52 protein-coding genes, 1 tRNA gene, 1 riboswitch and 1 other annotated feature (1 of these 55 cut by a window edge) are annotated in these 57,385 nt (G+C 62.2%); of the genes, 24 read left to right on the top strand and 29 right to left on the bottom strand.

Translation table 11 applies throughout. The features are described from left to right. The 3 genes in view from proC to putP are tightly spaced (at most 56 nt apart) and all read left to right on the top strand, a layout consistent with a single transcriptional unit that may run on beyond the window. Positions 1-352 carry the final stretch of a pyrroline-5-carboxylate reductase gene (gene proC / locus IEW00_RS16565; RefSeq protein WP_188515537.1) on the top strand. The gene continues 476 nt to the left of window position 1, outside the view, so 352 of the gene's 828 nt are visible here — the last part of the coding sequence; its start codon lies off the left edge, out of view; the stop codon is at positions 350-352. A 56-nt stretch (positions 353-408) separates the two neighbouring features. Next, positions 409-1,689 carry a glutamate-5-semialdehyde dehydrogenase gene (locus IEW00_RS16560; RefSeq protein WP_229737105.1) on the top strand — a complete coding sequence of 427 codons (1,281 nt, stop codon included), beginning with the start codon at positions 409-411 and terminating at the stop codon, positions 1,687-1,689. 48 nt (positions 1,690-1,737) lie between these two features. Further along, the gene (gene putP, locus IEW00_RS16555; protein ID WP_188515536.1) at positions 1,738-3,222 is read left to right on the top strand and encodes a sodium/proline symporter PutP; all 1,485 of its coding nucleotides are present in this window, start codon (positions 1,738-1,740) and stop codon (positions 3,220-3,222) included. A gap of 53 nt (positions 3,223-3,275) precedes the next feature. Here the strand turns inward: putP and IEW00_RS16550 are convergent, their stop codons facing one another. After that, positions 3,276-3,833: a YkgJ family cysteine cluster protein gene (locus IEW00_RS16550; RefSeq protein WP_188515535.1), complete on the bottom strand. Its 558-nt coding sequence runs from the start codon at positions 3,831-3,833 to the stop codon at positions 3,276-3,278. Between the two features lie 185 nt (positions 3,834-4,018). Here IEW00_RS16550 and IEW00_RS16545 point away from each other — a divergent pair, with 185 nt between their 5' ends. The 5 genes from IEW00_RS16545 to IEW00_RS16525 all read left to right on the top strand — a co-directional run bounded on the left by IEW00_RS16545 (position 4,019) and on the right by IEW00_RS16525 (position 8,436). Then, positions 4,019-4,957 carry a LysR family transcriptional regulator gene (locus IEW00_RS16545; RefSeq protein ID WP_188515585.1) on the top strand — a complete coding sequence of 313 codons (939 nt, stop codon included), beginning with the start codon at positions 4,019-4,021 and terminating at the stop codon, positions 4,955-4,957. Positions 4,958-5,044: 87 nt separating this feature from the next. Further along, positions 5,045-6,022 (top strand): sterol desaturase family protein, encoded by a 978-nt coding sequence (locus tag IEW00_RS16540; RefSeq protein WP_188515534.1) that lies wholly within the window; start codon positions 5,045-5,047, stop codon positions 6,020-6,022. After that, on the top strand, positions 6,019-7,596 hold the full coding sequence (locus tag IEW00_RS16535; RefSeq protein WP_188515533.1) for a tetratricopeptide repeat-containing sulfotransferase family protein: 1,578 nt from the start codon (positions 6,019-6,021) through the stop codon (positions 7,594-7,596). Before IEW00_RS16540 ends, IEW00_RS16535 begins: the two co-directional genes overlap by 4 nt. Before the next feature lie 16 nt (positions 7,597-7,612). After that, entirely contained in the window at positions 7,613-7,975 is a 363-nt protein-coding gene (locus IEW00_RS16530) for a hypothetical protein (RefSeq protein ID WP_188515532.1), read from the top strand. Positions 7,976-8,100: 125 nt separating this feature from the next. Further along, positions 8,101-8,436 carry a UrcA family protein gene (locus IEW00_RS16525; protein ID WP_188515531.1) on the top strand — a complete coding sequence of 112 codons (336 nt, stop codon included), beginning with the start codon at positions 8,101-8,103 and terminating at the stop codon, positions 8,434-8,436. A 45-nt stretch (positions 8,437-8,481) separates the two neighbouring features. On the opposite strand, the gene IEW00_RS16520 is transcribed toward IEW00_RS16525, so the two are convergent. From IEW00_RS16520 to IEW00_RS16480, 9 genes are read right to left on the bottom strand one after another with little or no spacing between them, the layout of a single operon-like run. Then, a complete protein-coding gene (locus IEW00_RS16520) occupies positions 8,482-9,414 on the bottom strand; it encodes a Vgb family protein (RefSeq protein WP_188515584.1) in 933 nt (310 codons plus the stop codon). A gap of 28 nt (positions 9,415-9,442) precedes the next feature. Then, a complete protein-coding gene (atzF, locus tag IEW00_RS16515) occupies positions 9,443-11,212 on the bottom strand; it encodes an allophanate hydrolase (protein WP_188515530.1) in 1,770 nt (589 codons plus the stop codon). Next, entirely contained in the window at positions 11,209-14,802 is a 3,594-nt protein-coding gene (uca, locus tag IEW00_RS16510) for an urea carboxylase (protein ID WP_188515529.1), read from the bottom strand. Before uca ends, atzF begins: the two co-directional genes overlap by 4 nt. Next, a complete protein-coding gene (locus IEW00_RS16505) occupies positions 14,799-15,434 on the bottom strand; it encodes an urea amidolyase associated protein UAAP2 (RefSeq protein ID WP_188515528.1) in 636 nt (211 codons plus the stop codon). The genes uca and IEW00_RS16505 overlap by 4 nt, the downstream gene beginning before the upstream one ends. Positions 15,435-15,452: 18 nt before the next feature. Further along, entirely contained in the window at positions 15,453-16,277 is an 825-nt protein-coding gene (locus IEW00_RS16500) for an urea amidolyase associated protein UAAP1 (RefSeq protein ID WP_188515527.1), read from the bottom strand. After that, positions 16,274-16,747, bottom strand: a complete 474-nt coding sequence (locus IEW00_RS16495) for a CopG family ribbon-helix-helix protein (protein WP_188515526.1) — start codon at positions 16,745-16,747, stop codon at positions 16,274-16,276. Before IEW00_RS16495 ends, IEW00_RS16500 begins: the two co-directional genes overlap by 4 nt. A 1-nt stretch (position 16,748) precedes the next feature. Continuing rightward, positions 16,749-17,576 (bottom strand): ABC transporter ATP-binding protein, encoded by an 828-nt coding sequence (locus IEW00_RS16490; protein ID WP_229737104.1) that lies wholly within the window; start codon positions 17,574-17,576, stop codon positions 16,749-16,751. A gap of 5 nt (positions 17,577-17,581) precedes the next feature. Then, on the bottom strand, positions 17,582-18,397 hold the full coding sequence (locus IEW00_RS16485; protein WP_188515524.1) for an ABC transporter permease: 816 nt from the start codon (positions 18,395-18,397) through the stop codon (positions 17,582-17,584). Between the two features lie 32 nt (positions 18,398-18,429). Next, positions 18,430-19,512 carry a putative urea ABC transporter substrate-binding protein gene (locus IEW00_RS16480; protein ID WP_188515523.1) on the bottom strand — a complete coding sequence of 361 codons (1,083 nt, stop codon included), beginning with the start codon at positions 19,510-19,512 and terminating at the stop codon, positions 18,430-18,432. Between the two features lie 479 nt (positions 19,513-19,991). Between IEW00_RS16480 and IEW00_RS17555 the strand changes: the two genes are divergently transcribed. From IEW00_RS17555 to purU, 6 genes are all read left to right on the top strand, one after another. Continuing rightward, positions 19,992-20,219 carry a hypothetical protein gene (locus IEW00_RS17555; protein WP_229737103.1) on the top strand — a complete coding sequence of 76 codons (228 nt, stop codon included), beginning with the start codon at positions 19,992-19,994 and terminating at the stop codon, positions 20,217-20,219. A gap of 80 nt (positions 20,220-20,299) precedes the next feature. After that, on the top strand, positions 20,300-22,738 hold the full coding sequence (locus IEW00_RS16470; protein ID WP_188515521.1) for a TonB-dependent receptor: 2,439 nt from the start codon (positions 20,300-20,302) through the stop codon (positions 22,736-22,738). A gap of 10 nt (positions 22,739-22,748) precedes the next feature. Further along, complete coding sequence (locus IEW00_RS16465; protein WP_188515520.1) at positions 22,749-23,675, top strand: MBL fold metallo-hydrolase; 927 nt, start codon at positions 22,749-22,751, stop codon at positions 23,673-23,675. 155 nt (positions 23,676-23,830) lie between these two features. Further along, on the top strand, positions 23,831-24,841 hold the full coding sequence (locus tag IEW00_RS16460) for a sterol desaturase family protein (RefSeq protein ID WP_188515519.1): 1,011 nt from the start codon (positions 23,831-23,833) through the stop codon (positions 24,839-24,841). Next, the gene (locus IEW00_RS16455; protein WP_373282664.1) at positions 24,838-25,521 is read left to right on the top strand and encodes a hypothetical protein; all 684 of its coding nucleotides are present in this window, start codon (positions 24,838-24,840) and stop codon (positions 25,519-25,521) included. Before IEW00_RS16460 ends, IEW00_RS16455 begins: the two co-directional genes overlap by 4 nt. A 138-nt stretch (positions 25,522-25,659) precedes the next feature. Further along, positions 25,660-26,517, top strand: a complete 858-nt coding sequence (purU, locus tag IEW00_RS16450) for a formyltetrahydrofolate deformylase (protein WP_188515518.1) — start codon at positions 25,660-25,662, stop codon at positions 26,515-26,517. Positions 26,518-26,535: 18 nt separating this feature from the next. Here the strand turns inward: purU and IEW00_RS16445 are convergent, their stop codons facing one another. Next, positions 26,536-27,429: a LysR family transcriptional regulator gene (locus IEW00_RS16445; RefSeq protein ID WP_229737102.1), complete on the bottom strand. Its 894-nt coding sequence runs from the start codon at positions 27,427-27,429 to the stop codon at positions 26,536-26,538. Between the two features lie 92 nt (positions 27,430-27,521). Here IEW00_RS16445 and IEW00_RS16440 point away from each other — a divergent pair, with 92 nt between their 5' ends. Then, complete coding sequence (locus IEW00_RS16440; RefSeq protein WP_188515516.1) at positions 27,522-28,706, top strand: acyl-CoA dehydrogenase; 1,185 nt, start codon at positions 27,522-27,524, stop codon at positions 28,704-28,706. Between the two features lie 720 nt (positions 28,707-29,426). On the opposite strand, the gene IEW00_RS16435 is transcribed toward IEW00_RS16440, so the two are convergent. The 3 genes from IEW00_RS16435 to IEW00_RS16425 form a co-directional block, all read right to left on the bottom strand. Beyond that, positions 29,427-30,284, bottom strand: a complete 858-nt coding sequence (locus IEW00_RS16435) for a universal stress protein (RefSeq protein WP_188515515.1) — start codon at positions 30,282-30,284, stop codon at positions 29,427-29,429. Positions 30,285-30,297: 13 nt separating this feature from the next. Beyond that, the gene (locus tag IEW00_RS16430) at positions 30,298-31,782 is read right to left on the bottom strand and encodes a SulP family inorganic anion transporter (RefSeq protein WP_188515514.1); all 1,485 of its coding nucleotides are present in this window, start codon (positions 31,780-31,782) and stop codon (positions 30,298-30,300) included. A 100-nt stretch (positions 31,783-31,882) separates the two neighbouring features. Continuing rightward, positions 31,883-31,936: a sequence feature (sul1 is cis-regulatory element that is thought to sense ions involved in sulfur or methionine metabolism; They are found in Alphaproteobacteria), on the bottom strand. A gap of 138 nt (positions 31,937-32,074) precedes the next feature. Beyond that, positions 32,075-32,149 (bottom strand) — tRNA-Gly (locus IEW00_RS16425). A gap of 240 nt (positions 32,150-32,389) precedes the next feature. Here IEW00_RS16425 and IEW00_RS16420 point away from each other — a divergent pair. Beyond that, positions 32,390-33,298 (top strand): tetratricopeptide repeat protein, encoded by a 909-nt coding sequence (locus IEW00_RS16420; RefSeq protein ID WP_188515513.1) that lies wholly within the window; start codon positions 32,390-32,392, stop codon positions 33,296-33,298. Then, positions 33,295-33,930, top strand: coding sequence for an LON peptidase substrate-binding domain-containing protein (locus tag IEW00_RS16415; RefSeq protein WP_229737101.1), 636 nt, complete (start codon positions 33,295-33,297; stop codon positions 33,928-33,930). Before IEW00_RS16420 ends, IEW00_RS16415 begins: the two co-directional genes overlap by 4 nt. 25 nt (positions 33,931-33,955) lie before the next feature. On the opposite strand, the gene rpoN is transcribed toward IEW00_RS16415, so the two are convergent. From rpoN to IEW00_RS16385, 6 genes are all read right to left on the bottom strand, one after another. Further along, complete coding sequence (gene rpoN / locus IEW00_RS16410) at positions 33,956-35,503, bottom strand: RNA polymerase factor sigma-54 (RefSeq protein ID WP_188515512.1); 1,548 nt, start codon at positions 35,501-35,503, stop codon at positions 33,956-33,958. A gap of 33 nt (positions 35,504-35,536) precedes the next feature. Next, on the bottom strand, positions 35,537-36,319 hold the full coding sequence (gene lptB / locus IEW00_RS16405; protein ID WP_188515511.1) for an LPS export ABC transporter ATP-binding protein: 783 nt from the start codon (positions 36,317-36,319) through the stop codon (positions 35,537-35,539). Between the two features lie 281 nt (positions 36,320-36,600). Next, complete coding sequence (locus IEW00_RS16400; RefSeq protein ID WP_188515581.1) at positions 36,601-37,128, bottom strand: LptA/OstA family protein; 528 nt, start codon at positions 37,126-37,128, stop codon at positions 36,601-36,603. Between the two features lie 83 nt (positions 37,129-37,211). Beyond that, the gene (gene lptC / locus IEW00_RS16395) at positions 37,212-37,853 is read right to left on the bottom strand and encodes an LPS export ABC transporter periplasmic protein LptC (protein WP_188515510.1); all 642 of its coding nucleotides are present in this window, start codon (positions 37,851-37,853) and stop codon (positions 37,212-37,214) included. Positions 37,854-37,919: 66 nt separating this feature from the next. Then, positions 37,920-38,537, bottom strand: a complete 618-nt coding sequence (locus IEW00_RS16390; protein ID WP_188515509.1) for a ribonuclease D — start codon at positions 38,535-38,537, stop codon at positions 37,920-37,922. Next, positions 38,534-39,349, bottom strand: coding sequence for a TerC family protein (locus tag IEW00_RS16385; RefSeq protein WP_188515508.1), 816 nt, complete (start codon positions 39,347-39,349; stop codon positions 38,534-38,536). Before IEW00_RS16385 ends, IEW00_RS16390 begins: the two co-directional genes overlap by 4 nt. A 480-nt stretch (positions 39,350-39,829) precedes the next feature. Here IEW00_RS16385 and IEW00_RS17645 point away from each other — a divergent pair, with 480 nt between their 5' ends. From IEW00_RS17645 to ung, 5 genes are all read left to right on the top strand, one after another. Beyond that, the gene (locus IEW00_RS17645; RefSeq protein ID WP_188515507.1) at positions 39,830-40,603 is read left to right on the top strand and encodes a cold-shock protein; all 774 of its coding nucleotides are present in this window, start codon (positions 39,830-39,832) and stop codon (positions 40,601-40,603) included. A 124-nt stretch (positions 40,604-40,727) separates the two neighbouring features. After that, positions 40,728-41,327 carry a rhomboid family intramembrane serine protease gene (locus IEW00_RS16375; RefSeq protein ID WP_188515506.1) on the top strand — a complete coding sequence of 200 codons (600 nt, stop codon included), beginning with the start codon at positions 40,728-40,730 and terminating at the stop codon, positions 41,325-41,327. Positions 41,328-41,736: 409 nt separating this feature from the next. Then, positions 41,737-42,921 (top strand): acyl-CoA dehydrogenase family protein, encoded by a 1,185-nt coding sequence (locus IEW00_RS16370; RefSeq protein ID WP_188515505.1) that lies wholly within the window; start codon positions 41,737-41,739, stop codon positions 42,919-42,921. Next, a complete protein-coding gene (locus IEW00_RS16365; protein WP_188515504.1) occupies positions 42,918-43,673 on the top strand; it encodes an SDR family NAD(P)-dependent oxidoreductase in 756 nt (251 codons plus the stop codon). Before IEW00_RS16370 ends, IEW00_RS16365 begins: the two co-directional genes overlap by 4 nt. 46 nt (positions 43,674-43,719) lie before the next feature. Then, entirely contained in the window at positions 43,720-44,433 is a 714-nt protein-coding gene (gene ung, locus IEW00_RS16360) for a uracil-DNA glycosylase (RefSeq protein ID WP_188515503.1), read from the top strand. A 90-nt stretch (positions 44,434-44,523) separates the two neighbouring features. Here ung and IEW00_RS16355 read toward each other — a convergent pair whose 3' ends face one another. The 4 genes from IEW00_RS16355 to IEW00_RS16340 form a co-directional block, all read right to left on the bottom strand. Further along, positions 44,524-44,928 (bottom strand): DUF2177 family protein, encoded by a 405-nt coding sequence (locus IEW00_RS16355; protein WP_188515502.1) that lies wholly within the window; start codon positions 44,926-44,928, stop codon positions 44,524-44,526. A 39-nt stretch (positions 44,929-44,967) separates the two neighbouring features. Further along, positions 44,968-45,540: an SH3 domain-containing protein gene (locus IEW00_RS16350; protein WP_188515501.1), complete on the bottom strand. Its 573-nt coding sequence runs from the start codon at positions 45,538-45,540 to the stop codon at positions 44,968-44,970. A gap of 71 nt (positions 45,541-45,611) precedes the next feature. Continuing rightward, the gene (locus IEW00_RS16345) at positions 45,612-45,995 is read right to left on the bottom strand and encodes a VOC family protein (RefSeq protein ID WP_188515500.1); all 384 of its coding nucleotides are present in this window, start codon (positions 45,993-45,995) and stop codon (positions 45,612-45,614) included. 141 nt (positions 45,996-46,136) lie between these two features. Next, positions 46,137-47,729, bottom strand: coding sequence for an isocitrate lyase (locus IEW00_RS16340; protein ID WP_188515499.1), 1,593 nt, complete (start codon positions 47,727-47,729; stop codon positions 46,137-46,139). A 286-nt stretch (positions 47,730-48,015) separates the two neighbouring features. On the opposite strand from IEW00_RS16340, the gene IEW00_RS16335 reads away from it, so the two are divergent. Next, positions 48,016-49,005: a MipA/OmpV family protein gene (locus IEW00_RS16335; RefSeq protein ID WP_188515498.1), complete on the top strand. Its 990-nt coding sequence runs from the start codon at positions 48,016-48,018 to the stop codon at positions 49,003-49,005. Positions 49,006-49,036: 31 nt separating this feature from the next. Here the strand turns inward: IEW00_RS16335 and IEW00_RS16330 are convergent, their stop codons facing one another. From IEW00_RS16330 to IEW00_RS17535, 3 genes are all read right to left on the bottom strand, one after another. Further along, on the bottom strand, positions 49,037-49,834 hold the full coding sequence (locus tag IEW00_RS16330) for a TIGR00266 family protein (RefSeq protein WP_188515497.1): 798 nt from the start codon (positions 49,832-49,834) through the stop codon (positions 49,037-49,039). A 132-nt stretch (positions 49,835-49,966) separates the two neighbouring features. Then, positions 49,967-51,124 carry an RNA-directed DNA polymerase gene (locus IEW00_RS17540; RefSeq protein WP_373282662.1) on the bottom strand — a complete coding sequence of 386 codons (1,158 nt, stop codon included), beginning with the start codon at positions 51,122-51,124 and terminating at the stop codon, positions 49,967-49,969. A gap of 42 nt (positions 51,125-51,166) precedes the next feature. Further along, entirely contained in the window at positions 51,167-51,499 is a 333-nt protein-coding gene (locus tag IEW00_RS17535; RefSeq protein ID WP_229737099.1) for a hypothetical protein, read from the bottom strand. 201 nt (positions 51,500-51,700) lie between these two features. Then, a riboswitch (TPP riboswitch) is annotated at positions 51,701-51,806 on the top strand. 40 nt (positions 51,807-51,846) lie between these two features. On the opposite strand from IEW00_RS17535, the gene thiC reads away from it, so the two are divergent. After that, entirely contained in the window at positions 51,847-53,736 is a 1,890-nt protein-coding gene (thiC, locus tag IEW00_RS16320; RefSeq protein ID WP_188515496.1) for a phosphomethylpyrimidine synthase ThiC, read from the top strand. Positions 53,737-53,864: 128 nt separating this feature from the next. Here thiC and ligD read toward each other — a convergent pair whose 3' ends face one another. Further along, entirely contained in the window at positions 53,865-56,345 is a 2,481-nt protein-coding gene (ligD, locus tag IEW00_RS16315; RefSeq protein ID WP_188515495.1) for a DNA ligase D, read from the bottom strand. A 1-nt stretch (position 56,346) separates the two neighbouring features. After that, positions 56,347-57,231, bottom strand: coding sequence for a non-homologous end joining protein Ku (ku, locus tag IEW00_RS16310; protein WP_188515494.1), 885 nt, complete (start codon positions 57,229-57,231; stop codon positions 56,347-56,349). Positions 57,232-57,385: the final 154 nt, after the last annotated feature.

The raw sequence follows: 57,385 nt of genomic DNA, 5'->3' as shown, positions 1-57,385 counted from the left end.
AGCGGGCAGCACGATGTGGGTGGCCGATGAAGACATGCTTGACCGGTTGACCGCCGTAGCAGGATCGGGTCCCGGTTACGTGTTCGAGATCGCCCGAAATTATGTCGATGCGGCAACCGCCTTGGGCTTCAGTCCCGAGGATGCCCGGCAGATGGTGCTTGGCACCATGGCAGGGACGATCGCCATGGCGCAAGCGTCGGAATCGAGCCTCGAGGAATTGCGCACCAGTGTGACGAGCAAGAACGGCACGACCGCAGCGGGCCTTGACGCCCTCAACGGAGACGGCGCGCTCGGCGAGCGGTTCGGCGACACGCTGACAGCGGCCTATGACCGCGCAGTCGAGCTGCGCTGACAGCCTCGTAAGGCCACCCGACAAGATACAGGCCCGTTCGGCCGGAAAGACGACCCATGACAGTGATGCAACCGATCCAGAAATCCTCTACCGATGTGAGCGCGCATGTCGCCGCGCTTTGCAAGGCCGCGAAGGCTGCAACGCGGCAGCTTGCGACGGCGGATACCGCGACCAAGAATGCTGCACTGCGCGCTGCGGCGCGGGCGCTGCGCGCTGCAAGCCCCGATTTGATCGCTGCCAACACGGCAGACATCGCCAGCCTCGATGCCAGCAAGCCTGAATCTTTCATCGACCGGCTGCGTCTGGACGAAGGCAGGGTCGCTGCTTTGGCGGACGCGCTGGATGCCATCGCCGAACTGCCTGACCCGGTGGGACGGGAACTCGCGCGGTTTGAGCGGCCCAGCGGTCTCGACATCCGCCGTATTGCGGTACCGATCGGGGTGATCGCGATGATCTATGAATCGCGCCCCAATGTCGGTGCGGATGCGAGCGCATTGTGCATCAAATCGGGCAACGCCATCATCCTGCGCGGCGGATCGGAGAGCATCCGCTCGACCGAGGCAATCGTGCGCTGCATGCGCGAGGGGCTGGCCGAGGCTGGCCTATCGCCCGATTGCGTGCAGACGGTAGGCACCACCGACCGCGCTGCGGTCACCGAATTGCTGCACGCGGTCGATGACATCGATCTGGCCATTCCCCGGGGCGGTCGTGGCCTTGTCGAACTGGTCCGGCGCGAAGCCCGGGTGCCGACGCTGCTGCATCTGGATGGCAATTGCCACAGCTATGTCCATGCCGATGCGGATGTGGCGCAGGCGGTCAAAATCATCCGCAATGCCAAGCTGCGTCGCACCGGCGTATGCGGTGCGACCGAAAGCATCGTGATCGACCGTCAGATCGCCGCCCAAATGCTGCCCGCGCTGGTCGAAGCCATGCCCGATTGCGAATTGCGCGGTGATGCAGACGCGATTGCCATCGAACCACGGCTGACGCCCGCGAGTGACGGCGACTGGCGCACCGAATATCTCGATGCCATTGCCTCGGTGAAGCTGGTCGATGGCCTGGATGCCGCGATCGCCTTCATCGCCGAGCATTCTTCTGGACACACCGATGCGATCCTCACGCGCAATGCCGATGCCGCGCGCCGCTTCATGCTCTCGATCGACAGCGCGGTGGTGATGCACAACGCCTCGACCCAGTTTTCGGACGGCGGCGAGTTCGGCATGGGCGCCGAGATCGGCATCGCCACCGGCAAGATGCATGCACGCGGTCCAGTGGGGCTGGAGCAGTTGACCAGTTTCAAGTATCTGGTCCACGGCAATGGTCAAACCCGCGACTGACCTGCGCCCGATCCTGGCCCCTAAACCAACGCCGAACGGAACAATGTCATGAATTCGGAAACCGCCATCTCGCTGGGCGGCTATTTCGTGCTGATGCTTGGCATCGGCCTGTATGCCTGGCGCAAATCGACCAGCAATGTCTCCGAATTCATGCTGGGCGGGCGCAACCTGCCGCCAGCCGTCGCGGCGCTCTCTGCAGGGGCGTCGGACATGAGCGGCTGGATGCTGATGGGGCTGCCCGGCGCGGTGTATCTTGCAGGCTTCAGCGCGGTGTGGATCGCGGTCGGGCTCACCATCGGCGCATGGGCCAATTACCGCCTCGTGGCACCGCGGCTGCGCGCCTATACCGAAATCGCCGACGATGCGGTCACCATCCCCGATTATCTCGAAAAGCGCTTTGGCGATCGCAACCGCAACCTCCGGGTCATCGCCTCGCTGGTGATCGTCGTCTTCTTCACTTTGTATACCTCGGCAGGGCTGGTCGCGGGCGGCAAATTGTTCGAGGCCTCGTTCGGCTATGATTACCGCTTCGGGCTGATCCTGACCGCATCAGTGGTGGTTTTGTACACGCTGTTTGGGGGCTTCCTCGCTGTGAGCCTGACCGATTTCGTCCAGGGCTGCATCATGTTCATCGCGCTGGTGCTGGTGCCGATCGTCGCGATCGCGGCAGTCGGTGGCTGGTCGGACACCCAGGCGGCGGCCACTTCGATCGATCCGGATTATTTCGACTGGTTCGCCGGTGTCAGCACGCTGGGGATCATATCGAGCCTGGCCTGGGGGCTGGGCTATTTCGGCCAGCCGCATATCATCGTGCGGTTCATGGCGGTGCGATCGGTCAAGGACATGCCCGCCACGCGCAGGATCGGCATGTCGTGGATGATCGTCACGGTGATCGGCGCGGTGTTGTGCGGCATCGGCGGGCTCGCTTATGTCACGCAGAACAGCATCGCATTGGCCGACCCCGAAACGATCTTCATCGTGCTGTCGCAGACTTTGTTCCACCCCTATATCGCGGGCTTTCTGCTGGCCGCGATCCTCGCAGCGATCATGAGCACGATCTCGTCGCAGCTTCTGGTGTCGTCGAGTTCGTTGACCGAGGACTTCTACAAGACGTTCTACCGCAATTCGGCTAGCCAGACCGAGCTGGTGATGGTCGGCCGGGTGGCAACGCTAGCGGTCGCGATCGTCGCGGTTTTCCTCGCGCTCGACCGGTCGAGCAGCATCCTGTCGCTGGTCGGCAATGCCTGGGCCGGGTTCGGCGCGGCATTCGGTCCGGTGATCCTGCTGAGCCTGCACTGGCGCCGCATGACCCGTCAGGGCGCGCTTGCGGGCATCATCGGCGGCGCATCGACCGTGCTGGTCTGGCTGTTCGTACCCTTCACGATCTACGGGCAGGCGCCCAGCGATGCGATCTACGAGATCATCCCGGGCTTCATCGTCAGCGCCATCCTGGCTGTCGCGGTCAGCCATTTCGGCAAGCCTGCGCCTGCCACGCTGGAGAAGAACTTCAGCGCGATGCTCGCCCAGCAATGATCGGACCAGGACTGGAATAGCGTTCGATCACTGCAAGCAGCGATCTGACCACATCAACCGCTGCCGGCGAATACGCCATATTGCGTCCGCCACGCGGCGACTTCCTCGCGAAGATGCGCAGGCGCGGTGTCGCCTGAAATGACCAGGCTCGCGACATCGCTTTCGGGGTGCATCAGCATCTTGCTCGATCCATCGCTGAACCACACCGCAACCAGCCGTTCGCACAGGCTGTCGAGGATGGTACGCGCCATCGCATCATCGATCGCGTCGTCGCCGATCTTGCGGACATTGAACGACACCGCCTCGAGGCAATTGCGCGGTTCGCGCACGAAGTTGAGCGACACCAGCAACCCCGAACGATCGGGCCGCGCCGCATCGGGCATTTCGGCCACCCGGCGCCATGCGCAGAACCACGTCCGGCAGATTGGTGGCCGGACCGCGTGGATACTGCACCCCTGCCCGGTGAGGTTGATGCACGGCGTGCCCGCTGGCTTCTTGAACTCGGGCGTGTTGACCGTCAGCACACTGCAGCATGCCGTGCACGCGCCGCAATCGCGGTCGGCGAGCACCGGCCCCAACAGGATGGTCTCCAGATCTTGCTCGGTGGACATGCGCGCCAACCCTGCCGCGCTGCCGCGCGGAAAGCAACACCGCGTCCTGCATCGTGGGCATAGCGGATTATCCAAAAAAAGCCCGGGTGGCATCGATTTGATCTATGATCATGATTTTCAGCGGCCTACCTTTGGCGCGCAACCATTTCCAACACGCTGCCGCAGTTACCGAGGGGGGCTTCCAATTGACCGATCGCGTGCCACTGATCGACAAAAAGTTTGCCAACCGGGTCGACTGGAACCTGATGCGAACCTTTGTCGATATTGTTCGCGCCGGCGGCATCGGGGCTGCGGCGCGCCAGCTCAATCGCCAGCAACCCAGCATCAGTGCCGCGCTCAAGCGGCTCGAAGACCATGTCGGCACCACTTTGCTCCACCGCACCGCCACCGGTGTGGAGATGACGGCCGCGGGCAAGGCGATGATGACGCTGTGCGAGGACATGCTCGAATCGGCGCGGATGATGCCGCACCAGATTGCGCAGGCGACCAAGCGGGTCGAAGGCTTTGTCCGCATCCAGATCGTGTCCGGCCTGGTATCGCCCGAGTTCGACGAAGCCATCGCAAGCTTCCACCGGCGCAACCCCGATATCCACATCGAGATTCGCGTGTCGCCCTGGCGGCAGGTGCTCGACGCGCTCGAGCAGGGCGAGGTCGAGATCGGCGTGAGCTATGACAGCTCGGTGCGCGGCAGCCTGATGTACGAACCTTTGCTGGTCGAGCGGCAACAGCTGTATTGTTCACGCAGCAGCCCGTATTTCGGGCACCGCGTCAGCCGGTTGATCGAGCTCAAGGACGAGCGGTTCGTGCTGACCGGCGAAGACGAGATCGAGCTGATCAGGAACCTGCGCCGTCGCAACCGGCTGGGCACCCGGGTCAGTGGCCTTGCCGAAGACATCAACGAGGCGCAGCGACTGATCACTTTGGGGGTGGGCATCGGCTTTCTGCCGGTGCTGGCAGCGGAAGGCGCAGTCGCGAGGGGCAGGCTCTGGCCATTGCTACACGCCGATGTCGAGCCTTCGTACGACATCTATTTGCTCGCGCGCACCGATCCTGCACGCGATACCGCGACGCAACTGTTCTGGGACGAGGTGTTTCGCCGGGTGCGCGCGCTGCGGATGGCATAAATCAAATCTATGCCTTTCATCGAGTATTTACCCCTCCCCTGATGACGCACTGCAACGCAGACTTGCCGCTCTGGATGGAGTTGCGGCATGTTGACCAGCGTTGAGGCCCCTGCGGGCGTGAAAGACCGGGTTTTCAACCTGATTCCGCCTGCGATGATCGCGATGGTGCTGGCGTTCTGGGCCTATGCGCCCAAGGCTGTGCTCGATCACGGCGTGACGCTGATCGTCACCTCATCGGCGATCACGATCATCGTGCTGCTGCTCGAGTTCGTGCATGAGCGGCACAGCGGCTGGCGGATGAACCGGCAGGAGTTCTTCACCGACCTGTTCTACGTCGTGCTGAGTGCGACGGTCATTTCGTGGCTGTCGCAGACCCTCGCCGAAGACCCGCTGCTTGCCGCGAAGGCGGCTCTGGGGATCAGCACCCAGTGGATGGCGCAGCTGCCCTGGCTGGTTCAGGTGATGATGGTCATCGTCGTGCTCGAGTTCGGCCAGTACTGGATGCACCGGCTGATGCACAATTCGACCCCGTTCTGGCTGACGCATGCGCCGCACCATCACCTGACCCAGCTCAATGCCGCCAAGGGCGCGGTGGGTAACCCGATCGAACTTTTCCTGATCAGCCTGAGCGTGCTGGCGCTGTTCGATTTCGACAAGACCGCATTGTTTGCCGGGCTCAACACGCTGGGCGTGATCTCGACCTTTGCGCATGCCAATGTGAAGTCCGACCCACCGATCTGGTACGCATTCTTTTTCACCACCATCCGCAACCACAGCCTGCACCATTCGACCGACTACGAGAGCACGCGGTGCAATTACGGCAACTCGCTGATCCTGCTTGATCGGATCTTCGGCACCTACCGCGAGGGTGAAGGCGTGCTGGTCGGTCAGGATGACCGCAAGCGGCTGACGATCTGGGAGCAGACGGTGTTTCCGTTCGTTCCGCTGATCGACAGGATCAAGGCGCGGCAACCGGGCGCGGTCGAAGCCGACACGGGCGCGGCTGGCACCAGCCAAGCCAGACAGGACGAGCAGCCTCATGCGGGAGGCGCCGCCGCCGCATGAGCATTACGCGCTCCCGGCGAATAGACGCGGCCCGCACCGCTTTGGTGCAGGGAGACCTGCAGGCGACTCACAATTTTGCCGCGACCCTGGTGGCGGATAATCCCCGCGATGCCGAGGGGCATTTCCTGCTGGGTGTCGCCGCATCGAGCGCGGGGCAGATCCACGCAGGCATCCAGCATCTGGGGCAGGCGGTAGCGATCGACCCGCAGGGCGAATACCGCGCGCAGCTCGCCAAGCTGTTCTGCCTCGTCCGCCGCGATGGCGATGCCGCCGACACGCTGCGCGCCGCCGAGCAGGCGCCGCCCGCCGATGCGCTCAGCCGCGACACGATGGGCTGCGTCTATGCCAGGCTTGGCAACCATGCCGCTGCGCTCGCGCATTTCGAAGAGGCGGTGCGGCTGCAGCCCGGCAACACCGAATACCGCTACAATCTCGGCGTCACGCTCAACTTCCTGGGCCGGGTTGATGCATCGGAGGCTGCGCTCGAGGCATTGATCGCGCTCGCCCCCGATCATGCCCGCGCGCACCACCTGCTGGCCTCGCTGCGCAAGCAAAGCGCAGACGCCAATCACGTTGCGCGGCTGGGTCAGGCTTATTCCCGTGCGCGCGACGGCCGCGACCGCCTTTTGCTCGGCTATGCGCTCGCCAAGGAGCTCGAGGATGTCGGCGAACCCGACCACGCGCTCTACACCCTGTGCAAGGCCAATGGCGAGCACCGGCGTACCCTGCCCTACAGCTTCGGTCGCGATGCCGCCGCGTTCGATGCGATCGAGGCCAGCTGGCCCGCGGTGCATTCCGCGCCCGCCACCGCGCCTTCGGCTGAAGCCCCGGTCTTCGTCATCGGAATGCCGCGCACCGGCACGACCCTCGTCGATCGCATCATCTCCTCGCACCCGGGCGTTGAAAGCGCAGGCGAACTGCAGGCGATGCCGCTGGCGGTGAAGAAGGCCTCCGCCACCCGTACCCCGACCGTCCTGGATGCAGAAACGATCGCGGCCGCCGCGCGGACCAATATGGGCGACATCGGCCGCGATTATCTCCAGCGCGCCAGCCACCACCGCCGCAATCCGGGCCTGCGCTTTACCGACAAGTTTCCAGGCAACTTCCAATATGCCGGATTTATCGCGAAGGCGCTGCCCGAAGCAAAGATCGTGTGCCTGCGCCGCCACCCGATGGACACGGTGCTCGCCAATTTCCGCAATCTTTTCGCGGTTTCGTCGCGCTACTACGACTATAGCTACGACCTGCTAGACATCGCCGCTTATTACGTGCGGTTCGACAGGCTGATGGCGCTGTGGGCGCGCGAGATGCCCGGGCGCGTGCTCGAATTACGCTATGAGGACCTGATTGCCGATCAGGAAGGCCAGACCCGGCGGCTTCTCGACCATTGCGGGCTCGAGTGGTCGGACGACTGCCTGAGTTTCCACCAGAACGCGGCTCCGGTCTCGACCCCGAGTGCGGCGCAGGTCCGTCGCCCGATCTACAGCGACTCGGTCGCGCGGTGGAAGCGCCACGCCGAGGTGCTCGAACCCGTGCGACGCTTTTTCGACCAGCACGGCATCGACACCCAGTGACAAGGAACCCCCAGCCATGACAGGTATCCGAAAAGTCGTGCTGAGCGCATGCCTGTTTTTGGCCATGTCCGCACCCGCATTGGCCGAGCGGGTCCCGACGACGCGTCTGGTCGGATGCGGACCGGAGAGTTGCCTGCTCGTCTCTGGAGAGCGCGCGGATGCGGCGGCGACGGTCCTCGTCAATGGCCACGCCGTCGCAGCCCAGGGCGCGCGGCACTGGCGGGTTCGCGTGCCGGTATCGACCTTGCGCGCCTGGTCAAAACCGCATGCCCGGAGCATTTCGGTGACGGTCGCCGATACCGAATATGACGCCAGCCTTCCCGTCGGAATGCTCGCCGCGCCGCACGATCTGGCAATGCTGGTGGTTCGTGTGAAGTAATAACCGTCGCCAGAGTAAGTAATAAAAGTACAGATTTGGGTGCTATATTGAAAGTTTTGTCTCCTGCCGCTATATCGGATCCAGCGGCCAAAGAGCCGTGCCCGTCACGCGCAAGGAGATCACCCATGAAAACCAGCCTAATGGCACTCGCCACTATTGCATTCGCCCTTTCCGCCAGCGGCGCTGTCGCAGCTGAAAACCCTTTCGCCAAGGATCAGGCTGTCCTGAAACTCCAGGATCTCGATCTTGCCACCGCCGATGGTCAGCAGCGTCTGGCGATTCGTGTCGATCAGGCCGCGCGCGCCGTATGCGGCGAGCGTCTGTCGGGTGTGCATCTCGCGCTCGAGGCCAAGGCTCAGGAATGCCGGACCGCAGTAGCCGCCGATGTCCGCGCGCAGATCGAAGCTCGCCTCGCGCGCGCGCCCAGCGCCTCGGCAACCCAGGTTGCGGCTCTGCGCTGAACCTGACGTCCTGTGCGCGACCGGGGGCCCCGGTCGCGCAACAGACTAATTTGCCGGTGCCAGGATCGGCTCGGGCCACCAGGTCAGCGTGTGCACATCATGCGCTGATGTCCAAATCCCACCGGTTGCAAAGCGCAGCGCACCGCTGCCCTCGGCCTTGCCCTGTCGCGCGATGACCGTGAGCGCGTTCGGATCGATCGCGACAAAGGTCTGGTCCTCGGTGGTCCGCAGCCACACGAGCCCCGCGCCGGTGTCGATATCGCCATATTTCAGCACCGTGCCGACCTTCACCCGGCCCAGCACGTCGCCGGTCTGCGGATCGACTTTCGCGACAGTACCATCGCCCTGCTCCTGCACCCAGACGGCGCCCTCGCCTGCGGTCAGGAACCCCGGTTGCTTGCCCAGTGCGGTCGTCTTCGTGACCGTGTTGGTGGCAGGGTCGATACGCTGGACCGTCTGGCTCGTGCTGCTCACCGCCCAGACCGAACCAAAGCCGAAGGTGAGATACCAGGTGCCGGGGCTGACCGTGATCGTGGCAATGACGGTGTTGGTGGCAGGGTCGACACGCGAAACCTTGCCCGCCACATTGTCGCTTGCCACCCAGATTGATCCGGCGCCTGCGACCACATTCAGTTCGCCCGTGCTGGCAAGGCCGGTCGGAACCGTGGCGGTTTTCTGAGCGGTCTGCGTGTCGATGCGGACCAGGGCTTGCTCCTTGCAGTCGGCCACCCACAAGGATCCATCGAGTATCGCCATCGCGCCGCAGGGCTTGGACATCGCAACGCCGGCAATCTTGCCGCTGCGCGACCATCGTTCTACCCGGCCATCGTTGGTTGCCCAGACGCTGTCGCCATCCACTGCGAGGAAATCGGCGAAACCGGGCACATCGATCACCTGCTCGGAATGCGCCTGCGCCATTGGTGAAAGGGCGGAAATCCCCGCCGCGAGTGCTGCGGCGGTAGTACGAAGTTTGTCCATCATCTGCCCTTTCTATTTGCCGGAATAATCAGGTTATCTGCGCGATATAGGCGCGCCATCCCCCCAGATGGGTGATGTCCTCGGCCCCGGTCAGCGCACGCGGTTCGGCAACGAAGCCCTTGACCGAGGTCCCGTCGGCGAGCGTCACCGTGCCGATCGCGAGCGGAGGTGGCACTTCGACGACGAAGCTGCCAAACTCGGCAACGCCCATCTCGTAGACCTCGACCGCAATGGCTGCACCATCTGCGCTGTGCACCAGTGCGGGCTTGGGCGGCGTGCTGTTGGCGATCGCATAAAGCCGGTATTCGGGCGCGGTCTGAAACGCGCCGACGAAGCTCGCCTCGCGCGAGGTAAGCTGCCAGTGCAGCGGCATGTCCTTGAGATGTGCGCCGACAACAGCGAGTTTTACGGTCTGCATTTTGCCCTCCAGATCGAGCGGGGGTGGCGGGGGAAGATCGGCGATGGCGAGATAGGCGTCGGCGACATCGAGCAACGCGTGGTCGGTGTCCGCCGGGCCGATCAGGGTGATGCCAAAGCCGGTGGCGTTGGCGCGGGTGCCCGCCGGAATGGCAAGCGCGGCCATATCGAGCAGGTTGACGAAGTTGGTGTAGAACCCCAGCGCGCTGTTGAGCGCGATCGGTGCAGCGGCCAGTTCGGCAACGCGATAGGTCGTGCCCGTGGTCGGGAAGGCCATCAGGTCGATGCTCTCCCAGACCGTATCGGCATGGCGCTTGAGCTCGGCGAGCCGGTAGATGCCGTTGAACAGCTCGACCGCGCTGATGTCTGAGCCCGGCGCAACGACCTCGCGCACCGTGGGATCGATCGCTTGTGGGTTGCTGGCCAGGATACCCGCGATAGCCGCGGTCCGCTCGGCCACCCACGGGCCGCTATACAGCAGCTGCGCGGCCTCCTGCAGCGGGGCATAGTCGATCTCGACGATCGTGCCGAGTTGGGAGAGTTTCTCGAGCGCCCGGTCGTAGAGATACTCGGATTCCAGATCGCCGAAGAACACCCGCTGGTCGCGGCGAGGGACGCCGATGGTGCGGCGCGCGATCGGGCGTTCGGCCAGCGGTTTGGAATAGGCATCCGCCGCATCGAAGCCTGCCACGACGCTGTCGATCAGCCGCGCATCCCTGGTATCGTCGGTGAAGACGGTGACGCAATCGAGCGTGCGGCAGGCAGGCACCACGCCCCGATTGCTCCAGCGGCCCTTGCTGGGCTTGAATCCGATCAGATGCTGGAAGGCGGCGGGGACCCGGCCCGATCCTGCGGTATCGGTTCCCAGCGCAAAGGCGACCAACCCCGCGGCCACCGCACTCGACGATCCCGAACTCGATCCGCCGCTGACATAAGCGAGGTTGTACGCGTTGCGCGGGCTCCCATAAGGGCTGCGGGTGCCGTTCAGGCCAGTGGCGAACTGGTCAAGATTGGTCTTGCCGACGCACAACGCGCCTGCGGCGAGCAGGCGATCGACCACGGTTGCAGAGGCATTGGGCTGATAGGCGAAGGCAGGGCACGCCGCAGTCGTCTCGAACCCCGCAACGTCGATATTGTCCTTCACCGCAAACGGCACCCCTGCGAGCGGCAACACCTCGCCGGCCGCCACCCTGGCATCGATCGCGCGCGCTGCGACGATCAACTCTTCGGGCGAAGCACGGCTGATCCAGATCTGCGGCTGCACCGCGTCATAGGCCGCCAGCCGCGCCAGCGTGTCCTCGGCGATGGCAACAGCGCTGGTGGCCCGGCCATTCACGGCATGCGCGATGGCGGAGGCGCTGCGGCGAGTCATCGCGCTCATGCGTGCCTCGTCAACGCGAGGATCGGCGCTCCGGGCTGCACCGACTGCCGCTCCTGCGCATACAGCGCGCTGATCGTGCCCGCGCCGGGACTGTCGACGCGGCATTCCATCTTCATCGCTTCGATGATCGCGATCGCATCGCCTGCCTGCACCTCGTCCCCCACCGCGACCAGCATCTTCCAGACGCTGCCGCCAAAGGGCGCTTCGATCACATCGGCGCCATCGGGCACTTCGACCGCGCCGCTCTCAACGGCTTCGGCCTCGGCAGGGTCGGCGCGATCGAACTCGCCGCGCCGCTGCCAGTCGGCGCGCTCGCCATCGAACGCGGCCTGGCGGGTGTGCTCGAATGCCGCGATCGCCTCGGCATTGTCGGCCAGGAACGCGCGATAATCGGCCAGCCGGAACTCGGAGGGCTCGATGCGGATCGAGCGCCGTCCGGTCGGGAAGTCGCGCCGCCATTCGGTCAGCTCGTCGGCGCTGACCGGATAGAAGCGGATCTGGTCGAAGAATCGCAACAGCCATGGCTTGCCTTCGATGAACGCGTCGGTCTGGCGATAGGTGTTCCACACCTGCAGCGTCCGCCCGAACAGCTGATAGCCGCCGGGCCCTTCCATGCCATAGATGCACATATACGCGCCGCCGATGCCGACGACATTGGGCGGGGTCCAGGTGCGCGCGGGGTTGTATTTGGTGGTGACCAGCCGGTGGCGCGGATCGACCGGCGTGGCCACCGGCGCGCCCAGGTACACATCGCCTAAGCCCAGCACGAGGTAGTTCGCCTCGAAGATCAGGTTCTCCACCGCCGCCGCATCGGGCAGACCATTGATCCGGCGGATGAACTCGATGTTGTCGGGGCACCACGGCGCATCGTCGCGCACCGCGCCCATGTACTTTGCGATCGTCTCCAAAATCGCTGGGTCACGCCAACTCAGCGGCAGATGAACGATGCGCGAGGGGATGGTGAAATCTTCGAGGTCACCCAGCCGTTCCTCGGCAGCCATAAGCGCGGCGAGCGCCATGCTCTGCGTCATCGTCGCGCCATCGAAATGGAACTGTAGCGAGCGGATCCCGGGCACGATGTCGATCACACCGGGCAGCGCCATCCGCTCGAGCTCGGTCATCAGCGCCTGCACGCGGATGCGCAGCTCGATATCGAGCACGATGGGGCCATATTCGACCAGAATGTTGCGGTCGCCCTGCTGGCGATAGACGGTGCGCGGGCGCTGCGGGCCTTCCGCGATTACGCCGAGGATTGGCGAGAGCGTTTCGATCGGCCGCGCCGGGCTCACGCCATGGCATTCACCGGTTGCCAGCAGGCGGCGTTGCAGGCTGTCCGCAGCAAACGCATCGTGCGCGTTGACCGGCACGAAGCGCAAAGTGTCGCCGGGCGAAAGCTGGCCGATCTTCCAACGGTCCGCTGCGATCACCACGAACGGGCAGACGAAGCCGCCCAGCGAGGGACCATCGGGGCCGAGGATGATCGGCATGTCGCCGGTAAAGTCGACCGCACCGATCGCGTAGGGGTTGTCGTGGATGTTCGAGGGGTGCAGCCCCGCTTCGCCACCATCCTTGCGTGCCCAGACCGGCTTGGGACCGATCAGCCGCACCCCGGTGCGATTCGAGTTGTAGTGCACCTGCCACTGCGCGGCGACGAAGGTGGCAACGTCTTCATCGGTGAAGAAATCGGGTGCGCCGTGCGGGCCATAGAGCACGCGCAGCGACCAGTCGTTCGACAACTCGGGCATCGTCGCTCTTGTCAGCGGCGCGTTTTCAGCCTCGCCGCCCAGGTGCAGCGTATCGCCCGCGAGCAGGCGGCGCGCGGCGTGGCCGCCGAACTGGCCGAGTTCGAAAGTGCTGCGGCTGCCGAGGTACGGCGCGATGTCGAGCCCGCCCGCGAGCAGAATATAGCCGCGCATCCCGCCACCGGTTGCCCGGCCCAGCGCCAGCGTCTGACCGGGCGCGATGGCGATGGGCTCGCCGCGCGCCACCGGCGCGCCATCAAGCGTTGCGCCGAAATCCGCACCCGTCAGGCAAATGCGTGCCGCCGCGTTGAAGATCAAAGTCGGTCCGGTGATTGTCACCTCAAGCCCGGCGGTGCCCTCCGGATTGCCCAACAACCGATTACCCAGCCTAAAGGACTGGTCGTCCATCGGCCCAGAGGGCGGGACCCCGACCGACCACAATCGCTGCCTTCCGGGCCAATCCTGCACCGTGGTCGCGGTACCGCCGCTCACCACCTGGATGCTGAACGGATGATATGCGACGGTATCGAGTGCGCGGGTCGAAACCTCGCCGCTGACGAACTCCGGTGAACGAACGACATTGCGCAGCCAGCGCAGGTTGCTTTCGATTCCGTCGATGCGGCTGGCATCGAGTGCGGCCTGCATCGCGGCGACGGCCAGTTCGCGCGTGTCAGCATGGACAATCAGCTTTGCCAGCATCGGATCGTACCAGGCGCTGACCGTGCTGCCCGCCATCACCCAGGTTTCGGCACGGACATCGGTTGGGAAATCGACCGCAGTCAGCGTACCGGAGGTCGGGCGGTAATCATGCGCCGGGTCCTCGGCATAGAGCCGCACCTGGACCGAACGGCCCTTGGACTGCGACGGTGCATGGCTGAGAAAGCCGAAATCACCCGCGCCGCCGCGCACCATCCACTCGACCAGATCGATCCCCATCACCTCCTCGGTGACGCCATGTTCGACCTGCAGCCGGGTGTTCATCTCGAGGAAGAAGAACTCCTCGCGCTCGGAATCATACAGGAACTCGACCGTTCCTGCCGAGCGGTAGTTCGCCGCCTTGCCCAGCCGGATGGCCGAAGCGATCAGGTCGGCGCGCACATCGGCGGGCAGCAACGGCGCAGGCGCTTCCTCGACCACCTTCTGGTTGCGCCGTTGCAGCGAACAATCGCGCTCGCCCAGCGCCACGACCTGGCCAGCGCCATCGCCGAAGATCTGCACCTCGATATGCCGGGCGCGGCGGATGTAGCGTTCGAGGAACACGCCGGCATCGCCAAAATTGCCCAGCCCCTGCCGCGCGACGGTGGCAAAGCCCTCGCGGACCGCCGCTTCGTCCTCACACACCCGCATGCCGATTCCGCCGCCACCCGCCGTTGCCTTGAGCATGACCGGGAAACCGATGGTCTGTGCGGCGCTTGCGGCTTCGTCCTCGTCGGTGAGGAGATCGGTGCCCGGCGCGAGCGGTATTCCGTGCGCAGCCGCCAGCGCGCGCGCGCTGTGCTTGAGCCCGAAGGTGCGCATGTTTTCGGGCGTCGGGCCGATGAAAACGATGCCTGCTTTGGCGCAAGCCTCGGCGAACTCGGCGTTCTCGGCCAGAAAGCCATAGCCCGGATGGATCGCGCCTGCACCGGTCTGACGCGCGGCCTCGAGGATCGCGGCGACGTTGAGATAGCTCTCGGACGCGCGCGCAGGGCCGATGCACACCGCCATATCGGCCTGGGCGACGTGAAGAGAATCCTCGTCGGCTTCTGAATAGACCGCGACCGAGCGCAGCCCCATCTTGCGCAAGGTGCGGATGATGCGGGTTGCAATCGCGCCGCGGTTGGCAATCAGGACGGTGTCGAAGCTCATGCGGTGACGATCATGCGCACGGGCGTGGGGTTGAAGCCGTTGCAGGGGTTGTTGATCTGCGGGCAGTTGGAGACGACCACGGTGACGTCCATCTCGGCGCGCAGGTCTACGGTAAGGCCCGGTGCGGAGATGCCATCGACAATCCCCAGCGCGCCATCGGCTTCGACCGGCACGTTCATGAAGAAGTTGATGTTGGGCACGATGTCACGCTTGCCGCGTCCTTCCCACAGGTTGGCCTCGAGGAAATTCTCGACACACGCGTGCTCGGACTTGGTGTGGTGGCCATAGCGCAGCGTGTTGGACTCACACGAACAGGCGCCGCCGATGGTGTCGTGATATTCGACCGAGGTGGCGGCGATGGTCATCATCGCGCGGCCCTCGTTCGAGCGCAGCACGGTGCCCTGCCGCAGGAACAGATTGCCCTGCGCCGCCACCGTGTCCTGCGCGCTGTAGCGTTCGGCATCGTCGGCGGTGGCATAGAGCAGGAAATCGACCGCCTGGTTGCCTTCCAGATCGACGATGCGCAGCGTCTGCCCGGCGGCAATATGGTGCAGCCATGGTGCGCGCGCGGGCACGATGATATCGTGGACGACAGGGCCGGAGAGCCCGGCGAGATGGGGATCGACGCTCATGGGAACAGGCTCCTTCTTTCAGCGGCGGAAATAGTCTTCGACGTTCAGAAAGGCGCGCTGGCCTTCGGGCGTCGCGTTGCGGATGGCGTCGTCCTGCGCCGTCACCGCCCCGCGCCACGCGGTCGCGCGCAGCGGGGTGACGGTGTAGGTGTCGCGCGGATCGAGCACATGCGGCACGTTGGCTATGACGACGATCACGTCCATCTCGGCGCGCAAGGTCAGGCTGCGGCCCGGCGCGAACGGGCCCACATCGGGCACAATCGCGCCATCGGCGGCGATCTTCGCGCCTTTGAAAAGATTGATGCACGGGTGGACATCGCGCCGCTGCAGGCCGTGCTTGGCAACACCCAGCAGAAAGCGATCGCGGCCATTGGGATGCGGGCCGCTGTTGCTGCCGTCGCCATATTTCGCGGCGTTGGTCGCGGCGTTGGAGGTGCCGCAGAAGGCATCGTGCGTGCCAGCGTCATCCTCAAGGATGCTCATCACCACCCGGCCCATGTCCGAGAGCAGCAGCTTGCCCGCGCCCAGATACGCGTTCCACTGGACCTTGACCGTGTCGGCAACATTCAGCCGCTCGGTCGGCATTTCGGCGTTGAACAGCAGCAGCGCGGCGCAGGCATCGCCCTTGGTATCAATCAGCCGCAACCGGCTGCCGCGCGCCAGCCGCCGCGTGGCATAGCCGCCCGCTGCGATCGTCTCCTCCCACACCAGATCGTCGGACGAGACACCCTCGGGCAGGTCGCTGGCGGCTGGCGGTAGCACCGGCATCGCTTCGACCACGGTGCCTGCCATCGACCGGGCATGATCGCGGGCGGCGTTGGGATCGGCAAGGACAGCACTCATGCGGCGGCTCCTTCGGTTAGGTTGGCATCGGGCTCATAGAGCGGTGGCAGCAGTGCGGTGGTGGTGACCAGCTGCAACTGATGCACCCCGCGCACCCGGCGCAGCGCATCGCACAGATCCTTGAGCCGCACTGCGGGGCCCTGCACCAGCAGCACCTCGAGCGACTGGTCGTCCTCGAGGAAGACATGCTGCGAGGAGATCACCTCCTTGAGGTACTCGGCTTGGGTCTGCGCCAGCTGGTGTCGCACCCGGCCGCGGTCCCCGCGATAGACGATGGTGATGGTGCCCGCGAGCATCTCGTCGGGGCGGGTGTACGCCTCGTGCTCGGCGAGCGCATGGCGGATCAGCTCGGCGATCAGCTGCGATCGCGACGGAAGACCGCGTTCTGCCACCATCATGTCGAGCTGCCGGAACAGCTCGCCGGGCAGGCTCATCGACAGACGGGCAAGGCTGGTGGGTTCGCTGCTCACGTCAGGCACTTTCTTGCAGTTGGGGCGGGGCTTCGGATGGCGGTTGAGAGGTTTGCTCAGGTTCCGGTTCAGGCTCGGGGTCCTTGCGCAACGCGATGTCGTAGACGGCCGTCGCGCCAAAGCGGTGCGGGGCGTGCGGATCGTGGCGGCGCTTGTCGAGCGCCAGCACCCGGGTGCCCAAAGTGAATGCTTCGCGGATATCGTGCGTCACCATGATGATGGTGAGCTGATAATCGCGCCACAGCGACAGGATCAGCTTGTGCATATCGGCGCGGATGCCTGGATCGAGCGCGCCGAACGGCTCATCGAGCAGCAGGATGCGCGGGCGCTTGATCAGCGCCTGCGCGATCGCCAGACGCTGCTGCATTCCGCCCGAAAGCTGCGCGGGAAACTGGTGCATCGAATCAGCAAGGCCGACCGCTGCGAGCATCTCGGTCGCCTGCGCCTTAGCGGCGCGCTTGGCCGAACCGAACAGCCGCGCCGACAAGGGTGCCTGTTCGCACTCGAGCCCGAACACGGTGTTGTCCAGAGCGGACAGATGCGGGAACACCGAATAGCGCTGGAACACCACGCCGCGATCGGGCCCGCATTCGGGCGCGAGCGGTGCGCCGTCGAGCTCGATCTTTCCGCGCGTCGGGCGCTCCTGGCCCAGGATGATCCGCAGCAGGCTGCTCTTGCCCGCACCCGAGGGCCCGACGATCGAGACGAACGACCCCGCCGCGATATCGAGATCGACCTTTTCAAGCACGATCTTGTCGCCATACTCGACCCACACGTTCTGCAGGCTGAGAATTGGGCCGGGGATAGGGCCAGGGATAGAGGTGGCCACCGCGCTCAATGGCTTGCCCCGTGCGCCCAAGGGAAGGCGCGCTTGCTGGTCTGGGTGAGCGCGACATCCATCAGAATGGCGAGCAAGGCGATCCATGCCACATAAGGTATGATCACATCCATTGCGAGATACCGGCGGACAAGGAAGATGCGGTAGCCCAGCCCGACATCGGCGGCGATCGCCTCTGCCGAGATCAGGAACACCCAGGCCGGACCGAGCGCCAGCCGCACCGTCTGCAAAAGCCGTGGCATCGCCTGCGGCAACGCGACTCGGATCATGATCTGCCACGAGCTTGCGCCCAAAGTTTGCGCCTTGATGATCTGCTCGGTCGGCAAAGCAGCGACGTGCGCGGCGATGTCGCGCACCATCACGGGCGCGATGCCGATGACGATCAGCGCGACTTTGGCGGTCTCGCCAAGCCCCAAAGCAATGAACAGAATCGGCAGCAGCGCGATTGGGGGAATCACCGCAATCCCGGTCACCAGTGGACCGAAGGTCGCGCGCACCGGGGGCAGCACGCCGAGCACCAGCCCGACGATCAGAGCGGTCAACGTCGCGATCCCCAGCCCCAGCCCGAGCCGCTGCAGGCTGGCGAGCGTATCGACCCAGAACACCATCTGCCCGGTGAGCTGGTCCGCCTGGAACATCAGCGCAGACATCGCGCGCACCATGGCGCCGGGCAACGGCAGGATCTTGTCCATCGGGTTGTCGGCGTGCCGCTGCGCCGCCATCACCAGATAGACCAGCACCAGCAGCGCGATCGGCAGCGCGCCCAGCAGGATGCGCTGGCTGCGGTTGAGGTGGAGGTTGACCCAGCGCATGGCTATTGTCTCTCGCTACGCCGTCCGGACAATCAAAGCTTGCCGTCGGCGGCGAGCTTCATGAAGCTGTCGTCGAAGCGCAGCGTTACCCGGCCCGGATCGCCCAGCGTCTTGCCACCGGGGAAGCCGATGCCGACATCATCGGCCGAACTCGCCCCCTTGAACAGCCCCTTGGAAAAGCTGAAATCGCGCACCAAGGTCATCGTCTCGATCAGGGTCGGCGAGGTGGCTGCGGCGACCGCCGATTGGGGGTCGGCATACAGGAAGGTCGTGGCCAACTGGCTGTCGAACATCTCAGGCGTCGCACCCGACAATTTGGCCATCGCGGCGCGCGCGGCTGCACCTTCGGCGTCCTGACGCTGCATCAGCGCCACGGTCTCGTACCAGATGCCGACCAAGGCCTTGGCAAGGTTGGGGTTGGCCTTGAGCGTGGCGGTATCGACCACCATCAGGTCGAGGATTTCACCGGGAATGTCGGCCGAGCTGAACACCAGGTTCACGCCCGTTTCCGCTTTCATTACCGACAGCTGTGGGTTCCACGCGACAGCGGCGCTGACATCGGGCGCGCCAAAGGCCGCCACGATATCGGCATCGGAGGTGTTGATCGTCTTGACGTCGGGGGATTTCAACCCAGCCTTGTCGAGCCCGCGCGCCAGCAGGTAATGCGAGACCGAAAGCTCGACCAGATACGCCTGGCGGCCCTTGATCGCGGCCAGCGAATTGGCGCCTTTGAGCAGGATGCCGTCATTGCCGTTAGAATAATCACCGATGATGATCGCGGTGGTGTCCTTGCCGCCCGCAGCCGGGATAGTCAGCGCGTCCATGTTGGTCACGGTGACGCCGTCGAACTTGCCTGCGGTGTACTGGTTGACCGACTCGACATAGTCATTGACCTGCACCAGGTTGATTTCGATGCCGTATTTGTCCGCCCACTTCTTCACGATCCCGGACTGCTGCGCATAGGGCCAGGGCATCCAGCCGGCATAGATCGACCAGCCGATAGTGAATTCGGTGCGCGGTTCGGATTTGGGATCGGGGCCCTGGGAACAGGCCGCCAGCATGAGAGACCCTGCGATCAGCACCGCAGTGCCGAGTTTGCCCAATAGCCTCATCATGATTCGATCCCCTTTCGCAGTGCAGCATCACTCTGACTGCGATCCTTGTCCATCAAAAAATATTACCCACACCAGAAAGTGTAATACCGATGGTTGCCGCCGCCCTCCTCCGGAACAGCACCAATGGCTTGCGCCAAACGCCGCCGCCATAACCGCAACCGTTGCGATAGCTGGAGTTTTACGGGGCTTTTGAGTTGCGTGCATTCGCTATCGACACAACCGGCATGGACCGAACGCGATTCGAGTCGCGGCACTGGCAGAATAATGAATGCAGTGGGTTCGCACGTTTCACAACGAAGTTCATCGCGTCGCAAATAGCCGGAAAAACCGCAGTTTTGTGCACTGCAGCATGCTTTTTGTTCATACTGAGCAAGCGCAATATTATTACGCTTGACGCAATGCGTAATATCCATACCGTAAAGCACATCGTCGCTGCGACGACACAAAACGAAAGATCAATTGTTCTGAAGTGAGGGATCGTGGATCGAATTCAGGCCTGCACCCATGTTCTGCCAGGCGATGTGCTGCCGGTTTTTGGCAACGCGCAACTGGCAGTCGGCGCAGGACTGACGACAGATATTCGAGACGGTCTCGAGGCCGGCGGAGCCGATGGGCATCGCTTTGATTATCCCGGCGCAAACAGCGACCGGGCACAGGGAACTTTCAAACAAAATGGCCGGAAACCGGCCGCCAAGGTGCCGGCCTAGCCAGAGCGCCAACGGGCCAATGCGCCCGACGGGGAAAGGGTGTCGTTCGAAGAAAGGCTCACCAGATAAGGGGGGTCGGAATGACTAAGAAACTGTTTCGCAACACACTGCTCGGCGCAACCATGCTCATGGGTTTCGGCACCGCTCCGGCGTTTGCACAAGATGAAGCAACCGAGGCCCAAAGCCCCCAGGCTGCAGAAACTATTGTCGTGACGGCGACGCGACGCGCTGTGTCTTTGCAGGATGTTCCGATCAACATTTCAGCAATCGGTGCCGAGCAGATTGCGAGCCAGCGCCTTAACGATATCCGTGACCTTGGTGCCTTCACGCCAGGTATAACCATCACAGATACTGGCCCCCGTGGGGCTGGTACTATCGTGATGCGCGGCCTTTCTGCCGATGACTCCAGCACCTTCGCCGACAACAGCAACAACGCCATCGGTATCTATCTTGGCGAGGTTCCGCTTTATTTCGATTTCAAGCTGATCGACATGGAGCGGGTTGAAGTGCTGCTTGGGCCACAAGGCACGCTCTACGGCCTTGGCACTCTGGCCGGCGCAATCCGCTATATTCCTGGCCGGCCGGACGCATCGAAAGTCTCCGGCAATGCCCACGTCCGCGCCTTTGCCATGGAACAGAGCAAGGACGTCGGATATGTCGTCGATGCCACCATCAACTTGCCGCTGATCAGTGACCGGCTGGCATTCCGCAGCGCCACGGGCTATTTCTATGATCCCGGCTTCATCGATTATCCGTTTACAGTCCAGCAGATCAGCGTTTCGCTGCCACAGCCCGGTCCGGCTTCCAACCCGCTGGGCACCGATGCGCAGCGTGCGGCCAATTTTCGGGGTGACCGGGACGTCAACTTCGGCAAAACCTTCACCACCCGAAACCAGCTGGGCCTGACGCTTGATGACCTCAAGGCGTATCTCACTTATGCCTTCCAGGAAGTGCGTACAGATGGCCGTCAGGCCAATGGCGGCGGCGTACTCGGCGAAGGCCGCTATGAAGGGCCGTGGCGCGTACTGGAACCGCAAACCCGTCGTGCCCACCTGCTCAGCCTCGAAGTCGAGGCACAGCTAGGCGGCATTGCAGAACTGGTTTCCTCCACCGGTGTCACCTGGACGAAGAACAGCGGGGGCGTCGATGTGACCGATCTGCTGCTTGATCTCGATTACGGTTACGAAAGCTTCCCGGCCTTTACCGGTTTCACGCGGTCGACCGCGCGTTCCAAGCAGTTTAACCAAGAACTGCGCCTGGTATCCACGCACGGAGGGCCATTCAGCTGGGTTCTGGGGGGTTTCTACAACGAGCTGCGCAATAAAAACACCTATCGCGAATACATCCCCGGCTTTGCTGCCTCGCCTACGGGGATAGCATTTGGCGTCATCCCCAATGCCGACGATAACGAATATGCGTCGTTTGGACGCAGCACTATCAAGGAAAAAGCCATTTTTGGGGAAGTCACCTTCAAGGTAACCCCGGAATGGCAGATCACCGGCGGACTGCGCTATTATGGCTATGATCTTGATCGCATCGGTGGCTCTACGCTGCCCTATTATGATGGGCCGGTAGAAAGCGATGACGATATTCCGTTCAGCCCCGGTGATACAAGTGCTACTGGCCTTGTCTATAAGCTCAATACCTCCTACAAGTTCGGTGACAGTACTTTGGTTTACCTGACTTATAGCACAGGCTATCGGATCGGCGGGGTCAATACTGGCGCGGAACCGTGTGTGTTACCGCTCAATCTCAATCAGCAAAACCTTTGCGCGCTGCCGGAGGAATTGTTCTATGATTCCGATGAAACGGAGAATTTTGAACTCGGTATTCGTACTGCTTTCTTTGAAAACAGGCTGAACATGAATGTGTCGGTATTCCAGGTCAACTGGGATGGTATCCAGTTGGCCAGCGCCACGCAATTTGGCGGTATCGGCATTCTCACCAACGGCGGGACCGCGCGCAACCGCGGGCTCGACTACTCGTTCAGCGCACAGATCACCCCGGAATTCTCATTGCGCGGAAATTACTCCTATCTGGACGCGCAACTGACATCCGACGTGCCCAGCCTGCTGCAGATCCGCAACAGCCAGGTTGCGAGCGTCCGGCCAAAGTTCGTTCGCGTCGGTGTGTTCGATGGTGACCGTCTGCCGGGTTCGGCCAAGCATAGCGGATCGCTTGCAGCCGATTATCGGACGCCGGTGGGCGAAAATGGGGAAATCAACTTCAACTGGACATCGACCTATACCGGCAACATTTTCAGCCGCGTCGGCAATCGCGGGTTCGGAGAGACGCTGCCTGATTATTTGACACACCGCGCCGCCATTACCTACCGGATGGGTGAGACCTACGAGGTGTCTCTGTTCGCCAACAACATCACCAACGAATATGCCGTCACCGGTATCAGCAACGATCGCAGCCGCTTCGGCTTCGTCAATGGCGGCGTTATCTCGCGTTATTATGGGCAATCGGTGCTGACCCCGCGGGTGGTCGGTATCGAGGCGCGGGTCAGATACTGACCGCGCGGCAATGTCGAACCTGAAGCCTTCGATCAAACTGGTTGCAGCAGTTCTGCTGGTGGGGTGCCTGCCCGGTACTCCACTGGCGGCTGCCAAAACCACTGCCCTGCCCGCGCTGTTCGCCGAACGCTGGATAGACGGCACCAACGGCGCAGAGCCAGCCACCCAGGCGCAGTCGCTCGACGCCGATACCTTCGTCATCCGGCAATCGGTGAAGACCAATTTCGAGGCGCCGTTCGTCTATCTGCTGTTCGGGCGCGACAGAGCCCTGCTGATCGACAGCGGCGCGGACGATGGCCAGATCAGGCCTGCCGTCGATCGCGTGATCGCCGATTGGCTGGCCGCCAACAATCGCACGAGCATCCCCCTGGTGGTCGCGCACAGCCATAGCCATGGCGATCATATCGCAGGCGACGCGGCGTTTCGCGATCGGCCCGATACCATCGTCGTGGGATTGAATCCCGCAGACGTCGCGCGCTTTTTCAGCATACAGCCATGGCCCGGGAGCACCGCCACGTATGATCTGGGCGGTCGCAAGCTCGCTATCCTGCCGACACCGGGACACCAGGCGGCGGCGATCATGGTCTATGATCCACGGCTGAAGATCCTGCTGTTGGGCGATACGCTGTATCCCGGGCGACTGTATGTCCCGGTCAATTTCCTCAGCGACAACCGCGCCAGCATCGACCGGCTGGCAGCGTTCGCGGCCAGGCACCCAATCCGTGCGGTGCTCGGCGCGCATATCGAAATGACCCGGACCCCGGGCCAGGATTACCCGCACGAAGCAGCCAGCCATCCGAACGAGCACCCGCTCGAGCTCCCCGCCAGCGCGATCGCCGAACTGCGCTCGGGCCTCAAGGCCAGGCTCGATGTGCCCGAGCAGGGCCAAGTGCACGATCACTTCATCATCATGCCGGTGGCGGCCCGTGCCGAGTGACCCACATAGACCAAATCTATGGGGTCTATACCGGATTGCCATCTGGCGTGATGGGGCGGATTTTACGACGGTATCTCGATTGAATTTGTCATCCCGAACCCTTTGACGTGCCGGTTATCCGGCGATGCGCAGGGTCACATCGCGAGTACAAATATATGGACGGAGTTCGTGTAGGTAACCGGCTGGTGGGCACGCAGTCGCCCGTGACCATCGGGTGGGAGAACATTCCCCGGGTGGAAGGTGGTCCGGTCAAGCAGTTCATTTTCACCTACTTCCAGCCTGCAGTGCTGTTTGCGCTGATCCTGTTCTGGTATTACGCGCCCAATTCGATCGCCAAGGCATCGACCGCGATCGGCATCGGCATCGCCTTCAAGCTGCTGCTGCTCGCGCTCGAATGGGTCAACCCGCGCTATGCCAGCTGGCGGCTGACCTGGAAGGAACTGGTCACCGACCTGTTCTATGTCGGGCTGGGCTATACGGTGCTGGGCCTCGTGGAAAACCATATCGGCGCCGATGTGGTGATCGAGGCGGTCCGCAACAGCTATGACTGGGAAAAGTTCGCTTGGTTCACCAGCATGCCCTTGCTGGTGCAGGCGTTCCTGATCCTGTTCATTTTCGACTTCGGCCAATACTGGATGCATCGCGGGATGCACAATTTCTACCCGCTGTGGCTGACCCATTCGGTCCACCACTACATCACCCAGCTGAACATCAACAAGGGCGCGGTCGGCAACCCGATCGAACTGCTGCTGATCGGAATCGGCATTGGCGGCTTCTTCGATTTCCTGCCGCGTGCAGCACTGCTGGCAGGCGCGATGGGGATGTCGATCGGCATCTATCAGCACATCAACGTGCGGTTCAACACGCCTGCCTGGTGGCGCTTCCTGTTCAACACCACCGAGCATCACAGCCTGCACCATTCGCAGGATTTTGAAGCGACCCGCAGCAACTATGCCGCCAACTTCATCTTCATCGACCGCATCTTCGGCACTTGCATCGATGGCGAAGCCGAACTGCTGGGCATGGAGGGCGGCCGCCGCATGTCAATCCGCGAGCAGATGCTGTTCCCGTTCACCGAAGGCTGGAAAACGACGAAGGAACGCCTTGGCAGATCGCGCCGGGCCAAGGGACAATTCGCCGAGCAAGACACGGTACCGGCAGAGTGATCGACCGGACCCCGACCATGGGCGATGTCCCTGCCCTTCGCGACGCTCCCGCCCGCTCGGCTAAGTCCGGATTGAACCTGCGTTTCATTGACTGGATCTGGAACATCCGGGGAAGCGTTCCGCTGGCACCCGGTCAGTCGAGCGATGAGGCGTTCAGCAGGCTTGATCCGCTGTTCGATCAGCCCGGCACCACCTATGAGCGGACCGGCGATGCGCTCTCCTTCGCCAAGAAGGACCAGGCCGCGCAGGACAAGATGTCGATCTTCGATGTCGGTGTCCTGCAGGTCGAACAGAGCGCCGACGGGCCCGTGTTGCGGTATCGCATGGCCAGCCGTGCGTTGCTGTTCTGCTTTCTGGCGCCGTTTCTGTTCCTCGCCTTCGGGCAACTGATCGTCGCCGTCGGAATGATGACGGCGCCTGCGACCGAGGCGGCGGAGAAAGACAAGAAGGACGAGAAGAAAGAGGTCGTCCGCAAGCTCAATCCAATCGACGAGTTCCTGGGCGCGCCTGCCCCTGAAAAACCCAAGAAGGACGACAAGTCGGAGAAGAAGGACGACAAGCATTCGCCGACCGCAGCCTATGTCTTCGCCGCGCTGTTTGCCGCGCTGTATGTCGTGGGACGGCTGCTTGAAGACCGGCTGATCAAAAACGTGTTCCGGCGCAGCCTGCAGACGCCTTAGCCCTGGACCTCCTGCGGTCGGCCGCCGGTATCTGCGCTTGTGCGCCCGGCTGTCGATTTTTCCTGATCTATATTGTGCGTTGAAAACCCGCGCGGTGTTGATACGTACACCCGGCACCTTTCACGGCACGGACAGATCATGGGCCAGACATTTGTACTGACAATCAACTGCACCGATCGCACCGGCCTGGTCGCGGATGTTACCGCGATCATCTGGAAAAACGGGGGCAACATCGTCGATGCCCAGCAGTTCAACGACAAGCCCAATGACCGGTTTTTCATGCGGGTCGAGTTCGACCTCGCCGATCCGGAGAGCTTTTCGCAGGCGCACCGCGATTTTGCAGCCCTGGCGCAGCCGGACGCAATGGAATGGGACCTGCGCCCGACCGATACCCTGCAAAAGGTGCTGATCCTGGTCAGCAAGTTCGATCATTGCCTGGCCGATCTGCTGTATCGCTACCGCATCGGCGAGATACAGATGGACCCGGTCGGCATCATCTCCAACCACCCGCTGGAAAGCCCGGTATCCTCGCTGATTGGCGACATTCCGTTTTACCATCTGCCGATCAGCAAAGACACCAAGCCGCAGCAGGAAGCGCAGATCAAGGCGATCGTCGAGCAGACCGGGGCCGATCTGGTGGTGCTGGCGCGGTATATGCAAATCCTGTCGGATGATCTTTCAGCGTACCTTTCGGGCCGCTGCATCAACATCCACCATTCGTTCCTGCCGGGTTTCAAGGGCGCCAAGCCCTATCACCAGGCCTGGGAGCGCGGTGTCAAGATGATCGGTGCGACCGCGCACTATGTCACCGAGGACCTCGATGAAGGGCCGATCATCCATCAGGATGTCGAGGCGGTCAGCCATTCGGACAGCCCCGAAGATCTCGTCCGCAAAGGCCGCGACATCGAACGCAGGGTGCTGGCGAACGCGGTGCGCCATCATTTGCAGGGACGCGTGTTCCGCAACGGCAGCCGCACGGTGGTGTTCAAGGCCTGATCACCGGGCCACGCTGGCTCAGGATCGGGCCGGCGGCCTGAAGCCTTCGGCCACCCGGCGCGGCGCATCGGGAACATCCTCGTTGATCACCAGCATCAGGTCCAGTTGCTGGTGCTGGCGGGCAATGGGCCGAAACGTCAGGCCATCCAGATCCAGCCGGGTCAACGATTCGGGCGCGAGGATCACCCCTGCGCCCGCCGCAGCCAATGTCGCCGCCGAGATGAAGTCGCGCGCGCGGACGATCGACCGGATCGGTGTGCCCACCTGCCGCGCCATTTCGCGGATGCCGTCGATCAGCCCGACATCTTCGTGGAACTGCGGCACGATGAAGGTCTCTTCGACTAGCTGCTCCATCTCGACCTGGTTCAGCTCCGCCAGCCGGTGGGTTGTCGCCATCGCCAGCAGCATTCCTTCGCTGTGCACACAGAACGCCTCGGTGCCCGCGGGATAGCTTGGCCTTGGCCGCACCAGCGCGATGTCGAGCCGCCGCTGGGCAATTGCCTCGAGCTGCGAGGGCGTGTCCATCGGCTCGAGCTGCAGTTCGGCATCGGGGCAGGTCCGGGTCAGTGCCCCCACCAGCCGGGGCAGCACGCCGTTGAGCGCAGCCGAAAACACATAGCCGATCCGGATCGGCCCGGCATCGCCCGTAGCAAAGCGCCTGCCCGAACGCTCGGCGCGCTCGATCGCCTCGAGCGCCTGCCGGGCCTGGGGCAGAAACAGCTGCCCGGCACGGGTCAGCTCGACCGATCGCTTGCCGCCCCGCCGCAGCAACGGCGTGCCCAGTTGATCCTCGAGCCGCTGGATCCGCTTGCTGATCACCGATTGCGTGCACCCGAGTCGGTCGGCGGCGCGCAGGAATCCGCCTTCACCGACCACCAGCAAAAACGCCTCCAGAGAGCGGGGATCGAGCATCAGTTTCATTCCGAAAAGCGATTGAAGGTTCGATTATACGATATTGTTGCAATGATAGCCGCGCGACAGATAGGCTGCAAAGGAGATTTGCCGTGGCCGTGATGACGCGATTTGACTGGGAAGATGCGCTGATGCTGGATCAGGCGCTCGACGACGACGAGCGGATGATCGCGCAGGCCGCGCGCGCCTTTGCCCAGGACCGGCTGCAGCCGCGCGTGCTCGAAGCCTATGAGAACGAGCAGACCGATCCCGAGATCTTCCGCGAGATGGGCCGTCAGGGGCTGCTGGGGATCACGCTGCCCGAGCAATATGGCGGCGCGAACGCATCCTATGTCTCTTATGGCCTCGTCGCGCGTGAGATCGAACGGGTGGATTCGGGCTATCGCTCGATGATGAGCGTGCAGTCGAGCCTCGTGATGTTCCCGATCTTCGAATACGGGTCCGAAGAGCAAAGAATGCGGTATCTGCCCGGTCTGGCGAGTGGCGAGCTGATCGGTTGCTTCGGCCTGACCGAGCCCGATGCCGGATCGGACCCCGGCGGCATGCGCACCCGCGCCGAGAAAATCGATGGCGGCTACCGGATCAACGGCAGCAAGACCTGGATCAGCAACGCGCCGATCGCCGATGTCTTCGTGATCTGGGCCAAGTCCGATGCGCATGGCGGCGCGATTCGCGGCTTCGTGCTGGAGAAGGGAATGGCCGGGCTGTCCGCACCGCAGATCAAGGGCAAGCTTTCGCTGCGCGCCTCGATCACCGGGATGATCGCAATGGACGACGTGATCGTTCCTGAGAGCGCACTGCTGCCCAATGTCGAGGGGCTGAAGGGTCCGTTCGGCTGCCTCAACCGCGCGCGGTACGGCATCTCCTGGGGGGCGATGGGCGCGGCCGAATTCTGCTATGCCGCCGCGCGGCAATATGGCCTCGATCGGATCCAGTTCGGTCGGCCATTGGCTGCGACGCAGCTGTTCCAGAAAAAGCTCGCCGACATGGCCACCGACATCACGCTGGGGCTGCACGCGGCGCTGCGCGTCGGCCGACTGATGGATGGCGAAGGCTTTGCCCCCGAGATGATCTCGATGATCAAGCGCAACAATGTCGGCAAGGCGCTCGATATCGCCCGGATGGCGCGCGACATGCACGGCGGCAACGGTATCTCATCCGAATACGGGGTGATCCGCCACATGATCAACCTGGAAACGGTCAACACCTATGAAGGCACGCATGATGTGCATGCGCTGATCCTAGGGCGCGCGATCACCGGCCTGGCGGCGTTCTGAACGCCGTCCAGCCGGGACTTACAAGCGCGTCGCATGAATCAGGCAACCAAGCACCGCAGTTTTCTGTGGCTCGGGGTGATGCCTGCTTTCGGGGAGGTTCGGAGACTGCGCGCATGACGACAATTGGGTGGAATGCTGCCTTCAGGCGTGCTCGGCTAGCTTCGCCAACGTGCGCTGATACTCGCGCAGCTCAAATGCTTTTTTGAGCCTCATTCGACGAAGCACATAGCTTATCGCAAACATCGGTAAGCATCCGATTAGCACGCCAGTCTGATAATATGGCACATCAGACCATGTAATCAGGCCTCTGAAGACTGCGTCCACGAGGAAGATAAACATCCCGACTAAACCAAGAACGCCAAAACCAAGGGGAATGACTTCAAGGGCGCGCGACGGCGGCGCTGGCGGTCTTCGGAAACGCATGCGCCCAAACTATATCGACAATGGCTGGCCGACAAGAGGGGCCGTTCCCAATGCGTGACGGGCCATGTCCGCTAAGGGGCCGGCGAAAGAATGTCGGGATCCGGCAAAATCGAGGGGATAGTTGCCGTTCGGATATGACCGTCAGGCTGACCATTCTGCCGCGTCTTGCTTCAGTGGTTGTCTGGCAGCGTCCTTTGACAGGCGTCGATTATGCGGGCCTTTGACGCGTCCAGATCAGCCATGTCATATCCGGTTGTCTCAATACAATTAAATTTCGAATGTGGGCGTTGCCCGAATCTACCGGACGAGCAGCACCGGCACATGGACGGTGCGGATCATCGTCGTGGTGGTGCTGCCGACGATCAACGTTCGGATCGGCGAATGGCCATAGGCCCCCATCACCAGCATCGCGCCCGGGGTCTGTTCGACTACCTTGGCGATCACCGCTTCGGGCTTGCCGCGCTCGAGCATCGTGGTGACCTGGCGCTCGGCACCGATCCGCGATGCGGCATCGTCCAGCGCGCGGCGATGCGCGGCGCCATCGGCATTGGTGTCGGCCATCACGATCGTGATCGGCATTGCGCTGAACAGGGGAGATTCGATCAACCGCCCCAGCGCGCGTTCGGCTGCGGGGCTGGCGTCATAGGCAAACACGATCCGCTGCGGCTCGGCATAATCGCGCGACGCCACCAGCACTGGCTTGGCGCTGGCACGGACGACACGCTCGAGCTTTGAGCCGATATGGCCGCTGGCATATTCATGCGATGCCCCGCGCTTGCCGATGACGACAACCCGCGCACCGTCTTCTCGCTCAAGGATCGTTTCGACAATGCCGCCATGCCGATGCAGCGTGCGGACATCGAACGCCCCGCCATCGCGCAGGCGCGCTTCACCGGCAGCGAGCAACTGGCGCCCGCGTTCCACCTTGAGCTTGGCATCGGCCGCCTCGAGCGAGACCAGCTCTTCCATCAGGCTGGACTTGACGCCCAGTCCGATTGCCCCGGATCGATCGCCACGCTTTGCCACCGCATCGCTGCGCTGGACGACATGAAGCAGTTCGACCGGCATGGCCAGCCGCCGGGATGCCCAGGCAGCAAGATCGCAGACGCTATCGGCATAGCGCGATGCATCGATACAGGCGAGGACGTGTTCCATGGTCTAGCCCCTCTCAATGGCCGCCGGGTTGCGCTTGCGCACCCGGCTTGTCGTGGATGGCATAGCGATCGATCATCGAGGCGCTGGCCTCGTTGAGCCCGACTACCTTGACGTCGGTGCCTTCGCGGCGGAACTTCAAAATCGCCTTGTCGAGCGTTCCGACCGCAGAGATATCCCAGAAGTGCGCGCCGCTGACATCGATTTCGACCCGGTCGAGCACCTCCTTGAAGTCGAACGCTTCGACGAAGCTATCCGATGAGGCGAAGAACACCTGCCCCGACACACTGTATCGGCGTGCGCGGCCATCGGCCGAAAGCTCGGACTGCACGGTGAACATACGCTTGACCTTGCTGGCAAAGAACAGCCCCGAGAGGATCACGCCTGCCAGCACGCCCTGCGCCAGGTCATGCGTCCACACCACGATGACCACGGTGACCACCATCACCACCGACGACTGCCACGGGTGGTGACGGATGTCGCGGATCGACGCCCAGGAGAAGGTGCCGATCGAGACCATGATCATCACCGCGACCAAGGCCGCCATCGGGATGATCGCAACCAGCGAGCCGAGCACGAGAATCAGGAACAACAGGAACGAGCCCGCAATGAAGGTCGACAGCCGGGTCAGGCCACCCGATTTCACGTTGATCACCGACTGGCCGATCATCGCGCAGCCGCCCATGCCGCCCAGGAACCCGGTAAAGAAGTTGGCGATGCCCTGCCCTTTCATCTCGCGCTGCTTGTCGGACGGGGTATCAGTCAGATCATCGACGATCTGTGCGGTCATCATCGATTCGAGCAGGCCGACCGCGGCCATGGTGAGCGAATACGGCAGGATGATCTGCAGCGTTTCCAGCGTGAACGGCACATCGGGGATCAGCCATGCAGGCAGTGAGGACGGAAGTTCGCCCATGTCGCCCACCGTGCGGACATCAAAGCCGGTGTAGAACACCAAAGCGGTGATGACAGCGATCGCCACCAGCGGCGATGGCACCGCCCTGGTCAGATACGGGAAGAGATAGATGATCGCCAGACCACCTGCCACCAGAGCATAGGTCAGCATCGGCACGCCGATCAGCTCGGGCAACTGCGCCATGAAGATCAGGATCGCCAACGCGTTGACAAAGCCGGTGATCACCGAGCGCGAGACATATTGCATCAGCAGGTTGAGCCGCAGAAATCCTGCGATCATCTGCACAATGCCCATCAGGATGGTGGCTGCGAACAGATAATCGACACCGTAATCGCGGACCAGTGGCAGAACCAGCACCGCGATCGCCGCTGTCGCCGCCGAGATCATCCCCGGACGCCCGCCGACCAGCGAGATGATCACCGCGATCGAGAACGATGCGTAAAGCCCGACGCGCGGATCGACCCCGGCGATGATCGAAAAGCCGATGGCTTCAGGGATCAGCGCGAGCGCAACGACGATCCCGGCAAGGATGTCATCGCGCGGGTTTGAAAGCCATTCGCGCTTGAGAGTTTCGAGATTGAACATGGTTGACCTTAGACTGTACCGAGACGACGCAACCACCGCTGACGCAAGACCTCGGTTAGAGGTCGCGTGGGGCCATGCTGACGGTCGGAAGGGAGGAAAAGGTTATCCCGGGGATAGGCGCCGGGCCGAGCCACTCGTCTGAACCGAGTCCGGCGGATAGGATTTTCGCGTTAGATCAAATCACCCGATGCTGCAAGTGCGAACAACGCTGTACAGCTGGGGATGAACGCCGATCAGCTTGGGCCTCGGCAGCGCTCGGGATGATCCCGAGGGTTCTCATTCATGAGAAAACTGGAGCGGGCGAAGGGATTCGAACCCTCGACCCCAACCTTGGCAAGGTTGTGCTCTACCCCTGAGCTACGCCCGCTCGGCGGCTGGTTCGACGGGCGATCCAGCAGGTGAGGCGCGCAGTTAGCACCGGCTTTTGGGTCCGGCAAGCCCAAATGTGTATTTCCTGCGGAATCATTGTTCCACTCTTGGCAGAAGCTGCTTGCGCACCATCTTGGGGTCTCGGATAAGATAGCACAATCTTGCGGGGGCAAACCCCGCAGACGCGCAACTTTCGGGTTAGCAGCGTGCAACAGCAGGAGCATTTGACTTGGCCAGCATGGGTTTGACGACCGAAGAACACAAAGCCGTCGAGGCATTCCGGACCAGTGTGGTCGAACCATCGATGACCAAGCTGGTGATCCTCGATTTCTGGGCGGAATGGTGCGGACCGTGCAAGACGCTGACTCCGGTGCTGGAAAAGGTCGCTGCGGATTACGCCGACAAGGGTGTGATGCTGGTCAAGGTCAATGTCGATGAGGAACGCTTCATCGCCTCGCAGTTCCAGATCCAGTCGATCCCCACCGTCTATGCGATGTTTCAGGGCCAGCCGGTCGCCAACCTTACCAACGCGCGCACCGAGGCGCAGCTTGGTACCATCCTCGATCAGCTGCTCGAAAAGCTGCCGATCCAGGCTGGCGATGGCGAGGACGAAGGCGCGCCCGACATCACGCCGCTGATCGCCATGGGTGAAGACGTGCTGGCCGAAGGCGATGCCGAACAGGCCGCGGCGATGTTCGCGCAGATCCTCGACATGGTCCCCGACAGCGTGCCCGCGATCTCCGGCCTGCTGCGCGCGCTGGTCGCCGCCGACAAGGTGGCCGAAGCGCAGGCGCTGCTCGCCGATCTGCCGCCAGAGATTACAGAAGATACCGGGCTCGACCGCGCCAAGGCGGCGATCGCACTGGTCGCCGACAAGGCCGATGACGGCGAGATCGCGGGACTTCGCGCTGCTGCCAATGCCGCGCCGGATGATCATGCCGCACGGTTTGACCTTGCGGTCGCGCTGTTTGCCGGTGGCGAGCGCGACGAGGCAGCAGACCATCTGCTCGCAATCGTCAAGGCGGACAAGGAATGGAACGAGGGGGCGGCGCGTGCGCGGCTGCTGCAGATTTTCGAGGCGGTCGGCCTGGAAGACCCCTGGGTCTCGGCGACGCGGCGCAAGCTGTCGGCAGCGTTGTTCGGATGACAGGCAAGCCCGCCATGGTCGCGCAGCGCATCTCGATTTTCCCGCTGACCGGTGTGATCCTGTTCCCCGGGCTGCAGGTTCCGCTGCATATCTTCGAGCCACGCTACCGCGCATTGGTCAGCGATGCGATGGCACGCGACCGGCAGATCGGCATGATCCAGCCGCGTGGGCCGGGCGAACCTCCGGCGTTGTTCGATATGGGCTGTGTCGGGCGGATCGTCGATGTCGAGGCGCTTGACGATGGCCGTTACAATCTGGTGCTTGAAGGTTTCGCCCGGTTCCGCGTGTTGCGCGAGCTGGATGTGACGACTGCCTTTCGCCAGATCGAGGCTGAATTGATCAACGAGAACGACGACGATCAGGCGCTGTCGAGCGTCGAGCGCGCCAGCCTGGAACGCGAAGCACAGCGCTTTGCCAATGCGCAGGGCTATAGCGTCGACTGGGATTCGGTTGCGCGGCTCGACGACCGCTCGCTGGTCAACGGCATCGCTCAGATTGCGCCGTTCGATGCGGCCGCCAAGCAGGCGCTGCTCGAAGCCGATGGCCTGACCACGCGCGCGGACCTTCTGGTACAGTTGATGCAGTTCTTCGGTCGGCGCGACAGCGATGATCCGCGCGTGACGCTGCAGTAGTACCCTACCCCCCGCATGGGGGAGGCTATCGCGCGCCTTGCAGCTTCTTCTGGCGTCGGCGTTGGACCGATGAGCCCAGTCCCAGCGCTTCGCGGTATTTCGCTACCGTGCGCCGCGCGATGTCGAAGCCGCGTTCCTTGAGCAGATCGACCAATTGATCATCGGAGAGGATGTTCTTGCCATCCTCCTCGTCGATCAGCGTCTTGATGTGGCTCTTCACCGCAGAGGCGGAAACGGCATCGCCCCCGTCGGTTGCCTGGATCGCGCTGGTAAAGAAGTATTTGAGCTCGAACAGGCCTCGCGCGCAACTCAGATATTTGTGGCTGGTCACCCGGCTGACGGTGGATTCGTGCATTTCGATCGCATCGGCGACGCTGCGCAGCGTCAGCGGGCGCAGCTGGGTGACACCGTGGCGGAAGAAGCCTTCCTGCTGCTTGACGATCTCGCTCGCCACCTTGATGATCGTGCGCTGGCGCTGGTCGAGCGCCTTGACCAGCCAGTTCGCCTCGGCAAGGCAATCGCTGAGCCAAGCCTTGGATTTGGCATCGTGCCGCCCGCCGCTCAGGGAGACGTGATAGGAGCGGTTGACCAGCAGCCGCGGCAGAGTCGCGCTGTTGATCTCGATTATCCATTTGCCCTCGCGCTCGAGCACGAACAAATCGGGGACCACAGATTCGACGCTCGATCCGCCAAAGCGGCTGCCAGGCTTGGGATCGTATTGGCGCAGCTCGGCGATCATGTCGGCAAGATCATCGTCATCGACCCGGCACATCCGCTTGAGCTGCGGCAAGGCGCCGCGCGCCAGCAGCTCGAGATTATCGATCAGCCGTGCCATGCACGGATCATAGCGGTCCGCCTCGCGCGCCTGCAGCGCCAGGCATTCGGCCAGATCGCGCGCGCCGACGCCTGTCGGCTCAAGCGTGTGGATCGCGGCGAGCGCGGCCTCGACCTCGGCAAGCGCCACGCCCAGTTGATGCGAAACCTGCAGCAGGTCGCCACGCAGATAGCCGTTCTCATCGATCAGTTCGATCAGATGGCGGCCAATGAACAATGTCGTCCCAGACATCGCCATGCCCGCTTGTGCGTGCAGGTGCTCGCGCAACGTCAGGTCGTATTCGAGCGAATCCTCCCAACCATCGCTGTCCGCGCCGCCACCCGTGACGATTTCGTTGAGCGACAGCGCGCCGTCGAGCCCGCCGCTGGCCTCGCCCGGCACCCGGTCGGGGCAATCGCTGGCACTATCGTGGTGAAACACCTCGCTGCTCATGTCGATATCGAGCGGACGGTCGACTTCGCCCATCCCAGCTCCGATCAGCTCGTCGCTGCCGACAGGATCGCCATCACCGGTGGGGGCCGCAGGTGCATCGAACGCTGCATCGACACCGCTGGATGCGAGATCGCCGCCGGTGTCCTCGCCGCCCAGTTCGAGCAGCGGGTTGCGCTCAAGCTCCTCGCCGATAAACGCTTCGATTTCGATATTGGACAGCGCCAGCAAGCGGATCGCCTGCTGCAGCTGAGGCGTCATCACCAGCGATTGGCTCTGCCTCAGGTCAAGGCGCGGGCCGAGCGCCATCAGGTCAGACCTTCACCGCCCGGTGATCGGCCGTCACAGTTCGAAACCCTCACCCAGATACAATCTGCGGACATTTTCATCCGCCACCAGCGCCTCGGGAGTGCCTGCAAATAGCACCTGGCCATCATAAATGATGCAGGCGCGGTCGACGATATCGAGCGTTTCGCGGACGTTATGATCGGTGATCAGCACGCCGATACCGCGGGATTTAAGCTCGATGATCAGATCACGGATGTCCGCAATCGACAGCGGGTCAATGCCTGCGAACGGTTCGTCGAGCAGGATGATCGAAGGGCTTGCGGCGAGCGCACGGGCAATCTCGCAACGGCGGCGCTCCCCGCCTGACAGCGCCATTGCGGGAGATTCGCGCAGCCGCGTCAAGCCGAATTCCTCGAGCAGCGTTTCCAGCCGGGCAGCACGCGCATCGAGTTCGGGTTCGACCAGTTCGAGCACCGCCTTGATGTTCTGCTCGACGGTCATGCCACGAAAGATCGAGGTTTCCTGCGGCAGATAACCCAGTCCCAGAATCGCGCGGCGATACATCGGCAGCGTGGTGATATCGACCCCATCGAGCATGATGCGGCCCGAATTGGGCTTCACCAGCCCCATGATCGAATAAAAGCAGGTGGTCTTGCCCGCGCCGTTGGGGCCGAGCAAGCCGAGCACCTCGCCCTTGGCGACATGCAACGACACATCCGACAGCACCACCTTCTTGTCATAGCTCTTGGCGATCGACACGACGTTCAGCCCGTCGCTCGACAAAGCGGGATCGGCGGCGGTGCCGCTGAGCAGGCCAAGGGGGGCTACATCGTTCATCGCAACATTCCTGCAAACCAAGACGGCGGCTGTCCTCGCCGCCTTTCGTCTGTTCCCCATAGCATGGAACAATGCGATGAAAACCGGCGATATTCACGTGTTGGCAGGATTTGTGCATGGGCGGTCGTGGAGCTCAGACTCAAATCCTCGCCGAGCTTGTCTCGGGGAGGGGGACCATCCGCAGGATGGTGGAGGGGAAGCGGGATAGTGCATGTATGGCCAGAGGCATGACATCGCTTCCCCTCCACCACCCCCAGCTAGCTGGGCGAGGATTTAAGAGATCAATCCCGGTTGGGAACCGCGAAAGTGCCCGAGACGCGCCCGCCCGCCGAGCCGGTCTGGCCAGGAGCACCACCCGCCGAGCGGCCATCGATGGTCGAGCGACCGGTGGTCAGGTCGATGACCATTCGCCCGCCATTGAGCGTGTTGCCACCCTGGCGCAGCGCAACGTCGCCGATCAAAGTGATGATGCGGCGATTGAAGTCGTAGATGCCGACATTGCCGCTGGCGCGTTCCTCACCCTTGGTGACGACAACGCCGCCGTTGGCGTCGATCCGCTCGATCTCGATCCCGCCCGTATTGCGATACGCCACAGTCATCCGCGTCGCCTGCAGGCGGAGGCCCGCCTGCGTGATATCGACATTGCCCGAAAGCAGCACGCGGTTGGCGCGATCCTGCAACTCAATGCGATCAGCAGCATAATCAACCGGCGCATTGCTGTTGTGGTTCATCAGCGATTGCGCGGTGACGCTCCCGGGGACCAGCACCAGCGCGCCAAGGCACAGCGCAGCAGCGGCCACGCCCGGCAACCGGCAGCGTACCGCATTGAAGCCCTGCACTGAGACCCGCTTGGTCAAACCCGTATCTCCGTTCGTCACGTGATCTCCGCTCGTCACTGGGGCAATCCGCCCTGTGTCATCCGCAGCCGGGCGCGGCCTTCCAGCGTGACCGTGCGATTGGCAAGATCGGCCTTTAGCCGGTCAGCGCGGAAAGTGCCAGTCGGCAAGCGACCGGTGACTTCGCCCCGGCTGACCATGCTGCGCTCGGGCAGATCGATGTCCACATCGCGGGTCACCATGCGATAACCGTTGGCCGAACTGAACTGCACCGCACCAACAATGGAAACCTGTTCGCTGTCCATGTTGTAGGTGCCCTGCCCTGCTTCGAGCACCCCGGGGCCTTCGGCAAGCAGGATGCGCGCGGCCAGATCACTCAGCTGGACCACCGGAGTTCGCGAGCTTTGCTGCACCGCAGAGCCCGCCTCGAGCGAGAAGGGACGCCCTTCGCTGTCCTGCCCGCGATACATTGCCTGAGTCACCCGCATCCGTTCGCGCGCAATATCGACCTGGTTCTTGTCGAGCAGGAAGCTGACCTCGGTGTTGCGCAACAATGGCGCGAGCGCGAGGAACGCGACCAGCACGCCGATTGCCGAGGGCAGAATCAGACCCAGCAGCCGCACCAGCCGGTCGTGGCTGCCGCCGGGAGCGGCAAACAGCTGGCGGCGGCTGCGCATGATGTCAGCGCGTTCGGTCATGTCGGCTGAAGGCCTTTCGGTGTCGCGCCTGAATTACGGCCAGGAGGATTGATCCAACCCGATATATTAAGCGTGCGCGAAGATATCAATTTCCGGCCAGCCGGCAAGATCGAGTTCGGCGCGCGCAGGGAGGAAATCGAAACAGGCCTGCGCCAGTTCCCGGCGCCCTTCGCGGACCAGCCGCTGGTCCATCGCGGCATACAAGGCATGCAGAAAGCGAACGTCGCTGGCGGCGTAATCACGCTGTGCCTCGTTGATCTCGGGCGCGCCCCAGTCGCTCGACTGCTGCTGCTTGCTGATCTCGCGAGCCAGCACTTCGCGCACCAGTTCCTTGAGGCCGTGGCGATCGGTGTAGGTGCGGATCATCCGCGATGCGATCTTGGTGCAGAACACCGGCGCTGCCATTACCCCCAGATAATGCTTGATCGCCGCCAGGTCGAACCGCGCAAAATGATACAGCTTCAACCGCTCGGGATCGGCGAGCACGGCGCGCAGGTTGGGCGCGGCATAATCGCTGCCGGGCATGAAGCGCACCAGATGCTCATCGCCGTGACCATCCGATATCTGCACCAGGCACAATCGGTCACGCGGCGTGACCAGCCCCATGGTCTCGGTATCGACGGCCACAGGCCCGGGGGCCAGCACATCGGCAGGCAGGTCTGCTTCGTGGAAATATACGGTCATGCAATCTCGCCGTTGGAATGTGTCGGCGAATTGCCGCGTATTTTCTCGCGCCGGTTGCGCGACCAGATATTGAGAGCCTCGACCATCGCAGAAAATGCCATGGCGGCATAGATATAACCCTTCGGCACGTGCACGCCAAAGCCATCTGCGATCAGCACCGAGCCGATCATCAACAGGAAGCCCAGCGCCAGCATCACCACGGTGGGGTTGCGGTTGATGAAGTTGGCGAGTGGATCGGCGGCAACGAGCATCACGATGACGGTGATGATTACCGCCGCCATCATGATCGGCACATCATCGGTCATCCCGACCGCAGTCAGGATCGAATCGATCGAGAACACCGCATCGAGCGCGATGATCTGGACAATGGCAGAGCCAAAGCTGATCACCGCTTTTCCCTTCTTGTCGAGCGCCTGACCCGAAGGTTCATCATCGACGCTGTGGTGGATCTCCTTCGTCGCCTTCCACACCAGAAACAGCCCGCCTGCAATCAGGATCAGGTCGCGCCACGAGAACTGGGTCTCGAATGTCGGTTCGCCATGCTCGCCCAATGGCCCGGAAATGCCCAGATCGAACACCGGCGTGGTCAACGAAACGATGAACGCGATCATCGACAGCAGCGCCAGACGCATGATCAGCGCAAGGCCGATGCCGATCCGTCGCGCCTTCTGGCGCTGGTGCTCGGGAAGCTTGTTCGACAGAATCGAAATGAAGATCAGGTTGTCGATGCCAAGCACGACCTCCAGGATCACAAGGGTGATGAGGGCGGCCCATGCTGCCGGGTCGCTCAAAAGGGGAATTATGCTGTCCATCGAACCCCGATGCCGCAGCCGCACGGGCATGGCAAGGCCCGTAAATGCGCACGTTTACCGATTTTGGGGCAGTCCGAGTAACCCGCGCGGCAGGCCTTCGTCGCAAACCCGGGTCGAACCGCCATATTTGAGCGGCAAAGCCTTGCTGCGGGCCATTTATTATTCGCCATGCCGCCGGATTTGGTTTATGAGAATCACTTGGAAGTCCGCGATTGCTGCGCATTTTTTGATACGTGCAATGCAGCATTTGAGAACTTCCACAGGTTTTTGCTCTGTTGATGCCGGAATGATCGTCGAAAGATCACTGGTTGATGCTGATGAAAGTTCGAATGTATTAAGGTTTTTGGTACGTGTTCGTGGTGGATTGCTCCATGCTGAAAAGGTCCACACCAACAGGTCCGTCAGTTAAGCGACAGGGTTCACGTCCGCCCTGTTCTTGAGCATATGATCCAGGACGACATTGAAAGTGAATAATTCGGCATGAGTTTTGACAGGGGTCGGCGCGGCAGGGGCCGGGACAAACGCGACAGATTTGGCGAGGATGATTTCGACGCATTTTCGCCTCCGCCTGCATATGGTGACCGTGATCGCTTTGGCGGCGGTGGCGGTGGCGGCGGTGGATACGGCGCCCCTGCTGGTGGCGGCGGATTCGGCGCTCCGCGCGGACCCGGTGGCGTTGCCGGTGGCGGCGCTCCTCGCAGCGGCGGCTTTGGCGGCATGCCCACCCAGGTGGTCGGCGAGGCCAAGGGCAAGGTCAAATTCTTTAATGCACAGAAGGGCTTCGGCTTCATCCAGCGCGAAGATGGCGGCGAAGATGTGTTCGTTCACATCAGCGCAGTCGAACGCGCCGGGCTGTCCAACCTCGCTGAAGGCCAGGGCCTCGAATTCACGCTTGTAGATCGCGGCGGCAAGGTTTCGGCCAGCGACCTCAAGGTCGATGGCGAACTGATCGCTGTTTCCGAAAGCGCTGGCGGCGGTGACCGTGGCGGCGATCGCGGCGCACCGCGCGGTGAGGCTCCCCGCCGGGAACTGACCGGCGAGCGTGCCACCGGAACCGTCAAGTTCTTCAACGCGATGAAAGGCTTCGGCTTCATCACCCGCGATGACGGCCAGCCGGACGCCTTTGTGCACATCAGCGCGGTCGAACGCGCCAACATGACCACGCTCAACCAGGGCGACCGCCTCGAGTTCGACCTCGAAGTCGACCGCCGCGGCAAGCACTCCGCCGTCAACCTGGTGCCGCACCACGATTGATCGGCTGCTCGGCCCGAAAGGGTTGGGACAAGAGACATGAAACCCCGCCTGTGCCTTTTGGCGCGGCGGGGTTTTCTTTTTGGGGCGGAATGCAGCGGGTGGCGAGCATCAGATAGGAAGCATAATGGGGAAAGGATTTCAGTCGCCGCTGGCTTTGATTTGGGGATTGAGCATCGTGAGCGTCTGGGCTTTCTTGGCCATCAAGCTTGATCAGCCGGTCTTTAACACTCAGGCATCACAAGATCTTGTGATGTTCGGTGCATTCAAGGGCCGGAACCTTTCGCTTGAAAATGGATGGCGCCTGTTCGCCTCGCAGTGGCTCCACGTAAAATTCCCCCATATGATGTTCAATGCGGTGTTGATCAGCCTATTGGCCACTGCTTTGAACCGTCAGACATCGGCACGATTTGTCTTGCTTGTTGGCTTGGGCGGCGGTGCGGTGGGGCAGTATTTCAGCGCGCTCGCTTACCCATCAGCGTTCATATCGGGGGCATCACAAGCCTATCTTGCCCTGGCAGGCGCCACGATCGTGCTGGTCAACCGGAAGCAAGCTGGATGGTGGGTCGCGGTCGCTGGCGTGGTTATCGCTATCGCGCTTGATGTGTTTGTGAGCAGCCATGGCACCATAAAGATCGGCCATTCCACCGCGTTCGCAACAGGACTGGTCGCTGCTACCATCATTTTCGCCCGTGAACGCTCGAAGTCGCCCAAGGCTGTTGACTAAACAATGGCCGCGATGGCTCTGCTTGCCGGCGAAAGCCGGAACCCAGGGGCGATGTTGCGCAATCCGGCTCCTGGGCTCCGGCTTTCGCCGGAGGACGGGCCGTATCGCGACCAAAATCCTCCCCTGAAAGGGGAGGTGGCATCGCAGCGCCATCACGGAAGGGTGTCACCCTTTCGCCGAAGTGGACACCCCCCACCACTGCGTATTCCCCTCCCCTTGCAGGGGAGGATTTTAAGCTCAAACGCTTTCGCACGGAAGTGGGAGGCCGTCTCCTGTGTTGGCTTGCAATCCATCGGCCAGAAGATTGGCCCCTGCCTTCGCAAGAGGCCGGTGACCATTTAGCCAGTTGATTAACGCGGCGGCTTGGTTACCCGGTGCAGGCACACCAAGCATCCGGGAGCCCGTCAAGATGTCCGAACTGTCCGCAGCCGAAGTCGATGCCATTGCCGCGAAGGTCGAACGTTTCGTCCGTGATGTTATCGCCCCGTACGAGCACGACCCGCGCTGCGGGGCGCATGGGCCTTCGGAGGAGCTGGTGCTCGAGATGCGCGTCCTCGCCCGCGACGCCGGCGTGATGACGCCGCATATCCTGGCCGATGGCCGCCACCTCACCCAGGCGCAGACCGCCATCGTGCTGCAGAAATCGGGGCTCTCGCCCCTCGGCCCGGTCGCCTGCAACACCGCCGCGCCCGATGAGGGCAACATGTACCTGCTCGGCAAGATGGCGAGCGACGAGCAGAAAAAACGCTTCCTCGATCAGCTCGTCAGTGGCGAATCGCGCTCGGCGTTCTTCATGACCGAACCGGCCGACGAAGGCGGCGCAGGTTCCGACCCCTCGATGATGCAGACCACCGCCAAGCTCGATGGCAACCACTGGGTGATCAACGGCCGCAAGGCGTTCATCACGGGAGCAGAAGGCGCCAAGGTCGGCATCATCATGGCAAAGTCCGAGGACGGCGCGTGCATGTTCCTGGTCGATCTGCCCGATCCGGCGATCCGCATCGAGCGCGTGCTCGACACCATCGACAATTCGATGCCCGGCGGCCACGCGGTGATCGCGATAGAAAACTTGCGCGTGCCTGCCGACCAGATGCTCGGCCAGAGCGGCGAGGGCTTCAAATATGCGCAGGTACGGCTCTCGCCTGCCCGGCTGTCGCACTGCATGCGCTGGTACGGCGCCTGTTCCCGCGCGCATGAAGTCGCGAGCGACTACGCATGCCGCCGCCACGCCTTCGGCAAGCCTCTGGTCGATCACGAGGGCGTCGGCTTCATGCTGGCGGAAAACCTCATCGACCTGAAACAGGCCGAGCTGATGATCGCCTGGTGCGCGGGCGTGCTCGACACCGGCGAGCTCGGCACGGTTGAAAGCTCGATGACCAAGGTGGCGGTGTCCGAAGCGCTGATGCGCGTCGCCGACCGCTGCGTACAGGTGATGGGCGGCAAGGGGGTGAGCGGCGATACCATCGTCGAACAGGTATTCCGCGAGATCCGCGCCTTCCGCATCTATGATGGCCCGACCGAGGTTCACAAATGGTCGCTCGCCAAGAAGATCAAGCGCGATCACAAGCACGCGACAGAGGGAGCCGCCGCATGACCCTGACCGCAGACCTGACCGGCCAGCGTATCCTCGTCACCGGCGCATCGAGCGAAGGCTTCGGCGCGCATTTTGCCCGCGTGTTGGCGAAGTGCGGCGCACACGTCGTGGTGGCGGCGCGCAGGCTCGAGGCGCTCGAGGCTCTGGTTGCCGAGATCACCGGCGCGGGCGGCAGCGCGAGCGCGGTGCGGATCGATGTCGCCGATCTCACCTCGGTGCGCGATGGCATCGCGGCGGCGGGCGCGATCGACACCTGCATCAACAACGCAGGCGTCGCGGTGACCAAGCGCGCGCTCGACCAGACCGAAGACGATTATGACTTCGTGATGGACACCAACCTCAAGGGTGCGTGGAACGTCGCGACCGAAGCCGCGAAGATCATGCGCGATGCAGGTGGCGGCAACATCATCAACACTGCCTCGATCACCGGCTTCCAGACCGCAGCAGGCACCGGCCCCTATGCGATGTCCAAGGCGGGAGTCCTGCACATGACGCGGCAGCTGGCGATGGAACTGGCGCGCTTCAACATCCGCGTCAACGCGCTGGCGCCGGGCTATTTCCTCACCGACATCAACCGCGACCAGCTCGCAGGCGACGCGGGCGAGCCGTTGCGCAAACGCATCGCGATGCGCCGCTATGGCGAGCTGACCGATCTCGATGGCCCATTGCTGCTGCTGGTGTCGGATGCCAGCCGCTTCATGACCGGCAGCATCCTCACAGTCGATGGCGGGCATCTGGTGGGCTCGCTTTAGCCTGGCGGCTTGACCGGACCGGGAAGAGGCGGGCATCAGCAACAGCATGACCAGCACCGCCCCCGTATCGCCGCATATCCACCCCGGCTGGCGCGACGCGCTGGCGGACGAATTTGCTGCGCCCTATATGGCCGAGCTCAAGGCGTTCCTGCTCGAACGCAAGGCGGCGGGCGCGCGGATCTTTCCGCCGGGTAGCCAGTGGTTCCGCGCGCTCGATCTGACCCCGCCCGATCAGGTGCGCGTCGTGATCCTGGGGCAGGACCCGTATCACGGACCCGGTCAGGCGCACGGGCTTTGTTTCAGCGTGCAGCCGGGCGTGCGGCCACCGCCATCGCTGATCAACATCTACAAGGAGCTCGAGCGCGATCTGGGTGTCACGCCGCCGGCGCACGGCTTTCTCGAGCACTGGGCACAGCAGGGCGTGCTGCTGCTCAATGCGGTGCTGACGGTCGAGATGGCCGAGGCCGGATCGCATCAGGGGCGCGGCTGGGAGCGATTCACTGAAGCAGTGATCGCCAAGGTCAACGCGCTCGATCACCCGGTGGTGTTCCTGCTCTGGGGCAGCTATGCGCAGAAAAAGGCGGCGAATGTCGACAGCATAGAGCGTGGCGGGCGGCATCTGGTGCTCAAAGCCCCGCACCCCTCGCCACTCTCGGCGCATCGCGGGTTCCTGGGCTGCGGGCATTTCAGCAAGGCCAACGCGTTTCTGGAAGAGCGCGGGCTGGCGCCGATCGACTGGCAGTTGCCGGACTCTCGTTGATTTGGCTGATGTTCTGCAGCGAAAGCCGGAGTCCAGGAGTCAGATCAGACTACCATCGCCCTGGATTCCGGCGTTCGCCGGAAAACGGATTTACTTCCAGATCGCGCGCGTCACTACGAACCCCGCCAGCCCCGACGATCCGGTGAGGAACGTCCCCCACAGGATATCGAGCACGGTGATCTTCGTGCTCCACACCGCCAGCGTCGCCTGGTTGGTGAGGTCATAGGTCATATAGCAGAAGAAGCCGAGCATCGCGCCGTTGACCAAGGCCGTCTGCCAGCGCCCATCGGCAAGCGCAGGGGCGACCGCGAAAATCTGGATACCCAGAATATAGAACACATAGAACACCACCGCGGGTACCAGCCGGAACGATGGCGCGAGCATGTCGCCCAGGATCGGCTGATACAGCCGGGGCGCCATAGTCTTGAGCCACACGCTGTCGATCAGCACGAAGGCAAGTCCGGTGAACAGATAGGCGGCGGCATAACGGAGCATAGGAGACCCTTTTCCGGCGGGAATGGATGGGGTGTGGCGCTATTCACTGGTGCGGGTCAAGCGCGTGCGGTTGCGCACCAGCCATTGGGCGGCGTCGTCGTCGAGAAAGTCGACCTCTTTGAGCGTCTCCACCGTGTCGCCATCGCGCACTGTCGTCAGCCGCAGCGTCGCGGGGCGGTCGTCGTCACTGCCTTCGGCTTCCTCGACAATCGTCCAATGGGTTGCGTCGCGCGAACCGGGGGCGATGCGGATGGCATAGGTCGTCACTTCGGCAACGCGGCCCTTGCGGAACGTACCCACCGACACGGTGCCTGCCGCAGGATCGAACAGTTCGACCGAGGTGATCCGGACATTGCCCACCGTGGGGCCATCGTCGAAATCGGAAGAGCGGATCATGGTCGCGCCATCGCCCTGCTCGGCGATCTGGGTCCTCACCGGTATGCTGAACCAGCGATCGGCGGTGTAATCGCGATACTCCAGCGTGCCCTGCCACGCTCCAACCATCGACGCGCGCGCCGTTGCAAGATCGACCGGGGCGGGCGCCATCGTACTGCGCGCGTGAACCGGCATGGTCGCGGTCAGGATCAGACAGCAAAACAGGACTTTGCGCATGTAATCGAGGCCCCCCTCATCAGTTTGGTGGCGAAGTTACGCTCACCAAATCAGAGCGGATGCAGCCGACATCATCCCATCGGTGCGGGCTGCCACAGCTCGATCTTGCGCCCGTCCGGATCCATGATGTGCGCAAACCGACCGTTGGGCGCGGCATCGAACAGCTTCACCGGTTCCACCCCGTGTTCGGCACATTGCACCAGCATCGCGTCGAGATCATCGACCATCAGGTTGAACATGAACTCCTTGTCCGATGGAGCGAAGTAATCACTGTCTGCAGCGAAGGGCGAGAACACCGTGCCCGCTCCCGGGTGGGCGGCCGCCGCATCAGGCGTGAACACCACCCCGCCCCATTCGCCGAAGTTCATCCCCAGCACCTTGGCATACCATGCACAGGTCGCTCCAGGATCTGCCGACTTGAAGAACAGCCCGCCAAGGCCAAGAACCTGCGCCATGGATCATCTCCCATCGTGCCATCGGATGCAGCCGTACGTTACGCCTGCCCAGGCCAAAAGAAAACCCGCCGACGTTGCCGCCGACGGGTTGATCTTTTTCCTCCCCAGGAAAACCTTATCGGTTTGGTTTGATCTTTCGGATTATCCGAACTGGTTCATCGTGTTGTTGACGCCACCAGCCTTCAAGGCTGCCTCGCCTGCGAAATATTCCTTGTGCGCATCGCCGATGTCGCTGCCCGACATGTTCTGGTGCTTCACACAGGCGATGCCCTGGCGCAGTTCCTGGCGCTGGACGCCGAGCACATAGCCCAACATGCCCGCCTCGCCGAAATACTCCTTGGCGAGGTTGTCGGTCGAAAGCGCTGCGGTGTGATAGGTCGGCAGCGTGATCAGGTGATGGAAGATGCCCGCGCGCTTGGCACCATCGGCCTGGAAGGTGCGGATGCGCTTGTCGGCGGCGATGCCCAATTCGGTCTGGTCGTACTTGGCATCCATCAGCTGCGCACGGTCATAATCCGATACGTCCAGCCCCTCGGACACCATCGCATCATACACCTGCTGACGGAAATTGAGCGTCCAGTTGAACGAGGGCGAGTTGTTGTAGACAAGCTTGGCGTTGGGGATGACCTCGCGAACGCGGTCCATCATGCCGGCGATCTGTTCGACGTGCGGCTTTTCAGTCTCGATCCAGAGCAGGTCGGCGCCGTTCTGCAGGCTCGTGATGCTGTCCAGAACGCAGCGGTCCTCGCCGGTGCCTTCGCGGAACTGGAACAGGTTGCTGGGCAGACGCTTGGGACGCATCAGCTTGCCGTTGCGGTTGATGATGACATCGCCGTTGCGCGCGGTGGCGGGGTCGATTTCCTCGCAGTCGAGGAAGCTGTTGTACTGGTCGCCCAGATCGCCCGGCTCGTTGCTCACCGCGATCTGCTTGGTGAGGCCCGCACCCAGCGAGTCGGTGCGGGTGACGATGACGCCATCTTCTACGCCGAGTTCGAGGAACGCATATCGGCAGGCGCGGATCTTCGCAAGGAAGTCCTCGTGCGGCACGGTGACCTTGCCGTCCTGGTGGCCGCACTGCTTTTCGTCGGACACCTGGTTTTCGATCTGCAGCGCGCAGGCCCCTGCCTCGATCATCTTCTTGGCGAGCAGATAAGTGGCTTCGGCATTGCCGAACCCGGCGTCGATATCGGCGATGATCGGAACGACATGGGTCTGGAAATTGTCGACCTGCGCCAGCAGCTCCTGCTCCTTGGCGCTGTCACCGGCGGCGCGGGCCTTGTCGATGCCGCTGAACAGCAGATCGAGTTCGCGCGCGTCTGCCTGGCGAAGGAAGGTGTAGAGCTCTTCGATCAGCGCGGGAACGCTGGTCTTCTCGTGCATCGACTGATCGGGCAGCGGGCCGAAATCGCTGCGCAATGCGGCGACCATCCAGCCCGACAGGTACAGATACTTGCGCTTGGTGGTGCCGAAATGCTTCTTGATCGAAATCATCTTCTGCTGCGCGATGAAGCCATGCCAGCATCCCAGCGACTGGGTGTACTGCGACGAGTCCGCGTCATAAGCGGCCATGTCTTCGCGCATGATCTTGGCGGTATAGCGCGCGATATCGAGCCCGGTGCGGAAGCGGTTCTGCAACTGCATGCGCGCGACCGACTCGGCATCGATGCCGGTCCAGCGGCCCTGCTTGGTACCGATAAGCTGCTCGTTTGCGCGGATTTGGTCGGTATAAGGCATGGTGTGAGGTCCTTCTGCGAGTCATGCTGTGTCATAAATTGACACTTGCTGACTGCTAGATACGCGCAATCCGCGTCATTCCCTATTCAAACCCCTGCAATTCAGTGTCGCTTTACGCCAGAAATTGGATCATGAAGTGTCATTATGTAAATTAATTTACAGGTGGCGAGGACTGACACCAGATCGCAGGCTGCCAAATTCATGCCGCATTCCGCTGCAATGCAACATATGGAGCAACGGCGCGTGTCCTTATCGTGCCATTGCGCATTCACGGGATAGCTCATTCATGCTCACGAGATCATTTCTACCCCTCGCACTGTTTGCGAGCGCGGCCACCCCTGCCGCTGCACAGAACATCGCCCAAAATCAGCCCCAGACCATCGCGCAACCCACCCCGGCCCCCACCGACGCAACCGTCGTCGTGACCGCGCGCCCCGATGCAGCGCAAGCTCGGCCTTATGGCCCCACCGAAGAGGAAATGAAGCTGCTCGCTTTTGGGGCACGGCTGTCACAGTCGGTGTTCGCCAAGGATTTCACGATCACCGTGGGCATGGGCGCGGGGTTCGTTCCCAGCTATGAAGGATCGAACCAGTATGTGCTGTTCCCCGCACCGGTCGTTCAGGGCAACTACAAGGGATACGCCTTTGCCGCGCGCGGCCCCGGGCTGTTCGTCGATCTGATCAAGGATCCCTTGTTTCCCAAGGTCGAATACATCGCAGGCCCCCTGATCAGGGCCCGGTTCGATCGCGTCGCCCGCATCCGCGACGAGGTGGTGCAGCAACTGGGTGACAGAAACATCGCGGTGGAAATCGGCGGCAGCGCGGGGATCAAGGTCAACCGCATCTTCGACCGGTTCGACAGCCTGACCTTCCAGACCGATGCGGTCTACGACATCGCCGGCGCACACTCGGGCGCGGTCGTGACGCCTTCGGTCAGCTATAACAAGCTGCTGGGGGCCAAGGGCGTGATCAACCTGTCGGTCTCGGGCGATATCGTCGATGGGAATTTTGCCGATTATTACTTCAGCGTCGATGCCGCGGGCAGCGCCGTATCGGGCCTGCCGCAATACCGCGCTGGCGGCGGGCTCAAGTCGCTGGGCGCAAGCGCACTGCTCGGCTTCGATCTGTCGGGCGATGCGCTCGATGGCGGCTGGGGCGTGTTCGTGCTGGGCAGCTATTTGCGCATGCAGGGCGATGCCGCCGATAGCCCGATCGTCAGCATCCGCGGCGATGCCAACCAGTTCTTTGGCGGGGCGGGGCTGACCTACACGTTCTGATTGAGCGCCGCTGCCTGATGCGCGGCGACGATCATCTGTTGCCGCTGATCAAATCGCCCAAAGACCCCAGCGCCGATCCCTCGCCCCGGTTCTGACCACCCCGGCTTCCGGCGGCAGCCAGCATCCGTCCGGCGAGCCGCGAGAACGGCAGCGACTGAATCCACACACGCCCCGGCCCGCGCAGCCGCGCAAAGAACAGCCCCTCGCCGCCGAACAGCGACGACTTGATCCCGCCCGCCGAGACCAGATCGAAATCCACGCCCGAGGTGAACGCCGCGACACAGCCGGTATCGACATGCAGCTCCTCGCTTGGGCCCAGTTCGCGCTCGATCAGCGTGCCGCCCATTTGGACGAAGACCATGCCATCGCCCTCGAGCTTCTGCATGATGAAGCCCTCGCCGCCGAACAGCCCGGTGAGGATGCGCCGCTGGAAGTGGATTCCGATCGACACGCCCTTTGCGGCGGCCAGAAAGCTGTCCTTCTGACAGATCAGCGTGCCGCCATAGTTGCTCAGATCCAGCGGCAGAATGTTCCCCGGCGTCGGCGCACCAAACGCGACCCGCGCCTTGCCGCGTCCGTTGTGCGTGAACACCGTGGTGAACAGGCTCTCGCCGGTCACCAGACGCTTGCCCGCGCCAAGCAGCGCGCCCATGAAACCCCCGCCCTGAGGCCCGCTTCCATCACCGAACACCGTGGTCATCTCGATGCTGGCATCCTTCCACACCATCGCACCCGCCTCGGCCACCGCACTCTCGCCGGGATCGAGCTCGATCTCGACGAACTGCAGTTCCTGTCCCTTGATCTCATAGTCGATGTCGTGCGCGGGCATGCTGGGCTCCTGGCTGTGGTGGTCGTGTTAACTTGGGCTTTCTGGGTTTCCGCGGAGATGGCAGGATTGTCCAATCTTAGGCAGCCTTGCTAGCAGGAAAACGGCCCGATCCACGCGGTAAGGTTTGTTACGCTAGCCGCTGAGGGCAAATGCATTGTCGTTAAAGAGGGCGACTTCTGCTGGATAAATCTCTTCGGACGCAGCGCTGGCATCTGCAACCATAATCTGACTAACTTCCAGAGCTTCGTTTAGTGCCTTCGAGCCAATCCACTCATTTTCCCAAAGAGTCACCTTTTCTCCATTGACGATCTTACAGATCGCCTCATCAGATAGGAATTCAAGGCCGACAGCTGTAGGTTTAGTTACCCTCTGAAGCCATATCTCTTGGTATCCATTATACGGAACATTACTCATTTTGTTTTTTACTTTATTCCAAAGCTCAGATTTTTGTTCGGCTGGCTGGAGAGAAATCAAATGACTCAAAATCGCAGCAATAACTGGAAAGGTTGTGGGAGACGTTACAGCAATATCTGTCGCTATCGCGACCTGCACCTCGAGATCATCTGGAGTGATTTTCTGCCTTGCCACCCTCTTATGCAGTATTGACAAAAGGCGCTTTAGAGCTCCGCTATTGGGATATTTTCGGCCGAACGAATGTAATCGTAAAAGCTGCTTTTGCAGCGTTTTTGCGTTAGTTTTTCCCAGATCTTGAAGTTCAATTCCAGCAATCTTGTCAGGTTTAATTGAGCCTTCGATCACGTTCGTGTGAGCAAATGTTTTTGCTACTCCAAGCCTCATACCAACGCTTCTCAGACAATCACTAATCGTCTTAAGAATATACTCAGCTTTCTGGTCGTCGTTGGTAAATATGCGATAGTCATCTCGATACCTTAGTATTTTGTAATCAAAATTTGCGTCTAATTTATCCGTTATCAATTCGTCAACATAGCCGAGAACAATCTCAGCAAAAAAATCCATTAAAACAGAACCTTGCGAAATCCCGTTTGTTTGACCATAACGACCCGCCCGAATGAGATAATCGATTTGGTCTCCTAACAGACTTGATTTTCCTTTTGATTCCTTTGCTTGCTTCATTCCATGTAGAGACCATGCAATGCTATGGGTGTACAGTGATCCATAGCAGTCAGTTACATCGGTATGCAGAATGTGGGAAAATTCGAGTGAGTAAGTGATTGAGGATTGCTCTACCTTCTGCCACCACTCCTTTATCTGCGAAGCTTGATCCTTCTCGTCGCCTTCAGACAGGACCGGCGCACTACAACATTCCACAGCGCACTTCTCGAAATCGGAAAATCGGTCCGTGATAATTTTTCAGTTCTCTGGCTTACAGATAACGTTCACAAGGGAGACATAAATCGCAGGATGCATTAGTTCGAGCGGCCGCCAAGCAAATCTTCCGTCCTTATTAGCAATAAAGCTATAATTTACACCTGACATATCTTCGGGTTTACTTTTTTTAAAGCCCCCATAGTCAGCTCCATTGAGAACAGCCGAAACGTGCGCGAGTATGGGCTCAAAGCTGATGTATGGTGGAAAGTCTGCATTAAAGTAGCTGCTTCCCTTAAGGAAAAACTTGATCGCTTCATCATGTGCAAGTTGCGTGAGTTTTTTCATACATCCGGTCCATCCATCTACTTCGCTCATAAAGTGCCATATTGCGGTTGCTCTGGCTAGTTTGATACTGCGTCAGCAGTCTATCGCCCCCTGCAATTCGGGCGACAGGATGATAATCGGCATTCGCACACGCAGCAGCAAAATGCCGCTCTGGGCGAGCAAATCGCAGTGCTGAGAAGAACATTGCTTCATAACAACGCTCGACAGCGCCACCGCTACCCCCTAACTTGCCCCCCATCCCCGGGGAGCCGAGCGGCTGAGAGGTGGGCGTTGCGTCCCACGACCCGTTGAACCTGAACCGGCTGATACCGGCGGAGGGAGGGAGCGGCTTCATCCGAAAACCGCGTCCGCTCTCCGCCCCCCAAGGAGAGACCATAATGGCTGATATCCATTCCCGCACCGAAATCGGCGTGACCACCGGCCCCATTAGCGGCAGCCGCAAGGTGCATGTCGCGGCCAAATCGGGCAGCGGCATCCGCGTTGCGATGCGCGAGATCGACCTTGCCGGCGGCGAGCCGTCGCTCCGCGTCTACGACACCTCCGGTCCCTATACCGACCCCAACGCGCTGATCGACATTTCCGCTGGCCTGCCCGAACTGCGCCGCGACTGGATCTGGAATCGCGGCGATGTCGAGGTTGTCGATCAGCGCGAGGTCAAGCCCGAAGACAACGGCCAGCTCGGCCCCGATCGCTCGGGCGGCGTTCCCGCCTTCCCCAATGTCCGCAAGCAGGTGCTGCGCGCGCGTGCCGGGATGAACGTCAGCCAGATGCATTATGCCCGCCGCGGCATCATCACCCCCGAGATGGAATATGTCGCCGAGCGCGAGAATCTGGGGCGCGAGCGGCTCGCCGAATACACGCGCGACGGCAACAGCTTCGGCGCGTCGATCCCCGATTATGTGACGCCCGAGTTCGTCCGTGACGAGGTCGCACGCGGCCGCGCGATCATCCCCAGCAACATCAACCACCCCGAAACCGAGCCGATGGCGATCGGCCGCAACTTCCTGGTCAAGATCAACGCCAATATCGGTAACAGCGCGGTCGCTTCCAACGTCGCGTCCGAGGTCGACAAGATGGTCTGGTCGATCCGCTGGGGCGCGGACACCGTGATGGACCTGTCGACGGGCCGCAACATCCACGACACCCGCGAATGGATCCTGCGCAACAGCCCCGTGCCGATCGGCACCGTGCCGATCTATCAGGCGCTCGAAAAGGTCGGCGGCGTCGCCGAGGAGCTGACCTGGGAGATCTTCCGCGATACCCTGATCGAACAGGCCGAACAGGGCGTGGATTACTTCACCATCCACGCCGGCGTGCGGCTCGCGTACATCCCGATGGCGGCCAAGCGTGTCACCGGCATAGTCTCGCGCGGCGGCTCGATCATGGCGAAATGGTGCCTGGCGCATCACAAGGAAAGCTTCCTCTACGAGCATTTCGACGAGATCACCGAGATCATGAAGGCGTACGACATCGCCTATTCGCTGGGCGATGGCCTGCGTCCCGGATCGATCGCCGATGCCAATGACGAGGCGCAGTTCAGCGAGCTCTACACGCTCGGCGAGCTGACCCACCGCGCGTGGAAATCCGACGTGCAGGTGATGATCGAAGGCCCCGGCCATGTGCCGATGCACAAGATCAAGGAGAACATGGAAAAGCAGCTCGAGGTGTGCGGCGAGGCGCCGTTCTACACCTTGGGCCCGCTGACCACCGACATCGCGCCGGGCTATGACCACATCACCAGCGGCATCGGCGCGGCGCAGATCGGCTGGTATGGCACCGCGATGCTCTGCTACGTCACCCCCAAGGAGCATCTGGGCCTGCCCGATCGTGACGACGTGAAGGTCGGCGTAGTGACCTACAAGCTCGCCGCGCACGCCGCCGATCTCGCCAAGGGTCACCCCGCAGCGCAGGTGCGCGACGATGCGCTGAGCAAGGCGCGCTTCGAATTCCGCTGGCGCGACCAGTTCCACTTGTCGCTCGATCCCGACACCGCCGAGCAGTATCACGACCAGACGCTGCCCGCAGAAGGCGCAAAGACCGCCCATTTCTGTTCGATGTGCGGGCCCAAGTTCTGCTCGATGCAGATCAGCCAGGAGGTCCGCGACTTCGCCAGCAAGCAGAATCAGGGCGTCGAGGGCTTCATCGCCACCGGGCCGTCCGGCGCCGAGACGGCAGCGGCAAGCAAGGAAGCCGCGCTCAAAGGCATGGCAGAGATGAGCGTCAAATATGCGGAAAAGGGCAGCGAGCTGTATCTGCCCGCCGAATAAGCGCACAGGCGATGCGGTTTGCGTCTTCGGGCCCTTGGTGGTTCTGATCCGCAACCGCATCGCCGGCCTTAATGTGCAGTCCCGAATCAGCTAGGCAACCGCCCTGTCTTTGCGCGACACAGGGCACTTCAATAGCCAGGCAGCGCCTGCCGGGCAAAGCACCATCCGCGCAGTCCAGGATCGGCTGCACGCTCGAGCAGATCCTTGCAGTCATCGATCGTCCAATGGCTGGCACTGTCGATGCTGGGCAGTTCTTCCCAGCTGATCGGGACTGCCACCGGCGCATGGGCTCTGGCGCGCGCCGAATAGGGCATCACCGCCGTGCTGCCGCGCTGATTGCGCAACCAGTCGATGAATATCCTGCCTTTGCGCTTGGCCTTGCTCATCGTCGCGACGAAGCGGCCGGGTTCGGCAATGGCCAGCGCCTCGGCAAAATGCCGCGCAAATCCTTTGTGTTCGTCCCAGTCATGGCCGCGATCGAGCGGCGCGATGACATGGATGCCCTTGCCACCTGTCAGCATCGCAAAGCTCACCAGGCCGATATCGGCAAGATGGCCCCGGATATCCAGCGCCGCCTTTTTCACGTCGGCGAAAGTGAGTTGCTCGTCCGGATCAAGGTCGAAAACCATCCGGTCGGGCTGTTCAACATCGTCTATCTGGCTGGCCCATCCATGGAATTCGATCGTCCCCATTTGCACGCAGGCAAGCAGGCCGTCATTGTCATCGATATACAGATAATCCTCATGTCCGCCGTCCTTCTCGCGGATTGCGATCTGATGGACATGCTCACCAAACGAACCGGAATCATGCTTTTGAAAGAAGCATGCCTTGCCGCGTCCCTGCGGGCAGCGCACCAGGCTTATCGGCCGCCGGGCCGCCTGCGGGATCATCAACGGCGCGATCGCGGCATAATAATCTGCAAGGTCTCCCTTGGTGATCTTCGCCTCGGGAAAGACCACCCGCTCCCGGCTGGTGATCTTGACCGAAGATGCTGATGACGGCGCGGGCTTGGCATGCTCCGGAACGACATCGCGCGCAGGCTTGTCGTCGCGCAGTCCCAGAAAGCTGGCGTGGCGAACCGATCCGCCCGCAGTGAATTCGGCAAAGGCAATTTCAGCGACCAGAGTGGGTCTTATCCACTGTGCGGTGCGCGCGGTGGCAGCATCGACAGGCAATGGCGCGGTTTTGCGGGCCAGTTTGGCGAACTTGCGTGCCAGTTCGTCCATCACGGCACTGGTGAACCCGGTGCCCACATTGCCCTTGTAGACCAGCGCGTCGCCCTCATGCTGCGCAAGAAGCAGCGACGCAAATGGGCGGCCCTTGGCGTTTGACGGCTTCCAGCCAACGATGATGAACTCCTGGCGGCGGGTGCACTTGACCTTGGTCCAGTTGGTCGATCTTTTACCGGTATATTTCGCATCGGCGCGCTTGGAAATGATCCCCTCCTGCCCCGCGCTGCACATCGCTTCATACAGTCTCTCGCCGGCACCAATCACATGATCGGCAACCGCAATCGGCGGAGCAGCGTGATGGAGCAGCGCCTCCAGTCGTTCCTTGCGCTCAAGATTGCCCAGCGATGTCAGCGCTTCGCCATCCTGTTCGAGCAGGTCGAAAGCAAAAAACAGCAGTTCGTCTTCCGCGCCCTGCGCACCATGCCCCCGCTTGAGCACGGCCTGCAGGGCAGAAAAGTCGGGGTTGCCGCCCTTGTCCATCGCGACGATTTCACCATCGATCAGACACGGCGGAAGATCGAGCGTGGCAAAATGGCGCACCAGCGGCGCAAATTTGTCAGTCCAATCCAGTCCGTTGCGGGTGTATATCCTGACCTTGTCGCCCGTTGCAGCGACAGCCGCCCGATACCCGTCATATTTGATCTCGTGTATCCAGTCGTGCTCCGTTGGCACGGAGTCTGCCAGTGTCGCAAGCTGGAGCGGACGGAACGCAGGAAGCTTGGCAGATGTTCGCGGCCTGCGGACGGGCGCTGCCTTCGCGCCAGGTGTGCGGTTGGCTTTGGCGGGTTTGGCGCCGTTTTCCTCAGAGGCGATCTGGGCCATGGCGCGGCCGGTGGCGACGCTGGTGATCTCCCGGCCCACCAGATCGTCGGTGCCGCCGGCAAACGCGTCGTCGATCTTGCGCAACAGCCAGTTCTCACGCTTTTCGCCTGGCCGCGGCTTCATCCGGACGAGCAGCCAATCACCTTTCATGCGTTCGCCCTGCAGCGTGAAATGCAAATGACCGTCAGCGATATCGCTTGCGCTTTTTCCAGCGATCGGCGCCCATGTACCGCGATCCCACAGCATCACGGTACCGCCTCCATACCCACCCTTGGGGATCACGCCCTCGAAATCGGCATAGGACATCGGGTGATCTTCGGTCCGCACCGCGAGCCTTTTGTCGTCGGGATTCGCGCTGGGGCCCTTCGTGACCGCCCAGCTTTTGAGGACGCCGTCGATCTCGAGGCGCAGATCAAAGTGCAGCCGGGTGGCATCGTGCTTCTGGACGATGAAGACATTGCCGCCAGGCTTGCCAGCCTTGCCCGCAGGCTCGGGCGTCAGAGCGAAATCCCGTTTGGCGTTGTATTGCGCAAGTGGGTCTGACGCCTTGGCCATATCAAGCCCGCTTGCGTGTCGGTGACTTTTTCGAAGGGGCTTTCTTCGCCGGTACGGATTCTTCTTCTTCCGGGGTCTTCTTGACAACAGTCTTCTTGCCACCGACCGACGCCTTGAGCGCCGCCATCAGATCGATGACATTCGAACTACCCCCTGCAGCTGCCGGCTCATCGACATCCTCGAGCACCCTTTTGCCCTTGGCTTTTGCCTTCTTGGCAATCACGCGCTTCAACGCATCGACGTAATGGTTTTCATAATCCGAAGCGTCGAACTCGCCCGATTTTTTGTCGATCAGCGTTTCGGCGAGGTCCAGCAGGTCAGCATCGGGTTTCGATGATGCAACGTCACGGAAGTAGTCGGCAGCCTTGTTGACCTCATCGGCGTAGCGCAGGACCTCGAGTATCAGCCCGCGACCGCAGGGCCTCAGGGCGACCAGTTGCTCCTGCCCGCGCAGCGACAATTGACCCAGGCCGACCTTTTTCGTCCGCTTCAACGCCTCGCGCAGCACGATATACGCCTCTTCCGCAAGATCGTCCGCCGGCACGACATAATAGGGCTTGGTATAATACAAAAGGTCGATGGCGTCGTTGCTGACGAACTGCACAAGCTCGAGGGTGCGTTTGCTCTCGAGCTTCACAGCCTCGATTTCTTCGTCATCCAGCAGCACATAGTTGCCCTTGGAAAGCTCGAACCCCTTGATGATATCATCATGATCGATCGCGCCAATCCCGGGGACGATCTTTTCATATTTCACGGGTTTTCCGCTGGGTTCGTGGATCTGGCGGAAGCTGATCGCCGCGCCCGATTTGGTCGCGGCGTAGATTTCCACCGGGATCGACACCAAAGCGAGACGAATGTGTCCCTTCCAATAGGCACGTGCAGCCATGTTCGTCTCGCAATCAGCCAAAACAGGGATATGCGCGAGCGGCAGACAGGTTCCCGTTGGCCGCGTTTCTGTAGATGGTAAATCCTGGCGGCACGACAGGCACGCGAAGCGGCCCCGGAAGCATTTGCTTTCGGGGCAGTCATGTATTTTGTGT

Source organism: Blastomonas aquatica (assembly GCF_014639875.1).
GTDB lineage: Bacteria > Pseudomonadota > Alphaproteobacteria > Sphingomonadales > Sphingomonadaceae > Blastomonas > Blastomonas aquatica.
Note: the sequence above shows the minus strand (reverse complement) of the source record. Positions and strands in the feature narration are given on the sequence as shown.

Excerpts from the sequence above, each read along its gene's own strand:
- IEW00_RS16550 (WP_188515535.1), bottom strand. The coding sequence starts at position 3,833 with ATGTCCACCGAGCAAGATCTGGAGACCATCCTGTTGGGGCCGGTGCTC.
- IEW00_RS16335 (WP_188515498.1), top strand. The coding sequence starts at position 48,016 with ATGCTCACGAGATCATTTCTACCCCTCGCACTGTTTGCGAGCGCGGCC.
- IEW00_RS16480 (WP_188515523.1), bottom strand. The coding sequence starts at position 19,512 with ATGATGAGGCTATTGGGCAAACTCGGCACTGCGGTGCTGATCGCAGGG.
- IEW00_RS16340 (WP_188515499.1), bottom strand. The coding sequence starts at position 47,729 with ATGCCTTATACCGACCAAATCCGCGCAAACGAGCAGCTTATCGGTACC.
- thiC (WP_188515496.1), top strand. The coding sequence starts at position 51,847 with ATGGCTGATATCCATTCCCGCACCGAAATCGGCGTGACCACCGGCCCC.
- IEW00_RS16445 (WP_229737102.1), bottom strand. The coding sequence starts at position 27,429 with ATGCTCGATCCCCGCTCTCTGGAGGCGTTTTTGCTGGTGGTCGGTGAA.
- IEW00_RS16385 (WP_188515508.1), bottom strand. The coding sequence starts at position 39,349 with ATGGACAGCATAATTCCCCTTTTGAGCGACCCGGCAGCATGGGCCGCC.
- IEW00_RS16465 (WP_188515520.1), top strand. The coding sequence starts at position 22,749 with ATGTCGAACCTGAAGCCTTCGATCAAACTGGTTGCAGCAGTTCTGCTG.
- IEW00_RS16430 (WP_188515514.1), bottom strand. The coding sequence starts at position 31,782 with ATGTTCAATCTCGAAACTCTCAAGCGCGAATGGCTTTCAAACCCGCGC.
- rpoN (WP_188515512.1), bottom strand. The coding sequence starts at position 35,503 with ATGGCGCTCGGCCCGCGCCTTGACCTGAGGCAGAGCCAATCGCTGGTG.
- IEW00_RS16355 (WP_188515502.1), bottom strand. The coding sequence starts at position 44,928 with ATGCTCCGTTATGCCGCCGCCTATCTGTTCACCGGACTTGCCTTCGTG.
- IEW00_RS16505 (WP_188515528.1), bottom strand. The coding sequence starts at position 15,434 with ATGAGCGTCGATCCCCATCTCGCCGGGCTCTCCGGCCCTGTCGTCCAC.
- atzF (WP_188515530.1), bottom strand. The coding sequence starts at position 11,212 with ATGAGCGCGATGACTCGCCGCAGCGCCTCCGCCATCGCGCATGCCGTG.
- IEW00_RS16350 (WP_188515501.1), bottom strand. The coding sequence starts at position 45,540 with ATGCGCAAAGTCCTGTTTTGCTGTCTGATCCTGACCGCGACCATGCCG.
- ku (WP_188515494.1), bottom strand. The coding sequence starts at position 57,231 with ATGGCTGCACGTGCCTATTGGAAGGGACACATTCGTCTCGCTTTGGTG.
- IEW00_RS16485 (WP_188515524.1), bottom strand. The coding sequence starts at position 18,397 with ATGCGCTGGGTCAACCTCCACCTCAACCGCAGCCAGCGCATCCTGCTG.
- lptC (WP_188515510.1), bottom strand. The coding sequence starts at position 37,853 with ATGACCGAACGCGCTGACATCATGCGCAGCCGCCGCCAGCTGTTTGCC.
- IEW00_RS16530 (WP_188515532.1), top strand. The coding sequence starts at position 7,613 with ATGACAGGTATCCGAAAAGTCGTGCTGAGCGCATGCCTGTTTTTGGCC.
- IEW00_RS16560 (WP_229737105.1), top strand. The coding sequence starts at position 409 with ATGACAGTGATGCAACCGATCCAGAAATCCTCTACCGATGTGAGCGCG.
- lptB (WP_188515511.1), bottom strand. The coding sequence starts at position 36,319 with ATGAACGATGTAGCCCCCCTTGGCCTGCTCAGCGGCACCGCCGCCGAT.
- IEW00_RS16330 (WP_188515497.1), bottom strand. The coding sequence starts at position 49,834 with ATGCCCGCGCACGACATCGACTATGAGATCAAGGGACAGGAACTGCAG.
- IEW00_RS16500 (WP_188515527.1), bottom strand. The coding sequence starts at position 16,277 with ATGAGTGCTGTCCTTGCCGATCCCAACGCCGCCCGCGATCATGCCCGG.
- IEW00_RS16345 (WP_188515500.1), bottom strand. The coding sequence starts at position 45,995 with ATGGCGCAGGTTCTTGGCCTTGGCGGGCTGTTCTTCAAGTCGGCAGAT.
- IEW00_RS16375 (WP_188515506.1), top strand. The coding sequence starts at position 40,728 with ATGGGGAAAGGATTTCAGTCGCCGCTGGCTTTGATTTGGGGATTGAGC.
- IEW00_RS16520 (WP_188515584.1), bottom strand. The coding sequence starts at position 9,414 with ATGGACAAACTTCGTACTACCGCCGCAGCACTCGCGGCGGGGATTTCC.
- IEW00_RS16535 (WP_188515533.1), top strand. The coding sequence starts at position 6,019 with ATGAGCATTACGCGCTCCCGGCGAATAGACGCGGCCCGCACCGCTTTG.
- IEW00_RS16370 (WP_188515505.1), top strand. The coding sequence starts at position 41,737 with ATGTCCGAACTGTCCGCAGCCGAAGTCGATGCCATTGCCGCGAAGGTC.
- purU (WP_188515518.1), top strand. The coding sequence starts at position 25,660 with ATGGGCCAGACATTTGTACTGACAATCAACTGCACCGATCGCACCGGC.
- IEW00_RS16420 (WP_188515513.1), top strand. The coding sequence starts at position 32,390 with ATGGGTTTGACGACCGAAGAACACAAAGCCGTCGAGGCATTCCGGACC.
- IEW00_RS16540 (WP_188515534.1), top strand. The coding sequence starts at position 5,045 with ATGTTGACCAGCGTTGAGGCCCCTGCGGGCGTGAAAGACCGGGTTTTC.
- IEW00_RS16525 (WP_188515531.1), top strand. The coding sequence starts at position 8,101 with ATGAAAACCAGCCTAATGGCACTCGCCACTATTGCATTCGCCCTTTCC.
- IEW00_RS17645 (WP_188515507.1), top strand. The coding sequence starts at position 39,830 with ATGAGTTTTGACAGGGGTCGGCGCGGCAGGGGCCGGGACAAACGCGAC.
- IEW00_RS16390 (WP_188515509.1), bottom strand. The coding sequence starts at position 38,537 with ATGACCGTATATTTCCACGAAGCAGACCTGCCTGCCGATGTGCTGGCC.
- IEW00_RS16415 (WP_229737101.1), top strand. The coding sequence starts at position 33,295 with ATGACAGGCAAGCCCGCCATGGTCGCGCAGCGCATCTCGATTTTCCCG.
- IEW00_RS17535 (WP_229737099.1), bottom strand. The coding sequence starts at position 51,499 with ATGAGCGAAGTAGATGGATGGACCGGATGTATGAAAAAACTCACGCAA.
- IEW00_RS16460 (WP_188515519.1), top strand. The coding sequence starts at position 23,831 with ATGGACGGAGTTCGTGTAGGTAACCGGCTGGTGGGCACGCAGTCGCCC.
- IEW00_RS16435 (WP_188515515.1), bottom strand. The coding sequence starts at position 30,284 with ATGGAACACGTCCTCGCCTGTATCGATGCATCGCGCTATGCCGATAGC.
- ung (WP_188515503.1), top strand. The coding sequence starts at position 43,720 with ATGACCAGCACCGCCCCCGTATCGCCGCATATCCACCCCGGCTGGCGC.
- putP (WP_188515536.1), top strand. The coding sequence starts at position 1,738 with ATGAATTCGGAAACCGCCATCTCGCTGGGCGGCTATTTCGTGCTGATG.
- IEW00_RS16470 (WP_188515521.1), top strand. The coding sequence starts at position 20,300 with ATGACTAAGAAACTGTTTCGCAACACACTGCTCGGCGCAACCATGCTC.
- ligD (WP_188515495.1), bottom strand. The coding sequence starts at position 56,345 with ATGGCCAAGGCGTCAGACCCACTTGCGCAATACAACGCCAAACGGGAT.
- IEW00_RS16365 (WP_188515504.1), top strand. The coding sequence starts at position 42,918 with ATGACCCTGACCGCAGACCTGACCGGCCAGCGTATCCTCGTCACCGGC.
- uca (WP_188515529.1), bottom strand. The coding sequence starts at position 14,802 with ATGAGCTTCGACACCGTCCTGATTGCCAACCGCGGCGCGATTGCAACC.